Source organism: Sphaerisporangium melleum (assembly GCF_014646695.1).
GTDB classification, from domain to species: Bacteria; Actinomycetota; Actinomycetes; order Streptosporangiales; family Streptosporangiaceae; genus Sphaerisporangium; species Sphaerisporangium melleum.
In genome coordinates, this window is sequence record NZ_BMNT01000009.1 from 146671 (window position 1) to 203252 (window position 56582).

Annotated in this window: 56 protein-coding genes and 2 pseudogenes (1 of these 58 running past the window's edge); 4 read left to right on the forward strand and 54 right to left on the reverse strand. The window is 71.2% G+C overall.

Features of this window, described 5'->3' with window-relative positions:
• Positions 1-219: pseudogene (locus IEY93_RS10135) on the forward strand (MerR family transcriptional regulator); the annotation flags it as partial.
• 239 nt (positions 220-458) lie between these two features.
• Here IEY93_RS10135 and glmM read toward each other — a convergent pair.
• The 3 genes from glmM to rplM are packed head-to-tail and all read right to left on the reverse strand — an operon-like array spanning position 459 to position 2835.
• Positions 459-1820 (reverse strand): phosphoglucosamine mutase, encoded by a 1362-nt coding sequence (gene glmM / locus IEY93_RS10140; protein WP_189162733.1) that lies wholly within the window; start codon positions 1818-1820, stop codon positions 459-461.
• Positions 1817-2338 (reverse strand): 30S ribosomal protein S9, encoded by a 522-nt coding sequence (gene rpsI / locus IEY93_RS10145; protein WP_189162734.1) that lies wholly within the window; start codon positions 2336-2338, stop codon positions 1817-1819. The genes glmM and rpsI overlap by 4 nt, the downstream gene beginning before the upstream one ends.
• Before the next feature lie 53 nt (positions 2339-2391).
• Positions 2392-2835, reverse strand: a complete 444-nt coding sequence (gene rplM, locus IEY93_RS10150; RefSeq protein ID WP_189162735.1) for a 50S ribosomal protein L13 — start codon at positions 2833-2835, stop codon at positions 2392-2394.
• A 393-nt stretch (positions 2836-3228) separates the two neighbouring features.
• Here rplM and IEY93_RS10155 point away from each other — a divergent pair, with 393 nt between their 5' ends.
• From IEY93_RS10155 to IEY93_RS10165, 3 genes are all read left to right on the forward strand, one after another.
• Positions 3229-3978, forward strand: coding sequence for a CAP domain-containing protein (locus tag IEY93_RS10155; protein WP_189162736.1), 750 nt, complete (start codon positions 3229-3231; stop codon positions 3976-3978).
• Positions 3979-4013: 35 nt separating this feature from the next.
• Positions 4014-6227, forward strand: coding sequence for a hypothetical protein (locus IEY93_RS10160; RefSeq protein WP_189162737.1), 2214 nt, complete (start codon positions 4014-4016; stop codon positions 6225-6227).
• A 4187-nt stretch (positions 6228-10414) separates the two neighbouring features.
• Positions 10415-11524 carry a hypothetical protein gene (locus IEY93_RS10165; RefSeq protein ID WP_189162738.1) on the forward strand — a complete coding sequence of 370 codons (1110 nt, stop codon included), beginning with the start codon at positions 10415-10417 and terminating at the stop codon, positions 11522-11524.
• A 3-nt stretch (positions 11525-11527) separates the two neighbouring features.
• Here the strand turns inward: IEY93_RS10165 and truA are convergent, their stop codons facing one another.
• The 51 genes and pseudogenes from truA to IEY93_RS10415 form a co-directional block, all read right to left on the reverse strand.
• Complete coding sequence (truA, locus tag IEY93_RS10170) at positions 11528-12400, reverse strand: tRNA pseudouridine(38-40) synthase TruA (RefSeq protein ID WP_189162795.1); 873 nt, start codon at positions 12398-12400, stop codon at positions 11528-11530.
• A gap of 860 nt (positions 12401-13260) precedes the next feature.
• Positions 13261-13788, reverse strand: coding sequence for a 50S ribosomal protein L17 (gene rplQ / locus IEY93_RS10175; RefSeq protein ID WP_189162739.1), 528 nt, complete (start codon positions 13786-13788; stop codon positions 13261-13263).
• A gap of 227 nt (positions 13789-14015) precedes the next feature.
• Entirely contained in the window at positions 14016-15032 is a 1017-nt protein-coding gene (locus IEY93_RS10180; RefSeq protein WP_189162740.1) for a DNA-directed RNA polymerase subunit alpha, read from the reverse strand.
• A 122-nt stretch (positions 15033-15154) separates the two neighbouring features.
• Entirely contained in the window at positions 15155-15781 is a 627-nt protein-coding gene (gene rpsD, locus IEY93_RS10185; RefSeq protein WP_189162741.1) for a 30S ribosomal protein S4, read from the reverse strand.
• A gap of 20 nt (positions 15782-15801) precedes the next feature.
• A complete protein-coding gene (rpsK, locus tag IEY93_RS10190) occupies positions 15802-16206 on the reverse strand; it encodes a 30S ribosomal protein S11 (protein ID WP_012887860.1) in 405 nt (134 codons plus the stop codon).
• Positions 16207-16299: 93 nt separating this feature from the next.
• Entirely contained in the window at positions 16300-16680 is a 381-nt protein-coding gene (gene rpsM, locus IEY93_RS10195) for a 30S ribosomal protein S13 (RefSeq protein WP_189162742.1), read from the reverse strand.
• Between the two features lie 208 nt (positions 16681-16888).
• Positions 16889-17005: a 50S ribosomal protein L36 gene (rpmJ, locus tag IEY93_RS10200; protein ID WP_189162743.1), complete on the reverse strand. Its 117-nt coding sequence runs from the start codon at positions 17003-17005 to the stop codon at positions 16889-16891.
• 114 nt (positions 17006-17119) lie between these two features.
• Positions 17120-17341 carry a translation initiation factor IF-1 gene (infA, locus tag IEY93_RS10205; protein WP_184538268.1) on the reverse strand — a complete coding sequence of 74 codons (222 nt, stop codon included), beginning with the start codon at positions 17339-17341 and terminating at the stop codon, positions 17120-17122.
• 553 nt (positions 17342-17894) lie between these two features.
• Positions 17895-18359, reverse strand: a complete 465-nt coding sequence (locus tag IEY93_RS10210) for a hypothetical protein (protein ID WP_189162744.1) — start codon at positions 18357-18359, stop codon at positions 17895-17897.
• Positions 18360-18543: 184 nt separating this feature from the next.
• Positions 18544-18993: a DUF1707 SHOCT-like domain-containing protein gene (locus tag IEY93_RS10215; RefSeq protein ID WP_308425744.1), complete on the reverse strand. Its 450-nt coding sequence runs from the start codon at positions 18991-18993 to the stop codon at positions 18544-18546.
• A 66-nt stretch (positions 18994-19059) separates the two neighbouring features.
• Positions 19060-19890, reverse strand: a complete 831-nt coding sequence (map, locus tag IEY93_RS10220) for a type I methionyl aminopeptidase (RefSeq protein WP_189162746.1) — start codon at positions 19888-19890, stop codon at positions 19060-19062.
• Positions 19891-20027: 137 nt separating this feature from the next.
• Positions 20028-20681 (reverse strand): adenylate kinase, encoded by a 654-nt coding sequence (locus tag IEY93_RS10225; RefSeq protein WP_189162747.1) that lies wholly within the window; start codon positions 20679-20681, stop codon positions 20028-20030.
• Positions 20681-21988, reverse strand: coding sequence for a preprotein translocase subunit SecY (gene secY, locus IEY93_RS10230; RefSeq protein WP_189162748.1), 1308 nt, complete (start codon positions 21986-21988; stop codon positions 20681-20683). The genes IEY93_RS10225 and secY overlap by 1 nt, the downstream gene beginning before the upstream one ends.
• A 168-nt stretch (positions 21989-22156) precedes the next feature.
• Complete coding sequence (gene rplO / locus IEY93_RS10235; RefSeq protein WP_189162749.1) at positions 22157-22630, reverse strand: 50S ribosomal protein L15; 474 nt, start codon at positions 22628-22630, stop codon at positions 22157-22159.
• Between the two features lie 2 nt (positions 22631-22632).
• Positions 22633-22815, reverse strand: a complete 183-nt coding sequence (gene rpmD, locus IEY93_RS10240; RefSeq protein WP_080043226.1) for a 50S ribosomal protein L30 — start codon at positions 22813-22815, stop codon at positions 22633-22635.
• 3 nt (positions 22816-22818) lie between these two features.
• On the reverse strand, positions 22819-23451 hold the full coding sequence (rpsE, locus tag IEY93_RS10245) for a 30S ribosomal protein S5 (protein ID WP_189162750.1): 633 nt from the start codon (positions 23449-23451) through the stop codon (positions 22819-22821).
• A gap of 49 nt (positions 23452-23500) precedes the next feature.
• Positions 23501-23881, reverse strand: a complete 381-nt coding sequence (rplR, locus tag IEY93_RS10250) for a 50S ribosomal protein L18 (protein ID WP_189162751.1) — start codon at positions 23879-23881, stop codon at positions 23501-23503.
• A 2-nt stretch (positions 23882-23883) separates the two neighbouring features.
• A complete protein-coding gene (rplF, locus tag IEY93_RS10255) occupies positions 23884-24426 on the reverse strand; it encodes a 50S ribosomal protein L6 (RefSeq protein ID WP_189162752.1) in 543 nt (180 codons plus the stop codon).
• An 18-nt stretch (positions 24427-24444) separates the two neighbouring features.
• Positions 24445-24843, reverse strand: coding sequence for a 30S ribosomal protein S8 (gene rpsH / locus IEY93_RS10260; protein WP_189162753.1), 399 nt, complete (start codon positions 24841-24843; stop codon positions 24445-24447).
• 173 nt (positions 24844-25016) lie between these two features.
• The gene (locus IEY93_RS10265; RefSeq protein ID WP_114032742.1) at positions 25017-25202 is read right to left on the reverse strand and encodes a type Z 30S ribosomal protein S14; all 186 of its coding nucleotides are present in this window, start codon (positions 25200-25202) and stop codon (positions 25017-25019) included.
• Positions 25202-25777: a 50S ribosomal protein L5 gene (gene rplE, locus IEY93_RS10270; RefSeq protein ID WP_189162754.1), complete on the reverse strand. Its 576-nt coding sequence runs from the start codon at positions 25775-25777 to the stop codon at positions 25202-25204. The genes IEY93_RS10265 and rplE overlap by 1 nt, the downstream gene beginning before the upstream one ends.
• Positions 25777-26076: a 50S ribosomal protein L24 gene (gene rplX, locus IEY93_RS10275; RefSeq protein ID WP_203968559.1), complete on the reverse strand. Its 300-nt coding sequence runs from the start codon at positions 26074-26076 to the stop codon at positions 25777-25779. The genes rplE and rplX overlap by 1 nt, the downstream gene beginning before the upstream one ends.
• A 9-nt stretch (positions 26077-26085) precedes the next feature.
• Positions 26086-26454 (reverse strand): 50S ribosomal protein L14, encoded by a 369-nt coding sequence (gene rplN / locus IEY93_RS10280; protein WP_189162756.1) that lies wholly within the window; start codon positions 26452-26454, stop codon positions 26086-26088.
• Positions 26455-26604: 150 nt separating this feature from the next.
• Positions 26605-26889: a 30S ribosomal protein S17 gene (rpsQ, locus tag IEY93_RS10285; protein WP_189162757.1), complete on the reverse strand. Its 285-nt coding sequence runs from the start codon at positions 26887-26889 to the stop codon at positions 26605-26607.
• Positions 26882-27118 carry a 50S ribosomal protein L29 gene (rpmC, locus tag IEY93_RS10290; RefSeq protein ID WP_184978973.1) on the reverse strand — a complete coding sequence of 79 codons (237 nt, stop codon included), beginning with the start codon at positions 27116-27118 and terminating at the stop codon, positions 26882-26884. The genes rpsQ and rpmC overlap by 8 nt, the downstream gene beginning before the upstream one ends.
• The gene (gene rplP, locus IEY93_RS10295) at positions 27118-27537 is read right to left on the reverse strand and encodes a 50S ribosomal protein L16 (protein ID WP_189162758.1); all 420 of its coding nucleotides are present in this window, start codon (positions 27535-27537) and stop codon (positions 27118-27120) included. Before rplP ends, rpmC begins: the two co-directional genes overlap by 1 nt.
• Positions 27538-27539: 2 nt before the next feature.
• Positions 27540-28382 carry a 30S ribosomal protein S3 gene (rpsC, locus tag IEY93_RS10300; protein WP_189162759.1) on the reverse strand — a complete coding sequence of 281 codons (843 nt, stop codon included), beginning with the start codon at positions 28380-28382 and terminating at the stop codon, positions 27540-27542.
• Complete coding sequence (gene rplV / locus IEY93_RS10305) at positions 28382-28750, reverse strand: 50S ribosomal protein L22 (RefSeq protein ID WP_189162760.1); 369 nt, start codon at positions 28748-28750, stop codon at positions 28382-28384. The genes rpsC and rplV overlap by 1 nt, the downstream gene beginning before the upstream one ends.
• Positions 28751-28776: 26 nt before the next feature.
• Complete coding sequence (gene rpsS, locus IEY93_RS10310; RefSeq protein ID WP_189162761.1) at positions 28777-29055, reverse strand: 30S ribosomal protein S19; 279 nt, start codon at positions 29053-29055, stop codon at positions 28777-28779.
• A gap of 11 nt (positions 29056-29066) precedes the next feature.
• A complete protein-coding gene (rplB, locus tag IEY93_RS10315) occupies positions 29067-29903 on the reverse strand; it encodes a 50S ribosomal protein L2 (RefSeq protein WP_189162762.1) in 837 nt (278 codons plus the stop codon).
• A gap of 45 nt (positions 29904-29948) precedes the next feature.
• Positions 29949-30251, reverse strand: a complete 303-nt coding sequence (gene rplW / locus IEY93_RS10320; protein ID WP_189162763.1) for a 50S ribosomal protein L23 — start codon at positions 30249-30251, stop codon at positions 29949-29951.
• The gene (rplD, locus tag IEY93_RS10325; RefSeq protein WP_189162764.1) at positions 30251-30901 is read right to left on the reverse strand and encodes a 50S ribosomal protein L4; all 651 of its coding nucleotides are present in this window, start codon (positions 30899-30901) and stop codon (positions 30251-30253) included. The genes rplW and rplD overlap by 1 nt, the downstream gene beginning before the upstream one ends.
• Positions 30898-31551, reverse strand: a complete 654-nt coding sequence (rplC, locus tag IEY93_RS10330) for a 50S ribosomal protein L3 (protein WP_189162765.1) — start codon at positions 31549-31551, stop codon at positions 30898-30900. Before rplC ends, rplD begins: the two co-directional genes overlap by 4 nt.
• Before the next feature lie 14 nt (positions 31552-31565).
• A complete protein-coding gene (rpsJ, locus tag IEY93_RS10335; protein ID WP_012887830.1) occupies positions 31566-31874 on the reverse strand; it encodes a 30S ribosomal protein S10 in 309 nt (102 codons plus the stop codon).
• A 269-nt stretch (positions 31875-32143) separates the two neighbouring features.
• Entirely contained in the window at positions 32144-33337 is a 1194-nt protein-coding gene (gene tuf / locus IEY93_RS10340; protein WP_189162766.1) for an elongation factor Tu, read from the reverse strand.
• Positions 33338-33514: 177 nt separating this feature from the next.
• Entirely contained in the window at positions 33515-35563 is a 2049-nt protein-coding gene (fusA, locus tag IEY93_RS10345) for an elongation factor G (RefSeq protein ID WP_229691023.1), read from the reverse strand.
• A 90-nt stretch (positions 35564-35653) separates the two neighbouring features.
• Positions 35654-36124 carry a 30S ribosomal protein S7 gene (gene rpsG / locus IEY93_RS10350; RefSeq protein WP_189162768.1) on the reverse strand — a complete coding sequence of 157 codons (471 nt, stop codon included), beginning with the start codon at positions 36122-36124 and terminating at the stop codon, positions 35654-35656.
• A 1-nt stretch (position 36125) separates the two neighbouring features.
• Complete coding sequence (rpsL, locus tag IEY93_RS10355) at positions 36126-36500, reverse strand: 30S ribosomal protein S12 (RefSeq protein WP_189162769.1); 375 nt, start codon at positions 36498-36500, stop codon at positions 36126-36128.
• Between the two features lie 514 nt (positions 36501-37014).
• Positions 37015-38370, reverse strand: a complete 1356-nt coding sequence (locus IEY93_RS37980) for a dihydrolipoamide acetyltransferase family protein (RefSeq protein WP_307837590.1) — start codon at positions 38368-38370, stop codon at positions 37015-37017.
• A gap of 78 nt (positions 38371-38448) precedes the next feature.
• Positions 38449-39414: pseudogene (locus IEY93_RS37985) on the reverse strand (alpha-ketoacid dehydrogenase subunit beta); the annotation flags it as partial.
• Positions 39399-40529 (reverse strand): pyruvate dehydrogenase (acetyl-transferring) E1 component subunit alpha, encoded by a 1131-nt coding sequence (gene pdhA / locus IEY93_RS10365; RefSeq protein WP_189162771.1) that lies wholly within the window; start codon positions 40527-40529, stop codon positions 39399-39401. The gene pdhA and the pseudogene IEY93_RS37985, both read right to left, overlap by 16 nt.
• On the reverse strand, positions 40526-41620 hold the full coding sequence (locus IEY93_RS10370) for an ornithine cyclodeaminase family protein (RefSeq protein ID WP_189162772.1): 1095 nt from the start codon (positions 41618-41620) through the stop codon (positions 40526-40528). The genes pdhA and IEY93_RS10370 overlap by 4 nt, the downstream gene beginning before the upstream one ends.
• Before the next feature lie 53 nt (positions 41621-41673).
• Positions 41674-43038 (reverse strand): enoyl-CoA hydratase/isomerase family protein, encoded by a 1365-nt coding sequence (locus IEY93_RS10375; RefSeq protein ID WP_229691018.1) that lies wholly within the window; start codon positions 43036-43038, stop codon positions 41674-41676.
• Positions 43039-43065: 27 nt separating this feature from the next.
• Positions 43066-44268: a cytochrome P450 gene (locus IEY93_RS10380; RefSeq protein ID WP_189162773.1), complete on the reverse strand. Its 1203-nt coding sequence runs from the start codon at positions 44266-44268 to the stop codon at positions 43066-43068.
• 46 nt (positions 44269-44314) lie between these two features.
• Positions 44315-45583: a cytochrome P450 gene (locus IEY93_RS10385; RefSeq protein ID WP_189162774.1), complete on the reverse strand. Its 1269-nt coding sequence runs from the start codon at positions 45581-45583 to the stop codon at positions 44315-44317.
• A gap of 39 nt (positions 45584-45622) precedes the next feature.
• On the reverse strand, positions 45623-46864 hold the full coding sequence (locus IEY93_RS10390) for a cytochrome P450 (protein WP_189162775.1): 1242 nt from the start codon (positions 46862-46864) through the stop codon (positions 45623-45625).
• A gap of 25 nt (positions 46865-46889) precedes the next feature.
• Positions 46890-48749: a non-ribosomal peptide synthetase gene (locus IEY93_RS10395; protein WP_189162776.1), complete on the reverse strand. Its 1860-nt coding sequence runs from the start codon at positions 48747-48749 to the stop codon at positions 46890-46892.
• A gap of 71 nt (positions 48750-48820) precedes the next feature.
• A complete protein-coding gene (locus tag IEY93_RS10400) occupies positions 48821-49573 on the reverse strand; it encodes a thioesterase II family protein (protein WP_189162777.1) in 753 nt (250 codons plus the stop codon).
• A gap of 61 nt (positions 49574-49634) precedes the next feature.
• Entirely contained in the window at positions 49635-50831 is a 1197-nt protein-coding gene (locus IEY93_RS10405) for a cytochrome P450 (protein WP_189162778.1), read from the reverse strand.
• Positions 50832-50912: 81 nt separating this feature from the next.
• Positions 50913-51134, reverse strand: a complete 222-nt coding sequence (locus IEY93_RS10410) for an MbtH family protein (RefSeq protein WP_189162779.1) — start codon at positions 51132-51134, stop codon at positions 50913-50915.
• 42 nt (positions 51135-51176) lie between these two features.
• Positions 51177-56582, reverse strand: partial view of a non-ribosomal peptide synthetase gene (locus IEY93_RS10415; RefSeq protein WP_189162780.1) — the 3' portion only. Its footprint extends 4242 nt past the window's final position; only the last 5406 of its 9648 coding nucleotides appear in the window; its start codon lies off the right edge, out of view — the gene reads right to left on this strand; the stop codon is at positions 51177-51179.

Below are 56582 nucleotides of genomic sequence, written 5' to 3' on the forward strand. Positions count from 1 at the left end.
CCCGATTCCGCCGAGGGCGGGCAGGTGCTGGACCGCATCGTCGGACCGGACCTGACCTCCACCGAGCGGATCGAGCTGGCCGAGCGGGTGGAGGGCTTCACCGACCGGCGGGTCGAGCGGTACTGGAAGCTGATGGGCGTGCTCAACGGCCGTGACCCGTTCCCGTCCCAGGCTCCCGCCTTCGAATGGTTCGCCGCGGCCCTGCGCGCCCACGCCTGACCACGCGCACACCGATCCCAGGCCGGCTGCGACGCGGCCTGCCACCGCCCCGCCTGGCCGCACGTGTCCCTGCCGGCCGAGTAGGGCTCGGGCTCCCGCCCCTGCCGGGCCCACGGGCGACGCCCGTACCCCGGTCAATGGGGGGAGCCGGGGTGTGCACATGGAACGGCCCCGCGACCGGGGATACCGGCCGCGGGGCCGAACGTGCGTCGTTCCGCTCCCGCGCGTGAGCGCGGCGGTCAGGCGCAGGTGGTGCGGACGACCTCGGCCAGCTTGGCGGCGATGGTCTCCGCCTCGTCCTGCGACTCGGCCTCCACCATCACCCGCACCATGGGCTCGGTGCCGCTCGGCCGGATGAGCACCCGGCCGCCGTCGCCGAGCGCGCGCTCGGCGTCGGCCACCGCGGCGGCGAGCTCCTGGGAGGTGGCCGCCTTGGCCTTGGAGACGTCGCGGACGTTGACCAGCACCTGCGGCAGCCGGGTCATGACCGAGGCCAGCTCCGCGAGGGAGCGACCCGACCTGGCCACCTCGGCGAGCAGGTGCAGCGAGGTCAGCAGGCCGTCACCGGTGGTGGCGTGGTCGAGCATCACGACGTGGCCCGACTGCTCGCCGCCCAGGTTGTACCCGCCGGCCTTCATGGCGGACAGGACGTACCGGTCGCCGACCGCCGTCTCCACCATCTGCAGCCCGGCCTTGGTCAGGGCCTGCTTGAAGCCCAGGTTGGACATGATGGTGGCGACCACGGTGTCCTGGGCGAGAGTGCCGGCGGAGTGCATGGCCAGGGCCAGCACGACCATGATCTGGTCTCCGTCGATGACCTCGCCCGAGGCCGTCACGGCCAGGCAGCGGTCGGCGTCGCCGTCGTAGGCGATGCCCGCGTCGGCGCCGCGCTCGACGACCGCCGCGCGCAACGCGTCCAGATGGGTGGACCCGACGCCCTCGTTGATGTTGAGGCCGTCAGGCGCCGCGCCGATGGTCTCGACGACCGCGCCCGCGCGCAGCAGCGCCTCCGGCGCCACCATGTGCGCCGCGCCGTGCGCGCAGTCGACGATCACCCGCAGGCCGTCCAGGCGTCCCGGCAGCGTTTCCAGCAGGTGGGAGACGTACCGGTCGGCCTCGCCGTACGCGTCGCGCACGCGCCCGACGGCCGCGCCCACCGGGCGGATCCACTTCTCGTCCAGCCGCTGCTCGATGTCGTTCTCGACCTCGTCGGGCAGTTTGTACCCGCCGCGGGCGAAGAACTTGATCCCGTTGTCCGGGGCCGGGTTGTGCGAAGCGGAGATCATGACCCCGAGGTCGGCTCCGAGAGCCGAGGTCAGATACGCGACGGCCGGGGTGGGCAGCACGCCGAGGCGCAGCACGTCCACTCCGGACGACGCGAGGCCGGCGACCACGGCGGCCTCGAGGAACTCCCCCGAGGCACGCGGGTCCCGGCCCACGACGGCGACCGGGCGGCCACGCCGCCCGACGCTCGACTCGAACGCGCCGGCATCGCCGAGGACGTGAGCCGCCGCGACCGACAGGTCCATGGCGAGCTCGGCCGTGAGGTCGCGACCCGCGACCCCACGAACCCCGTCGGTGCCGAAAAGGCGGCCCGTCAACGCTTGCTGTACTGAGGAGCCTTACGGGCCTTCTTCAGACCGGCCTTCTTCCGCTCCGTCTCACGGGCGTCGCGGGTGAGGAAGCCGGCCTTCTTCAGCGGCGAACGGTTGACCTCGGTGTCCAGCGCGGTGAGCGCGCGGGCGAGACCCATGCGCACGGCGCCGGCCTGACCGGTCACGCCGCCACCGTCGATGCGGACGAAGACGTCGAACTGGTCCTCGGCACCGAGCGTCACGAAGGGCTCGTTGACGATCTGCTGGTGGACCTTGTTCGGGAAGTAGTTCTCCAGCGAGCGGCCCTCGATGGTCCACTTGCCGGTGCCCGGCATGATGCGAACCCGGGCGATGGCCTCCTTGCGGCGGCCAGTGCCGTAAGAGTTGCCCGTGGTGATGGGCTTACGTGCGACTTCGCTGCTGGGAGCGGACTCGCTGGTGTACTCGGACGGGAACTCCTCAGAGTTGTCCGCAATGTCCAGCTCGCCCTCGAGGGGCGTCTCGACACCGGTGGGCTCGGCCACGGTTCTCCTCTAACTTTCGATCTCGGCGTCAGCCGTCGGCCAACGGTGTGCGACTACTGGGCGACCTGGGTGATCTCGAACGGCACCGGCCGCTGGGCCGTGTGCGGGTGCTCGGAACCGGCGTAGACCTTGAGCTTCTTGACCATCTTCCGGCCGAGGGAGTTCTTGGGGAGCATGCCCTTGACGGCCTTCTCCACGGCCCGGTCGGGCCGCTTCTCGAGCAGCTCGCTGTAGGAGACCGACCGCAGACCACCCGGGTAGCCCGAGTGGCGGTACGCCTTCTTCTGCTCCAGCTTGTTGCCGGTCAGAGCCACCTTGTCGGCGTTGATGATGATGACGAAGTCACCGGTGTCGACGTGCGGCGCGAAGATCGGCTTGTGCTTACCGCGAAGCAGCGTCGCGACCTGGGTGGCCAGCCGACCCAGCACGACGTCGGTGGCGTCGATGACGTACCACTGACGCTCTACGTCTGTGGCCTTAGGGGTGAACGTGCGCACGGTGGTAAGCCTTCTGTCGGGTTGGCGTCTTAGACGTTTGGGGTCATGGGCGGGGCGCACGACAGCCCAGACCTTCCGTCTCCACGAGCAGGGAGATGACGCCGGACGCGCCGCGCACCGGTCACGACGGACCAGTTCGCACACAACAAAGCTGCAGACTACCGCTTGTGACGGGCAGGGGTCAAAACGGCGATGCCGCCCCCAGCCCGCAGAAGAGCAGGTCTGCACCTTCGAGTGTACTGAGAGACCTGACCGGTAAGGCCACGAAAACCGGTCCCTTACGTCTCTTCTTTAACATGAGCTGACCTCTCTATATTTGACAGCGCAATGTGCCAGCGTCCTCACCTAGGGCACACCCAGCGGCCGCCGCGACGGCGAGCCGGCCTGGGCCTGTTGGCATGCCTGACGCTGGTCCTGGTAGCCGGCGCCATCGCGGTACGGCTCGGCGTCCCCGAGGGCACCGACACCGTCTACCTGAGCACCTCGCCCCCGTCACCGAGCCCGAGCCGGCTGCTCGCCGAGCCCAGGCGCACCGGGAAGCCGTCCGGGTCGTCCGCCCGCGCGCCGCTCGGGCACGTCGCGCGTCCCTACGTCTCCCCCACGGCCGTGCCGCGCTCGCGTCCCACACCGACGACGGCCCGGGAACGCGACAGCATCGACGGCACGGGAGGGCAGCTCCCCGCCGGTACGAGCGTCGGCGCGGCCGGCGGCCAGGGCCTGGAGGTGGGCACCGACACCGCGCCGCCCGACGGCGCCCTCCCCGTCGGGCAACTGGAGACCGCGGCCGTCCGCCTGACCAACCGCGAGCGCACTCTGCGCGGATGCGCCCCGCTGCGCATCGACGCGCGCCTCACCCGCTCGGCCCGCGCGCACAGCCGCGACATGGCGTCGAGGAACTACTTCGGCCACAACTCGCCGGGCGGATCCGGCCCCTGGGATCGCATGGCACGGGCCGGCTACGCCAACAGCGCCGCCGAGAACATCGCCCGCGGCTACGAGACGGCCGAGGAGGCCGTGCGCGGCTGGATGTCCAACAGCGGACACCGCCGCAACATCCTGAACTGCCGGATCACCACGGTCGGCGTCGGCGTCGCCTACGGTTCCGGCGACATCTGGTGGACCCAGGACTTCGGCTATTCCTGACCTGTTATGTCGCGCCGCCGGGCTAGTCTCGGCGCATGGGTTACCCCGGGGATCGACAGCCACGCCGCCAGCCGTACCAGCCGTACGAGTCGCCGCGCGAGCCCGGCGACCTGCGGCCCGAGGCCGAGTCGCGCGAGGACGCCCGGGAGTCGGCGTCCTGGCCGGTCCTGCCCGAGCAGGGCTCCGACCGGCGCGCGTGGTCACGCGGCGAGGGGCGGGAGGCGGGCCCCGGCGAGGCCTTCGGAACCACGCGCGGCGGCTCCGAGAGCGACCCGTTGTTCGGCGTCGGCCGCACGTACGGCACCCCCCGCAGATCTGTCGCACCCGAGAGCGGAGGGCATGAGTCCCCGACCTCCGGAGGCTTCCCATCCCCGGCGCCCTCAGAGGGGTTCTCGTCCCCGGGGACTTCAGGGAGCTTCTCGTCCCCGGCGTCCTCAGGAGGCTTTCCCTCCCCAGCGGCTTCGGGAGGCTTTCCCTCCTCGGGGAGTTCGGGGGGTTTTCCGTCCCCGGGAGCCGCTGAAGGCTTCGGGTCCTCTTCGACGCCGGGCGGCCCTTACTTCTCACGGGGAGACGGCACGTTCGGCCCGTCGCAGGGCACGGGCGGCCCCGGCGACGCGATGCCCGGCGGCGGCTTCGGCGGAGCCGGGGGTGGCGTCGGTGGGTACGGCGAGGCCGGCGGCGGATTCGCCGGAGCCGGGGGCGGGTTCGGCGAGACCGGGGGCGGCCGGAGGTTCGAGGAGCCCCGAGGCGAGGCGGCGTCCGGTGGGACGACCTGGAGCGGAGCCTTCACCCCCCCGCCGGTGAACGGATTCCCCGGCGGGGCCCCCGAGCCGGGCTCCGCAGGTCCCTCCTTCGGCGGCGCGCCGAGCGGCGAGACGGCGAACGGTTCCGGGTACGGCTCGGTCGGCGGTGGCGGCACTGCTGGTGACGGCACGGCGCACGGTGCCGCGCACGGCGGGACGCGAAGCGGTCCCCCCTTCGGTGCGACACATGACAGCGGATCCTTCGGCGCAGCGCACGGCGACGGACCCTTCGGCCCAGCGCACGGCGACGGGTCCTTCGGCGGAGCACAGGGCAGCGGGTCCTTCGGTGACACTCGCGGCGGTTCCTTCGAGCAGCGCGAGGGCGGAGCGCTCTCCGGCCGGCGGGCCCGGTCGCGTCCCTTCGAAGACCTCGGACGAGGCCCGGCCGGCGATCCGGCCCGCCGTCCGTTCGAGACGCCCGCCGAGAGCCAGGGCACCGGCTCGTTCCAGCCCGGCGCCTCCGGGCCGCGCACCGGCCCCTTCGAGCAGGCCGGCACGGGCACCGGCTCCTTCGAGCGGGCGGCACACGCGGAACAGGCGCCGGGCACGGGGCCGTTCGAACGCGCCGGGCGTTCAGGGCCGGCGAGCGGCTCGTTCGAGCGAGCCGGGGAGTCCACCGGCGGCCTGGGCGAGGCCGCGAACGGAGGCCGGGGCGACGGGGCGACGCCACCGCCGCCCAAGCAGGCGAAGCGCAGCGAGCCCGACCAGGTTCCGCCCACCTCGCGGGCCCCGCTCTTCCTGGCGGGCGGCGTCCTGGCCCTGATCGGGGTGATCGTCGCGACCGTCGTGGTGCTGAGCAACAGCGACAGTCCGGTCACCACGGCCGCGCCCTCGCCGAGCGGGCCGACCGCGCAGGCGCCCGACATGGGCAACGTCGGCGGCGGCAAGTACGGTTTCGCCGCCTCCCGGAAGACCGACTCCCAGCCCCTCGCACTGAAGGAGGTCTTCGGCCGCAAGAAGGTCACGGCGCACAAGCGTTCGTACTTCATGATGGTCCGGCGGCTGGACAAGAAGTGCAAGGATGCCGTGCACGGCACGAACATGCAGAAGGTCCTCACCTCGGGGAAGTGCACCCAGCTGTTGCGGGCCAGCTTCCGCGACCGTCCGGGCAAGCTCATCGGCACGGTCGGCATCGCCAACCTGAGCACCGCCGCCGCGGCCAAGAAGGCCGCCAAGGCGGGCACCGGCGGTGAGCTGGAGAACTACGTCAAGCCGCTCCCCGGGAAGGACACCGCCACCAAGGCACTGGGCGGAGGCGGCGAGTCGTACGCCGCCGCCTGGCCGCAGGGTCACTACCTGATCCTGCTGTGGTTCCAGTACAAGGACGGTCACAAGCCGTCCAAGACGGAGCTGAAGGCGCTCAACCAGGCGGCGATGGACATCACCGAAGGGACGGTCTTCTCCGCCCTGGACACCCGAGCGCTCACCGGTGCCCGAGCCAACTGACCGGCAAATCACCCCATAGCACTATTTATCGGGACGGAACGGGTGTCGAGCTAGACCAGGAAACGCCCATAGCGGTATGCCGATCTCTGACTGTGGATACGCTTCCGCGTATGCGTGGCCAGGATTCCGGATCCGAGCACGAACGCGGGACCGAGAGCTCGGGGGCTCCGGCAATGCCACCCCCGAGCTTCGGGCAGGTACGCCCGCACGTGCCACGGACCGACCAGAGCGTGACGGACCCCGAGTCGACCCAGGACGTGCGATCCTCCGCCCTCCGCGAGGTCAGGGGGCTCGCCTCGGCACAGCCGACGCCCACCCCACCCCCCGGCACCACCCCGGCCCCGGGCCCTGGAACCGTGGGCACCACCGCGACCCCGAGCACGCCGGCACCGAGCACCCCGACCTGGGGCCCCGGAACGGGCACCCCGGCCCCGGGCACCGCAGCCCCCGGCACCACCGCCCCGGGCAGTCCGAACTCGGGCGTCACCGCGACTCCGAGCATCCCGCCCGCGGGCACCTCGCCCTCGGACACCACCCCGGCCAGTGGCGCCGGAACCCCGGGCACCACCGCGGCCTCGGGCAACCAAACCTCGGGCACCACCGCGACCCCGGACATCCCGACCTGGAGCGCTGGAACGGGCACCCCGACTCCGGGCACCGCAACCCCCGGTACCACCGCCCCGGGCAACCAGACCCCGGGCACCACCACGACGCCGGACACTCCCACTTGGGGCACCGGAACGGGCACCGCAGCTTCGGGTACCACTGCCCCGGGCAGTCCGGCTCCGGGCCTCCCTGCCTGGGACAACGCGACTTCGGGCACCGGAAGCTCGGGCACTCCGGCTTCCGGCACCACCCCGGCTTCGGCGCAACCGTGGCGACCGGCCGATCGCCTTCCGCTCGAATACGAGTGGTTCGACCCCGATCAGCCGTCCCAGACCAACTACCGATCCATCCCCTCGCCCAACTCACCGGCCGGCCTCGCCCCGAACGTCCCGTCCGATCCCGCCACGGCCGACCGGCGCGGCACCGGCACCGGCACCGGCACCGGCACCGGCACCGGCACGAACCCTCCCACCGCTGGACCGGAGGGGTGGCAGACGCCCCCTTCGTACGCGTCCGCCACGAATCTCGCGCCCGCCCCTCACCAGCCGGCGAATACCCCGCACGACCCGTCAGCGCCCCGATCGTGGGCCCCGGCTCAGCCGCAGGACGCGACCCCGCAAGCACAGGGCCAAGGGCAGAGTCCGGCGCAGGCCGCGCCGGGCACGTTTCCGCCGTACGCCGCCACACAGGGAGCACCCCCGCCGTACGCCGCCGCACAGGGCGCGAGTCCGCAGGATTCGTCACCGAACAGCCAAGGGCCGGTGCAGAGTCCGACGACGCGACCACCGGCGCAGAGCCCGCAGGGCCTGACTCCGCAGGACGTGGCTCCGCCGGCCCCGGTCCCGCAGGGATGGGGCACGCCACAACACGGCGCGACGCCACCACCCGCCCAGGGCTGGACGGCGCCACCACAGGGCATGAACGTGGCCTCGTACGGCCCGCAGACCACGGCTCCGGCGGCTCCGCCTGCGGGCGTCTCCTCTCCCGGCACGGGTGGCTCCTGGAACGCGCCCACCCCCCAGGACGCCCCCTGGGCTCCCCCATCTCCGCAGCAGCCCGCGCCCTCCGCCGTGTCGGCCGCACCTGCCGCGTCCACGTCCCCGCCTCCCGCATCGTCCGGACCAGCCGGCACGACCGGACCCGCGGCAGACGCGCTGTGGGCTCCGCCGGCCCCGCAGGACCGTCCTTGGACGCCACCGGCGGCTAACGACGCGCCATGGGCGCCGCCCACCCCGCAGAACGCGCCGCCCACCCCGCAGAACGGGCCGGGCGCGGCCTTCGGCCAGAGCACCTCATGGGCGGCTCCCACCCCTCAGGACGCCCCACCTGCGCCGCCCTCGCCACAGCAGCCGCTGAGCAACTCGCTCGAGCACAGTGGTCCCTGGGCGGCTCCCACCCCCCAGGCCGCCCCACCGGCACCCCTCGGTACCTACACCTCCTCCGACACGGCCCCTGGCCTGCACTGGACGGCTCCCGCCTCCCAAGATGCCCCGCCGACGCCGCCGCAGAATGCCCGAGGCGCCGCCTACGCCCCCTCCGACACGGCCCCTGGCCTGCACTGGACGGCTCCCGTCCCCCAGGACGCCCCGCCTGCGCCGCCCTCGCCGCCAGGTGTCACCGGCAACATGCCGTGGGGTGCTCCCGTACCGACGGACGCTCCGCCGGCACCCCCGGCCCAGCAGAACGCGCTCAACGGGCCCTCGGCCGGGGGGGCGTCCTGGGCGCCTCCCGCACCACAGGACGCTCCGCCGGCACCGTCAGCGTCACCGGCCTTCAACCCGGACGCGGCACAGAGTGCGCCGTGGTCACCGGCCTCCCGACCGCAGGACCGGCCCCAGGACGCCCCATGGCGGGGGCATGACGCCTCGCCTGCCGGCGGCGACACGTCATCCCGGCCGCAGGACGCAGCACCGTCCCCGCAGAACGCGCCGCGGGCATATCCCGGCACGCCGCAGAACACCGGGCCCCGCTCCGGCGATGGCGCGTGGCGGCCGCAGACCCCGCAGTATCCCGACATCCCGGTGTGGCCGCCGCCCGAGATGGCAGCGACCGGCTCGGCGGCGGCGGCGACCGGCCAAGACCCATCGGCCACCGGAGCCGGCGGCCACGCGCGTCCCGGCGAGCCGGGAGCCTCAGCCATGCCCAGTGGCACCGGTACGCACGGCGCTCCGGCCACACCCGCCGGTACGGCGACCACAACACCGCCCACCGCAACCAGCGGACACGGCGCCCCCGCCACACCCAGTGGCACCGGTACGCACGGCGCTCCGGCCACACCCCCCGGTACGGCGACCACAACACCGCCCACCGCAACCAGCGGACACGGCGCCCCCGCCACACCCAGCGGATCTCATGCGCCTGATCAGCCGGTCGCAGCCGGCGTAGCGGGTGGCAGTGATGTCCCTGGGGGCACGCCGCCGCCGCAGCCGCCGCCGATCCCCTCGCCCGCACCGGACCCGAGGCCGTCGCCCACCGTTCCCGCGCCGTCGCCTCCTCCGATGCCGGCCCCGCCCATCCCGGCACCGCGTCCTCCCTCGCCCGCGACCGCCCCGCAGGCCGAGCCGCCGGCGCCCGGAACGACGGAGATCCCCGGAGCGGGCGGACGGCCCCTGCCCGCCCTTCCCCGCTCGCAGGCCGGGCCTCCGCCGAGAACCGGCCTGCCTCCGGCGCGTCCGCCCGGCACTCCGCTACCTCCCGCGCCGATGTCGCTCACCCCGCTGGACCAGCCTCCCGCGGGGGCGGCCGGCGACACCCGGCCGGGCGGTCTCTCTGCTCCCGGCCGGCCCACGGGGCAGGGGGATGGTGCGGAGAGGACCGGGAGCACCACCGTGCCGGCTCGCGTGCCCGGTACGCCCCTCCCGCCCGCGCCGATGACCAGTGACGCGCTTCCGATCAGGTCCAGGAATCCGTTCTCCCGCAAGTCGTCGGGAAGGGCCGGGCGAAGCGGCCGCAAGGGAGACCCGACGCCGAGTACGTCGCCGGCCCCGGCGCCGCATGCCCTATCGCCGGCCGAGGGCGCTCCTGGCATGGAACGCCCGGCCCCGGTGGCCGGCTCCCCGGCCGCCAGTGGCACTTCGTCGCCCCTCCCCGGCACGGGCGTGCACGGCGGGGCCGCCACCGGCCTAGCGGACGGGCGGCGTACGCCCGGTGACGACCGACCCGGCCAGAGCGCACCGGCCGCGGACGGCGTGGTCCAGGCGACGAGCCAGGCCGGCGGGGTCACCTCGGCCGCTCCCCCCGTGAGCGGCGGCCCCGGCACGGGCACGCCCACCGCGGGCGGCGGCCTCAGCGGCGCGCCGGGCCCCGGCTCCTCTGGAGCTCCCGCGGCGCATCGCCGTACCTCCGACGCGGCGGGCCCAGCGGCCGGCGGCGTCTCTGATGCGACCAACCCCCGGATCGCAAGCGGCGCCGTCCCAGGTACGACCAGTGCGGCCGGCCTCAAGACCGACGCCGCTTCCGCCCCTGCGGGCGACGGCAGGGCCGGCACCAACGCGACGAGCGCGACCGCCGAAGCACACGGGCCACGGTCCGGTACGGCATCGGCGGGCACGATCATTGGGTCCTCGGCCGGAAATATGCCGATGAATGCCTCGTCCGAGGCAGGAAGCACGTCGGCGAGCGCGGCAGCCGGCACCCCGGCGGGAGACGCGCCGACGACCGGCACGAGCACGACCGCGAACGCAGACGGTGCCGAGAAGCCGGTCCAGGGTGTCGCCACCGCCTCAGCGGCCGGTGCGGCCACCCAGAACACCGCCGGCACCACGTCAGGCACTTCCACCAGCGCCGGTGCCACGGTCGCGATGGGGGCGGGCGGCCTGTCGTCGACGCCGGCCCCGGCCTTCGGCGGCGACAGGGAACGTCCGTCGGCCGCGGACGTCGCGGTGGAGCGCCCGCCGTTCGTCCCCCCAGGGGTCACGCCGCCCGAACCACCCGCCGGGCCCGGCCCGGCCCAGCCGTCGCCCCGATCTAGCAAGAAGATCGTGCTGGCCGCCGGAGTCGGCGTGGCGGTGGCCGCCATCGGCACGGCCGCGTTCTTCGGCTACCAGAACTACAGCGCCGGAACGCCGGTCACGATGCCTGCCCCGTTGCCGTCCGTGGACGTGCAGATCCCGATGGAGGAGCCGACCGAGACCGCGTCGCCGGAGCCCTCGCCCGCCGTCACCGCCATGCTGGACTCGGCGAAGACCGACCCTGGGCAGATCACGCTCAAGGACGCCTTCGCGCGGCGGCGGATCACCATCGGCGGGCGCACCTACGTGCGGGCCAAGGTGGACATCACGCCGCGGTGCGACAAGGTGGCCGTGGGCGGCTTCGCCACGGCGCTGAAGCGGCAGAAGTGCACCCGCGTCCTGCGGGCCACGTACGTCGACGGCAAGCGGCGGTACGCGGTGACCACGGGCATCGCGGTGTTCCCCACCAAGCAGGCGGCGGTCGCGGCGGACCGGCGCAAGGACCTGGCCAAGACCGTGTGGTTCCGCGGTCTGGCGGGCAGCCCGGGGAGCGGCACCGACAAGGCCGACATCTCCGGTGGGTACGCCGCGGGCCTCGTCTGGGGGCGCTACATCGTCTTCAGCTTCGCCACCTACAGCGACGGCCACACCCCGAGCGGCCAGGAGAAGGACCTGGGCCCGGTCAGCGGCGCCTTCCGCGACCACACCGCCCGAGTGATCGAGAAGCGGGTCACCGGCTGACCGTCAGCGGTCGAGGGTGCGCAGGCGCCGGGTCTGCCGGGCCCGGCGCAGGAGGTCGGCGTCGGCGGGATAACCGACCTCCTCCAGGCACAGGCCGTGCGCGGGAGCGACGTTCACCCCGGAGTCGCGTACGGCGCGAAGCAGGACGTCCGCGGGCCACTCCACCGGCCGCTGTCCTTCGCCCACGGCGAGGAGCGAGCCCACCAGAGCGCGCACCATGGAGTGGCAGAACGCGTCGGCGATGACGGTGGCCTCCAGCAGACCACCGTCATCGCGAGCCCAGTCCAGCCGCTGGAGTTCGCGGATGGTGGTCGCGCCGTCCCTTCGCTTGCAGAAGGCCGCGAAGTCGTGCTCACCCAGCAGATGCGCGGCGGCGGCGTTCATGCGATCGGCGTCCAGCGGGCGCGGGTACCAGAGGACCTCGCGCCTGCGCAGCGGGTCACCGCCGCCGAGCGCATCGCAGACCCGGTAGACGTACCGGCGGGAGAGCGCGGAGAAGCGCGCGTCGAAGCCCTCAGGAGCCACGCTGACGGCGTACACCCGCACGTCCGGCGGCAGTACACCGGCCAGCCGCCGGGTGAGCGCCGTGAGACGCTCAGCGAGGCCGAGCGGGCCGGTGGCGCCCTTGCGACGTCCTTCGACCGCACGGAGGGCATCGGCCGGAAGGTCGACATGAGCGACCTGACCGCGCGCGTGGACGCCCGCGTCGGTGCGACCGGCCACGGTCAGGGAAGGGGCGGGATCGAGACGCAGGACGCGGCCCAGCGCGGTCTCCAGCTCGCCCTGGACGGTCCGCAGCCCCGGCTGGCGGGCCCATCCGGAGAACTCCGTCCCGTCGTAGCCGAGATCCAGCCGCAGGCGCAGGAGAACCTCCACAGCGTCGCCGGAGGCCGCGGAATCGGTGACATCCGCAGCCGGCACCCCGCGCTCGTCCAGAACCGGCACCCCTTGTACGCCCCGGGCCGATCTCTCCTGCTCCTCCAAGCCCGGCGCCCCTCGTACCCCCAGGGCCGACCTCTCCTGCTCCGCCAGGGCCGGAGTCCCTCGCTCGTCGAGGGCCGGTCGCGCGGAGGCCTCGGACGCCGTCACGCCGTCTTCCGGCCGCGCACGGACCGGCCTCGTCCCGGTCGTCCCGCCGGTCGGAACGCCATCGGACGCGGCCGTCCCGCCCATAGGAGGCACGGCCGCGTCAACGCCCGGCGTGGGTCCGGGCGTTATTGGTGATGTGGTCGGCACCATGGCTCCCTAGTGCAACGTCTTCAGCGCCTGCTTCACACCTGCCGCCCCAGGCCCGTGTCCGGCTCGCGGCACCCTGCTCACGCCTCGCCTGGCCGGCCTGACTCAGCACTGCTCGGCCCGCCTTGGCGCGGCTCCACCTCGCCCGGCCCGAACCATGCTCACGTCTCGCGCCGGTCGCGCTCGGCCCTGCCTCGGTACGGCGCCCCGTCGCGGTCCGTGCCGCTCGGGGGGACCGAGATCAGCACGCGCTCGCCTCGGTTCGCTGCTCAGGAGCCGGCCGTCGACGCGGTCATCACGTCAGCGGTCGAGATGTGGCCCGTTGCCGGTGGCGGTGGGCGGCAATGGCGAAGGGCCCAGCGCACCGGGTCGGTGTGCTGGGCCCGTTCGAATTCGCCCTCTTGCCGACAGGCGTGCCACCTTGGCACCGGCGGCCCAGGGAAGTCATCCCGAAGACTGCGGCCGGTGGCGGCGCGCCCTGGCGGCGTGCGGCCGGAAGGTCAGGCCTCGTCCTTCTTGGACTCGGTCTTCTCGTCGGCCGGAGCCGCGTCCGCGGGAGCCTCGTCGGCCGGCGTGGCCTCGGCGGTGGCGGTGTCGTTCTCGGGGAGCTCGACGACCTCCTCCGCGGGCGTGGCGGCCGGGGTCGTACGGGTGGTGGTCACCGCGTTCAGCGGCTCGCTGACCAGTTCGATCATCGCCATGGGGGCGCTGTCGCCCTTGCGCGGGCCGAGCTTGGTGATGCGGGTGTAGCCGCCGGGACGCTCCGCGAAGGTCGGCGCGATCTCGGTGAACAGGTGGTGCACGACGCCCTTGTCCTTGACCACGGTCAGAACCTGGCGGCGGTTGTGGATGTCGCCCTTCTTGGCCTTGGTGATGAGCCGCTCGGCCAGCGGGCGGAGGCGCTTGGCCTTGGTCTCGGTGGTGCGGATGCGGCCGTGCTGGAACAGCTGGGTGGCGAGGTTCGCCAGGATCAGCCGCTCGTGAGCCGGGCTGCCGCCGAGACGAGCACCCTTGGCGGGCTTGGGCATTGTCGTTCTCCTTCGGGATGACCCGCCCCGGCCGTATGAGGTACCGGGGTCGGGCCGGAAGCCCGGTTCATCATGAACAGGGTCTTCCGTAGACAGGAAATCCGGGCCGGGGACCCCCGCCCCCGGAGGGGGCGGGGGTCCCGTCGCCGGGAAACGCGGTGACGCGGGTCACCGGCCGGGGCCGGCGGGCCGGAGCTCCCGAAGGAGGGAAGGCCCGCCGCGGCCGGTCAGTACTGCTCGGTCTCGACGTAACGCGCGTCGTCGTCGTCGTAGTCGCCACCCGCGACGGCCGTCGGGTCGAACCCGGGCGGGGAGTCCTTGAGGGCCAGCGACATCTCGTGCAGCTTCTGCTTGACCTCTTCGATCGACTTGGCACCGAAGTTGCGGATGTCGAGGAGGTCCTGCTCGCTGCGCGCGACGAGCTCACCCACGGTGTGGATGCCCTCGCGCTTGAGGCAGTTGTAGGAGCGGACGGTGAGGTTCAGCTCCTCGATCGGCAGCGCCAGGTCGGCGGCGAGCGCGGCGTCCGTCGGGGACGGGCCGATGTCGATGCCCTCGGCCTCGACGTTGAGCTCGCGTGCCAGGCCGAACAGCTCGACCAGGGTCTTGCCGGCGGAGGCCACCGCGTCGCGGGGCTTCATCGACGGCTTGGTCTCGACGTCCAGGATCAGACGGTCGAAGTCCGTGCGCTGCTCGACTCGGGTCGCCTCGACCTTGTAGGTGACCTTGAGGACCGGCGAGTAGATCGAGTCGACCGGGACCCGGCCGATCTCCTGGCCGGGCTGCTTGTTCTGGGCGGCGGAGACGTAGCCGCGACCGCGCTCGACGGTGAGCTCCATCTCCAGCTTGGCCTTGCCGTTCAGCGTGGCGATGTGCAGGTCGGGGTTGTGCACCTCGACACCGGCCGGCGGCGCGATGTCGGCGGCGGTGACCTCACCCGGGCCCTGCTTACGCAGGTACATCACCACGGGCTCGTCGTGCTCGGAGGACACGACCAGCGCCTTGAGGTTCAGGATGATGTCGGTGACGTCTTCCTTGACCCCCGGCACGGTCGAGAACTCGTGCAGGACGCCCTCGATGCGGATGCTCGTGACGGCCGCCCCCGGGATGGAGGACAGCAGCGTCCGGCGCAGCGAGTTGCCGATGGTGTAACCGAAACCCGGCTCCAGCGGCTCGATGACGAACCTGGAGCGGTTCTCCTCGATGGTCTCCTCGAGGAGGGAGGGGCGCTGTGCGATCAGCATGTGGGATCTCCCCTGGTTCCGCGGGGCCCGCTATTTGACCTCCGCGACTGTGGTGTTCACTGCCCGCGCCGCGCGGCCCGAACCCGGACCGCGCGGCACTTTGGCAGGTTGTACGCGAGCTCTTACTTGGAGTAGAGCTCGACGATCAGCTGCTCCTGGACCTGCGTGTCGATCTGCTGGCGAACCGGGAGCTGGTGCACGAGAACGCGCAGCCGGTCCGGCACGACGCCGAGCCACGCCGGCACCGTCCTGTCGCCGACGGTGGCGCGGGCCACCTCGTACGGCATCAGGTTGCGGGCCTTCTCGCGGACCTCGATGATGTCGTGCTCGCGGACGCGGTAGGACGGGATGTCGACCTTCTTGCCGTTGACCAGGATGTGGCCGTGGCGCACCTGCTGGCGGGCGGCGTCACGGGACACGGCCAGGCCGGCGCGGAAGACGACGTTGTCGAGCCGGCTCTCCAGGATCTGGAGGAGGTTCTCACCCGTCTTGCCGGTCTTGCGGTTGGCTTCCTCGTAGTAGTTGCGGAACTGCTTCTCGAGGATGCCGTAGATGCGGCGGGTCTTCTGCTTCTCGCGGAGCTGGAGCTGGTACTCCGACTCCTTGGGACGGCCGCGGCCGTGCTCACCCGGCGGGTAAGGACGGATCTCGATGGGGCACTTGGGGGACTCACACTTGGCGCCCTTGAGGAAGAGCTTGGTCTTCTCACGGCGGCAGAGCTTGCAGTCCGCTCCGGTGTAACGAGCCATTTCTCTGTTTCTCCTGGGCCTCAGACGCGGCGGCGCTTGGGCGGACGGCAGCCGTTGTGCGGAACCGGGGTGACGTCCTGGATGGACCCCACCTCCAGGCCGGTGGCCTGGAGCGACCGGATGGCGGTCTCACGACCGGACCCGGGGCCCTTCACGAAGACGTCGACCTTGCGCATGCCGTGCTCCATGGCGCGGCGGGCGGCGTTCTCGGCGGCCATCTGCGCGGCGAACGGCGTGGACTTGCGGGAGCCCTTGAAGCCGACGTGGCCGGCGCTGGCCCAGGAGATCACGTTCCCGCTGGGGTCGGTGATCGAAACGATCGTGTTGTTGAACGTGCTCTTGATGTGGGCGTGCCCGTGAGCGACGTTCTTCTTTTCCTTGCGGCGCACCTTCTTCGGTGCGCCCTGGCGGCTCTTCGGAGGCATGTAGCGCTATCTCCTGAGGTGGTCGGTCCTGCTGCGTGGACGGCGGCGCGGCATCGGGCCGTCTCCCGGCCCGGCTCTGCGCCCCGTCGCGGACTACTTCTTGCCGGGCTTCTTCTTGCCGGCCACGGTCTTCTTCTTGCCCTTACGGGTGCGTGCGTTGGTCTGCGTGCGCTGACCGTGCACGGGAAGGCCGCGGCGGTGCCGGATGCCCTGGTAGCAGCCGATTTCGATCTTGCGACGGATGTCGGCCTGAACCTCACGGCGCAGGTCACCCTCGATCTTGAAGGTGGCCTCGATGTAGTCGCGCAGCGGGACCAGCTCGGAGTCGGAGAGCTGGTGCACCCGCAGGTCGCCGCTGACGCCGGTCGCCTTCAGGATCTCCTGGGCGCGGCTGCGGCCGATTCCGTAGATGTAGGTGAGAGCGATCTCCAGCCGCTTGTCGCGGGGGAGGTCGACGCCAACCAGGCGAGCCATGGTCGGGCATTCTCCTTCAGTGTGGCGGAGGTCTTACGCAACACTGCCCCTCCCCATGCCCGGGGTGAGGGCCCCGGCCTCCGACCGGGGGTCTCCCGCGCGGTTCGGCCCTGCGGCCGCCTGTGCGGGTGTGCTACGCGAATGACGTTGTCCCGGGCCAGGCCGGCCTTCCCCTCTTCGAGGGTAGGCCGCCCGTCCCGGGTCGCGATCAGCCCTGGCGCTGCTTGTGGCGCGGGCTGTTGTCGCAGATCACCATGACGCGACCGTGCCGGCGGATCACCTTGCACCTGTCGCAGATCTTCTTGACGCTCGGCTTGACCTTCATAGTCCTGTTCCTCAGACGGCCCGCCCGCCGGTCCTGCCGGTCGACCCCGTCGCACGCCGTGCGTTAACGCGCACGGTGATGACGTGGTTCTTCCTTGCCGCCGGGACGGGGGGCTTACTTGTATCGGTAGACGATCCGCCCACGACCGAGGTCGTAGGGGCTCAGTTCCACGACGACCCTGTCGTCGGGGAGAATCCGGATGTAGTGCATCCGCATCCGTCCGCTGATGTGGGCCAGGACCTTATGGCCGTTGTCGAGTTGCACCCGGAACATCGCGTTCGGGAGCGACTCCACCACAGTGCCCTCGATCTCGATGGCGCCGTCCTTCTTGGCCATGTCCCTCGCGTTTCACTGATCGGTCGTCTGAGGTTTCGGCACACTAAGCAGCCGCGACCACGAGCGCGTATGAGAGGGCGGCGATAGCTGACCGCCGACGCGCAATGGTCATAGTGAGCCGACAAAGGAGTGTACGACAATCGGCGAGGAATTGCGAAACGCCTGACGCCTGTCCGGACACAACCGACCATCAGTCTACCTCAACGCCACGTCGATCGACGGAGCCGGACGCGCCCACCCGGCCGCGCGGTACCGCCGATACCGGGCCTGGGTGGGCGCGTGCTCCGGGCGCGGCGCTTCGCTGCGTGCACGCAAAAGATCACCTACCCGCCGACATCTCGGGAAAGTGCCGTGATCGGTAAAGCCTGCGTCCAATGCCCGTGAGCGCTCCATTGCCCAGGAAGACGGCAATGCCGGAAAGAGCGCAGCCGTCCCGGCCATCCCCGGGCACGCGAGAAGCGGGCGCCCCCGAAGGGAGCGCCCGCCGTGTTGATCCCCCGCCTCCGATCCCCCTCACTGGAACCGGAGGGTGCGCCCGAGCGGGCGCGCGATCTCAAAAGCCGTACCGGTGCCAGCCGCTCCAGTCGTAGTCGCTGGTCGACCCCTCGCCCACGCGGAAGCGGAACCCGTCGACGCCCCGGCCGAAGAAGATCTTCCGCTCGAAGTGGCCGAAGGTGCGGTAGCGCTTGAACAGGTGCCAGCCGCCGCGGTCGTGGTAGTAGACGTCCAGCCACGCGTACTGCCGGTCGCGGTCCTGGTCGAACAGGTCGAAGTCGAGGTAGTAGCGGCCGCCCGACTTGCCCCAGAAGCCCTTGACGTACGCGCGGTCGGAGCGGTCCTCGCCGCGCCCGAAGTCCGAGTAGAACGGGCCGAAGCCGTGGCGGGACAGGGCCTGGGAGGCCGAGGTGGCGGCGGTGGCGCTCGCCGTCGACGCCGAGGCGGCGGGGGCGGCGGCGACGCCCGCCGCCAGAGCACCGGCGAGGGCGGTGCCGACGAGCAGGTTGCGGATCTTGCGCACGGTTTCCTCCTGTGAGCGATCGCCCTCGGGATGAGGACGGATTCCCCGTGCCGGTCGAGCCTTCTGCGTGCCGCTCTTCCGGACAACGCTCACGTTATGGAGGTATGCCGTCCCGTTCTGCGTAGGAATCCACACAGGCCGCCGAACGTGTATTACTCCACACAGCGGACCAGGACGGGACGTCTCAGCCCTGCTTCCCCTTCTTGCCCTTGCGCTTGCCCTCCTGCGGAGCCGAGCCGGAGAGGGTGCTGACCAGCAGGATCACTCCCCAGGGTCCGCCGACCCACATCGGCCAGAAATATCCGCCGAAGTCGGTCATGGCGTAGATGACGGAGCAGACACCGAACGCACTGGCCCACGACGTCCAGGCCGCCTTCAACCCGGGATGCATCTTCGCGACGCGGCGCTGCTCCGGTGCCTGCGCCGCGGGCAGGGTGTTCAGGTCGATGTCGGGCAGGTCGGCGGTGAGCTTCTGCAGATCGCCGTACGTGCGCCCGGCGTACACCAGCTCCAGGCGCTCGTTGAACTCCTCCATGGTGAGCCGGCCCTGGGCACAGTGCTCACGCAGCACGGCAGCGACCCGATCCCTGTCGCCGTCGGACGCCCTCATGTCCGGTGTCGCCGCCATCACCATCAACTCCCGCGCAGAGGTCGGTCAACGAACCGTTCACGAGCGGGTGAAGGAAGAGCCGCACTCCGTCTAGCCGTCGGTCGCGGCCTTCTCTCCCCGAAGCTCGCCAAGGCGTGCTTCGCCCCCGTCCAGGGCGGTGAGCACCCAAGGACCATTATCGGTCACGGCGACGCTGTGTTCGAAGTGCGCGGACGGCTTTCCGTCGATGGTGACGACGGTCCAGTCGTCGGAGAGCACCCGCGTGCGGTCGGTGCCCAGGTTGACCATCGGCTCGATGGCGAGGCACATGCCGCTCTCGAAACGCGGGCCCCGCCCGGGCCTGCCGTGGTTGGCCACCCACGGGTCCATGTGCATCTCGGTGCCGATGCCGTGGCCGCCGTACTCCTGGGGGATGCCGTAACGACCCTGAGAACGCACGTACCGCTCGACCTCGTGCCCGACGTCGGACAGGTGCCGCCCGACGGTCAGCGCGGCGATGCCGCGCCACATGGCCTCCTCGGTCACCCGCATCAGCTCGGTCAGCCGAGGGTCGACCTCGCCGACCGGGATGGTGACCGCCGAGTCGCCGTGCCAGCCGTCCAGGATGGCGCCGCAGTCGATGGAGATGATGTCCCCCTCGCGCAGCGCCCGCCGGTCCGTCGGGATGCCGTGGACCACCTCGTCGTTGACCGAGGCGCAGATCGTGGCGGGATATCCCTGGTAGCCCTTGAACGAGGGGATGGCGCCCTCGTCGCGGATGGCCTTCTCCGCGATGGCGTCCAGGTCGAGCGGCGTCATCCCGGGCCGCACGGACTCGCGCAGAAGCTGGAGCGTGCGCCCGACCACGAGGCCGGCCGCGCGCATCTTGTCGAGCTGCTCAGGTGTCTTGACCTGGATTCCGTGCTTGTTCTTCTTGAACACTTACTGGCACCCCCTGGGGTGAGTCAACGGGCCGCTCGGCATGCCAATTCCCCCGATTGTCCCCCGGATTGTCCCATTACACGCCGAACGCCACCCCCGGGGGCAACCCAAAGGTGGCGTCGGTGACGGGTGAGGAATCAGTCGGCGAAGCCGCGCAGCTCCGCCATCGCCCGTGCGGTGATCTCTTCAACCGGACCGGTGGCCTCCACACCCCGCAGGATGCCCTCGTCGGCGTAGAAGGAGATCAGCGGAGCCGTCTGCTGCTGGTAGACCTCCAGCCGGTGACGGATGGTCTCCTCGCGGTCGTCGTCCCGCTGGAACAGGGCGCCACCGCACGCGTCGCAGACACCCTCCTTGGTCGGCGGGTCGAACACCACGTGCCACACCTTGCCGCAGGAGCGGCAGGTGCGGCGGCCGGCCAGACGGCGCACGACCTCCTCGTCGTCCACGACCAACTCGAGCACGACGTCGAGGTGGGTGCCGAACTCGGCCAGCATCTTGTTCAAGATCTGCGCCTGCGGCACGTTGCGTGGGAAGCCGTCGAGCAGGAACCCCTCCTGCGCGTCCGGCTCCGAGAGACGGTCGCGGACCATGGCGACGGTCACCTCGTCGGGTACGAGGTCACCACGGTCCATGTACTCCTTGGCAAGCTTGCCGAGTTCCGTGCCGCCCGACACGTTGGCACGGAAGATGTCCCCTGTCGAGATCTTCGGGATGGACAGGTTCGATGCGATGAACTGGGCCTGTGTCCCCTTGCCCGCTCCGGGGGGCCCGACCAGGACGACGCGCACTACTTGAGGAAGCCCTCGTAGTTCCGCTGCTGAAGCTGGCTTTCGATCTGCTTGACGGTGTCCAGCCCCACACCAACCATGATCAGAATGCTCGTGCCTCCGAACGGGAAGTTCTGGCTCGCACCGGCGACCACCAGCGCGATGATCGGCACCATGGAGATCAACCCCAGGTACAACGAGCCGGGGGCGGTCAACCGCATGAGCACATAGTTGAGGTACTCGGCGGTCGGCCGGCCCGGGCGGATGCCCGGAATGAATCCACCGTACTTCTTCATGTTGTCCGCCACCTCGACAGGGTTGAAGGTGATGGACACGTAGAAGTACGTGAAGAAGATGATCAGCACGAAGAAGGTGACCATGTAGACCGGGTGGTCACCTCGGACGAAGTTCTGCGCCAGCCACTGCACGATCGGCCCGGGGTTCTCACTGTTGCCGAAAAGCGACACCAGGAGCTGCGGCAGATAGAGCAGCGAGGAGGCGAAGATGACCGGGATGATGCCGGCCTGGTTGACCTTCAGCGGAATGTAGGTCGAGGTGCCGCCGTACATCCGCCGGCCCACCATGCGCTTGGCGTACTGCACCGGGACGCGGCGCTGAGCCTGCTCGACGAACACCACGGCCGCGATCATGAACACGCCCACCAGCATCACGATGACGAAGGTGAAGGCGTTCTGCCGGAAGATGTTGAGCAGCTCCGACGGGAAGACCGCGATGACCTGGGTGAAAATCAGGATGGACATGCCGTTGCCGACGCCGCGGTCGGTCACCAGCTCGCCCAGCCACATGATGACCGAGGTGCCGGCGGTCATGACGACCACCATGGTGACGACGGTGAAGACGTCGTTGTTGACCAGCAGCGGCTGGCGGCAGTTCGGGAACAGCTGGCCGGTGCGCGCGAGCGCCACGAACGCGGTCGACTGCAGGACCGCGAGACCGATGGTCAGATAACGCGTGTACTGCGTGATCTTCGCGGTGCCGGACTGGCCCTCCTTCTTGAGTGCCTCAAGGCGGGGGATCACCACCGTCAGGAGCTGGAGGATGATGCTCGAGGTGATGTACGGCATGATGCCCAGTGCGAACACTGAAAGTTTCAGCAGCGCGCCGCCGCTGAACAACTGCACCATTCCGTAGATGTTGGCGGCGTCGCCCGCCTGCGCCTCTTTGAGACACTGCTGGACGTTGACCGTGTTGACCCCGGGGGTGGGCAGCACGGAGCCCAGCCGGAACAGCACGATGATGCCCAGTGTGAACAGGAGTTTGTTGCGCAGGTCGGGCGTACGGAACGCCCGGGTAATCGCGGTCAGCACGGTCCCTCCTGCGCGCCTCTAGGGCGGTATCGGTCAGCGAAGGTCTGCAAGTGATCCATCGGCACGTCTCTGATCAACGAGGCCTGAACAGCCTTCTGTCCAGCGCACTCTAACGCACTACGGGCGCGGCGGCTCCCATGGAGCCCCCGCGCCTCGTACTGCTTGCCCTTACAGCTCGGTGACGGCGCCACCGGCCGCGGCGATCTTCTCCTTCGCGGAGGCGGAGAAGGCGTGCGCCTGCACGTTCAACGCCACCGTGATCTCACCGGTTCCCAGCACCTTGACGAGCTGGCCCTTGCGGACCGCGCCCCGCTCGACCAGCGTGTCCACCGTGACGTCTCCGCCCTCGGGGAACAGCTCGCCGAGCCTGTCCAGGTTGACGACCTGGTAGGTCGTCTTGAACAGGGCGTTGGAGAAGCCCTTCCGCTTCGGCAGCCGACGCTGTAGCGGCACCTGGCCGCCCTCGAAGCCGAGAGGGACCTTGAAACGGGCCTTGGTGCCCTTGGTGCCACGACCGGCCGTCTTGCCCTTGGACGCCTCGCCACGGCCCTTGCGGACCTTCGGCTTGTTGGCGCCCGGGGCGGGACGCAGGTCATGGATGCCCAGCGGCCTCGCGCCGCCCTGGTTCTCTGCGTTGGCCATGACTAGTCGACCTCTTCCACCTCGACGAGGTGCGTCACCACGGAGACCATCCCCCGGATCTCCGGGCGGTCCTCCTTGACGACGACGTCGCCGATCCGCTTCAGGCCCAGCGAGCGCAGCGAGTCACGCTGGTTCTGCTTGCCACCGATCTTCGACCGGACTTGGGTGATCTTCAGGCGAGCCATCGGCTAGCTCACCGCCTTCGCCGCCGCGGCGGCCTCGGCGATGCCCTCGGCACGGGCCTTGAGCATGCGCACCGGGGCGACGTGCTCGATCGGAAGTCCACGACGGGCCGCGATCTCCTCGGGCCTGCTGAGGCCCTTCAGCGCCGCGACGGTCGCGTGGACGATGTTGATCGGGTTGTCCGAGCCGAGCGACTTGGACAGCACGTCGTGAATGCCGGCGCACTCCAGCACCGCGCGCACCGGACCACCCGCGATGACACCGGTACCGGCCGAGGCCGGGCGCAGCAGGACGACGCCGGCGGCGTCCTCACCCTGCACGGTGTGCGGGATGGTGCCCTGGATGCGCGGCACCTTGAAGAAGTGCTTCTTGGCCTCTTCGACGCCCTTGGCGATCGCCGCGGGCACCTCCTTGGCCTTGCCGTAGCCGACGCCGACCAGGCCGTTGCCGTCGCCGACGACGACCAGCGCGGTGAAGCTGAAGCGCCGGCCGCCCTTGACGACCTTGGCCACTCGGTTGATCTTCACAACGCGCTCGATGTACGAGACGCCCTTCTCGGCAGCGCCGCCGCGGCGATCGTCGCGACGGTCACGCCGCTCACCACCGCCGCCGGCACCGCGACGCGGAGCTGCAGCCATCAGTGGTTCCTCTCCTCGTTGCTCTTGATTGCGATCCTGGCTGGAGACATCAGAACTCCAGCCCGCCTTCACGGGCGCTGTCCGCCAGAGCCGCGATGCGGCCCGCGTAGCGGTTGCCGCCGCGGTCGAACACGACGGCGGTGATCCCGGCGGCCTTGGCCCGCTGAGCGAGGAGCTCGCCGACCTTCTTCGCCTTGTCGGTCTTGGTGCCCTCGGCCGTGCGCAGCGAGGCGTCCAGGGTGGAGGCGCTCACCAGCGTGTGGCCGGCCAGGTCGTCCACGATCTGCACGAACAGGTGCCGCGCGGAGCGGTTGACCACCAGGCGCGGACGGGAGGGAGAGCCGACGACCTTCTTGCGGACACGGCGGTGACGACGCGCACGTGACAGGGCGCGATCTGCCCTGTGCTTGTGAATCTTGGTGAAGGCCATGACTACTTACCAGCCTTTCCGACCTTGCGGCGGACGACTTCGCCCTGGTAGCGCACGCCCTTGCCCTTGTACGGGTCCGGCTTGCGCAGCTTGCGAATGTTCGCGGCGACCTCGCCGACCTTCTGCTTGTCGATGCCGTCCACGTGGAACAGGGTCGGCCGCTCGACGCGGAAGGAGACGCCCTCGGGAGCGTCCACGATGACCGGGTGGCTGAAGCCCAGCGAGAACTCCAGCTGCGTCGGGCCCTTGGCCGCGACGCGGTAACCGACGCCGACGATCTCCAGCGTCTTGCTGTATCCCTTGGTCACGCCGTCCACCATGTTGGAGATCAGCGTGCGGGAGAGCCCGTGCAGCGCACGGACCTTCTGCTCGTCGTTGGGGCGGGTGACGGCGATCGCGCCGTTGTCGCCCCGCTCGACCACGATCGGCTCAGCGACCGTGTGCGAGAGTGTGCCCTTAGGGCCCTTGACCGTGACATCCCGGCCGTCGATGGTGATGTCCACACCATTCGGTACGGGGATGGGCAGCCGTCCAATTCGCGACATGCTGGGTTCCTCCCCTCGTTACCAAACGTAGGCGAGGACTTCCCCGCCCACACCACGCTTGCCGGCCTGCTTGTCGGTCATGAGGCCACCGGACGTCGAGATGATCGCGACGCCCAGGCCACCCAGAACCTTGGGCAGGTTGTCCTTCTTTGCATAGACCCGCAGGCCGGGCTTGGAAACCCGGCGCAGGCCCGCGATTGACCGTTCACGCGTGGGCCCGAACTTGAGCTCCACCACGAGGTTCTTTCCGACCTTGGCGTCTTCGACGGTCCAGGCCTGGATGTAACCCTCCTGCTGGAGGATCTCGGCGATGTGCGCCTTGATCTTCGAGTACGGCATGGCCACGGTGTCGTGGTACGCCGAGTTCGCGTTACGCAGACGCGTCAGCATGTCTGCGATCGGGTCGGTCATCGTCATGGCCGGTGGCCCTCCTCACCGCGGTTTCCCGTGAACGGGACCTACGGTGTGGTCATGGACGCCGTCGAGCGGCGCCCGGTTGATATGACTTGTCTGGTGCGGCAGGCGCCGTGCGGGCCCCTCCCTGAGGGATGTCCCTCGGGAAGCCCCTCGAAGAGGAGCCCGCACGGGTGCTACCAGCTGGACTTGGTGATGCCGGGCAGCTCGCCGCGGTGCGCCATCTCACGGAAGCACACGCGGCAGAGGCCGAACTTGCGGTAGACGGCGCGGGGCCGCCCGCAGCGCGAGCACCGAGTGTACGCCCGCACGCCGAACTTCGGCTTGCGCTCAGCCTTGGCGATCAGAGACTTCTTGGCCATCAGGCCTCCTTGAAGGGGAAGCCGAGAAGCTTCAGCAGCGCCCGGCCCTGGTCGTCGTTCGTGGCCGTGGTCACGACCGTGATGTCCATGCCCCGCTGGCGGTCGACCTTGTCCGGGTCCACCTCGTGGAACATGACCTGCTCGGTCAGGCCGAAGGTGTAGTTCCCGTTGCCGTCGAACTGCTTGGGCGACAGGCCGCGGAAGTCCCTGATGCGCGGGAGCGCGAGGGAGAGCAGCCGGTCGAGGAACTCCCACATGCGGTCGCCGCGGAGCGTCACGTGCGCGCCGATCGGCATGCCCTCGCGCAGCTTGAACTGCGCGATCGACTTGCGGGCGTGGGCGACGGCCGGCTTCTGGCCGGTGATGGCGGTGAGATCGCGCACCGCGCCCTCGATGAGCTTGGAGTCACGAGCGGCCTCGCCGACGCCCATGTTCACCTTGATCTTGGTGAGCCGGGGGATCTGCATGGCGTTCTCGATGCCGAACTGCTCGCGCAGCTTGGCCGCGATTTCCTCGTGGTAGCGCTGCTTGAGGCGAGGCGTGGAGCGCTCGGTCTCGGTGGTGGTGGCGGTCATCAGTTGTCCTCACCCGATTCGTCGGCCTTCTCGGCCTTCTTGGCGGGCTTGTCGTCCTTCTTCGCCTCATCCTTGAGCTTCTTGACGTTGCTCACGTGGATGGGGGCCTCCTTGGTCGTCACGCCGCCTTCCTTGGCGCCGCGCGGACCCTGGTGGGTGACCTTGGAGTGCTTGGTGATCATGTTGACGCCCTCGACCACCACGCGGTCCTCGCGCGGCAGCGCGATGAGCACGCGCCCCTTGGCACCCTTGTCCTTACCGGCGATGACCTGGACGAGGTCACCCTTCTTCACATGCAGCTTCGGCATTTACAACACCTCCGGCGCGAGCGAGATGATGCGCATGAACTTCTTCTCGCGCAGCTCTCGACCCACCGGACCGAAGATACGCGTGCCCCGAGGGTCACCGCTGTCCTTGATGATGACCGCGGCGTTCTCGTCGAAGCGGATGTAGGAGCCGTCGGGGCGGCGGCGCTCCTTAGTGGTGCGCACCACGACAGCCTTGACCACATCACCCTTTTTGACACCCGCGGCGGGAAGGGCGTCCTTCACCGTCGCGACGATGATGTCGCCGATACCCGCGTAGCGCCGACCCGAGCCACCGAGCACCCGGATGCACAAGATCTCCTTGGCACCCGTGTTGTCGGCGACCTTGAGCCGCGACTCCTGCTGGATCACGTCAACTCCCGTGTGTCACGCCGGTTCTCATTCGCTGAGCCTGGCGGAACTAGATTCGGTCTAATGCACCCTCGGCACCGGCCCGGCCGGCACCGAGGGGGGACGCCCGCGCGGGAGACCCCCTTCCAGAGGGGTCTCCCGCAGAGCGACTTACTTGGCCCGCTCGAGGATCTCCACGACCCGCCAGCGCTTGCTGGCGGACAGCGGCCGGGTCTCCATCAGGAGGACACGGTCGCCGACGCCGCAGGAGTTGGCCTCGTCGTGAGCCTTGTACTTGGTCGTACGGCGGATGACCTTGCCGTACAGCGGGTGCTTGACGCGGTCTTCGACGGCGACGACGACGGTCTTGTCCATCTTGTCGCTGACGACCAGGCCCTCGCGGGTCTTGCGGTAGTTCCGCGCCGTGGTCTCGGTGTTCTCAGTCGTCTCAGCCATCGCTCGGCTCCTTCTCGACCGTGACGATGCCGAGCTCCCGCTCGCGCATCACGGTGTAGATACGGGCGATCTCGCGGCGGACGGCGCGCAGCCGCCCGTGGCTCTCCAACTGACCGGTCGCCGCCTGGAAGCGGAGGTTGAACAGCTCCTCCTTGGCCTCCTTGAGCTTCTGGACCAGCTCGTCCTGGTCAGAAGTCCGCAGCTCACCGGCGGTCAGGCCCTTAGCCATCACGCCTCACCCACTTCACGCTTAACAAACCGGCACTTCATCGGGAGCTTGTGCATCGCACGCCGGAGGGCCTCGCGGGCCACCGGCTCGGCGACACCCGAGAGCTCGAACATGACGCGGCCGGGCTTGACGTTGGCGATCCACCACTCCGGCGAACCCTTACCGGAACCCATGCGGGTCTCGGCGGGCTTCTTGGTCAGCGGACGGTCCGGGTAGATGTTGATCCACACCTTGCCGCCACGGCGGATGTGCCGGGTCATGGCGATACGCGCGGCCTCGATCTGGCGGTTGGTCACGTAGTGGTGCTCAAGCGCCTGGATGCCGTACTCGCCGAACACGACCTTGGTGCCGCCCTTGGCGGCTCCGCTGCGGTCAGGCCGGTGCTGCTTACGGTGCTTGACCCTGCGCGGGATCAGCATGGTCAGCTCCCTTCAGCACCCGGCTGCTCCGCCGGGCCGGTCTCGGGCGCCCCTGCGGGCGCAGTGGATTCGGTCTTCGGACCACGGCCGCCACGGGGGGCGCCGTCACGGCCACGACCGCCGCCGCCGCCCGCGCCGCGGCCACGCTGCGGCCGGTCGGTGCGGTCGCGACGCTGGCCGGCCCGGGCGCCCGCAGCGGCCGCCTCGCGCTCGGCGCGGCTGGTCGGAGCCTCGCCCTTGTAGATCCACACCTTCACGCCGATGCGGCCGAAGGTGGTGCGGGCCTCGTAGAAGCCGTAGTCGATGTCCGCGCGAAGGGTGTGCAGCGGCACGCGGCCCTCGCGGTAGAACTCCGACCGCGACATCTCGGCGCCGCCGAGACGGCCGGAGCACTGGACACGGATGCCCTTGGCGCCGCTCTTCATCGCCGACTGCATGGCCTTGCGCATCGCACGCCGGAAGGAGACCCGGCTGGACAGCTGCTCGGCCACGCCCTGGGCGACGAGCTGGGCGTCCACCTCGGGGTTCTTGACCTCGAGGATGTTCAGCTGGACCTGCTTCTTGGTCAGCTTCTCGAGGTCGCCACGGATGCGGTCGGCCTCGGCGCCGCGGCGGCCGATGACGATGCCCGGCCGGGCGGTGTGGATGTCGACCTGGACGCGGTCGGTCGTGCGCTCGATCTCGACCTTGGAGATGCCGGCCCGCTCCATGCCCTTCTGCAGCATGCGGCGGATCGCGACGTCTTCGGCGACGTACGACTTGTACAGCTTGTCGGCGTACCACCGGCTCTTGAAGTCGGTCGTGATGCCGAGCCGGAACCCGTGCGGGTTAACCTTCTGGCCCACTAGCGGGTCCTTCCCTTCGGCCTGCCCTGGCCTTCAGGCCGGGCTTCGACGATCACAGTGATGTGGCTCGTCCGCTTGTTGATCCGATAGGCACGGCCCTGGGCACGGGGACGGAACCTCTTCAGCGTCGGGCCCTCGTCGACCCACGCCCGGCTCACGACCAGCGTCTCGCGGTCGAGCTTGAAGTTGTGCTCGGCGTTCGCCATCGCGCTCGTGAGCACCTTGAAGATCGGCTCGCTCGCCGCCTGGGGGGCGAACTGCAGCACGGCCTGCGCCTCCGAAGCGGGCAGCCCGCGAATGAGGTCCACCACGCGGCGGGCCTTCTGGGGCGTGACGCGGACGAACCGCGCCTGAGCCCTGGCTTCCATCGCTTACTCCTCGTTTCCTAAGGCGCTTACCGCCGGCTACGCCGGTCTTCCTTGACGTGACTGCGGAAGGTTCGCGTCGGCGCGAACTCGCCCAGCTTGTGACCGATCATCGCTTCGGTAACGAACACCGGGACGTGCTTGCGCCCGTCGTGCACGGCGATCGTGTGGCCCAGCATGTCCGGCACGATCATGGAGCGCCGCGACCACGTCTTGATGACGTTCTTGGTGCCCTTTTCGTTCTGCGTATCCACCTTCTTCATCAGGTGGCCGTCAACGAAAGGGCCCTTCTTAAGGCTACGTGGCATTTAGGCTGCTCCTACCGCTTCTTCCTCTTGCTCCGCCGACGAATGATCAGTCGGTCGCTGGCCTTGTTGGCCTGACGGGTACGGCCCTCGGGCTTGCCGTTGGGGTTCACCGGGTGGCGACCGCCGGAGGTCTTGCCCTCACCACCACCGTGCGGGTGGTCGACCGGGTTCATGGCGACACCGCGGACGGTCGGGCGCTTGCCCTTCCAGCGGTTACGGCCGGCCTTGCCGATGTTGATGTTGGCCTGCTCGGCGTTGCCGACCTGGCCGACCGAAGCGCGGCAGCGCACGTCCACCTGGCGCATTTCGCCCGAGGGCATACGCAGCGTGGCGTACTGCCCTTCCTTGGCCAGGAGCTGGATCTGCGCGCCGGCCGAGCGGCCGAGCTTGGCACCGCCACCGGGCTTCAGCTCCACGGCGTGGATGAAGGTACCGGTCGGGATGTTGCGCAGCGGCAGGCAGTTGCCCGGCTTGATGTCGGCCGCGGGGCCGTTCTCAATGAGGTCGCCCTGCTTGATGCCCGTGGGAGCGAGGATGTAGCGCTTCTCGCCGTCCGCGTAGTGCAGCAGCGCGATGCGCGAGGTCCGGTTCGGGTCGTACTCGATGTGCGCGACCTTGGCCGGGATGCCGTCCTTGTCGTGGCGCCGGAAGTCGATGATCCGGTACGCGCGCTTGTGCCCGCCGCCCTGGTGACGCGCGGTCACCCGGCCGTGGACGTTGCGTCCACCCTTGCTGTGCAGGGGAGCAAGCAGCGACTTCTCCGGCGTGCTGCGCGTGATCTCGGCGAAGTCCGAGACGCTCGCGCCGCGACGACCCGGAGTCGTCGGCTTGTACTTACGGATGCCCATCTTTTTCGTTCATCCTTCGTCGGTGTTGCTTGGCAGTCGCGGAGATCAGCTGATCTGACCGAAGATGTCGATCCGGTCGCCCTCCACCAGGCTCACGATCGCCCGCTTGGTGCTGGGACGCTGGCCGTAGCCGAAACGCGTCCGCTTGCGCTTGCCCTGGCGGTTGATCGTGTTGACGCTGGTGACCTTGACGCCGAAGATCTGCTCTACAGCGATCTTCACCTGCGTCTTGTTGGCCGTCTTGCGCACCAAGAACGTGTACTTGTTGTGCTCATCGATCAGGCCGTAGCTCTTCTCGGAGACGATCGGCTTGATGATGATGTCGCGCGGGTCGGCGATCTTCTGCATCAGGCGTCTTCCTTCCCGCTGCTGCCCAGCCGAGCCACGACCTGGTCGTACGCCTCACGGGTGAAGACCACGTCGTCGTAGCAGAGCACGTCATAGGTGTTCAGCTGGCCCGCGTCCAGGAGGTGGACCTCCGGGGCGTTGCGCAGGCTCAGCCAGGTGATCTCGTCGTCGGCGTCGACCACGACGAGAACGCTCCGCGCCTTGGAGATGTTGCGCAGCGCGGCGAGAGCCGACTTGGTCTTGGGGGTGTCCCCGGTGACCAGGCCGTCCACGATGTGAACCCGGCCGCCGGACGCCCGGTCGCTGAGGGCTCCGCGCAGGGCGGCGGCCTTCATCTTCTTCGGGGTCCGCTGGGAGTAGTCACGCGGCTGGGGGCCGTGCACGACGCCACCGCCGGTGAACTGCGGGGCGCGGGTCGAACCCTGACGGGCCCGGCCGGTGCCCTTCTGGCGGTAGGGCTTCTTGCCGCCACCGCTGACCTCGCCGCGGGTCTTGGTCTTGTGCGTGCCCTGCCGGGCGGCCGCGAGCTGGGCCACCACGACCTGGTGGATCAGCGGGATGTTGACCTTGGCGCCGAAGATGTCCTCAGGCAGGTCGACGGTCCCGGTCTTCGCGCCGGCCGCGTCGAGGATGTCAATGGTGGTGCTCACTTGGCAGCCCCCTTCTTGGCAGCGGTGCGAATGAGAACCAGGCTGCCGTTGGCGCCGGGGACCGCACCCTTGATCAGGATGAGGTTCTTCTCGACGTCCACGGCGTGGACCTTGAGGTTCTGGACGGTGGTCCGGACGTTACCCATCCGGCCCGCCATGCGCAGACCCTTGAAGACGCGGCCCGGAGTGGCGCAGCCGCCGATGGAGCCGGGCGAGCGGTGCTTGCGCTGGGTACCGTGCGAGGCGCTCAGGCCGCGGAAGCCGTGGCGCTTCATGACACCCGCGAAGCCCTTGCCCTTGCTCTTACCGGTGACGTCGACGTGCTGGCCGGCCTCGAAGGTGTCGGCGAGCACTTCCTGACCGATCGTGTACTCGGAGGCGTCGGAGGTGCGCACCTCGGTGAAGTAGCGGCGCGGGGTGATGTCGTGCTTGCGCAGATAGTCACCCAGCGGCTTGTTCACTTTGCGCGGGTCCACCTGCCCGAAGCCGAGCTGAACGGCGGAGTAGCCGTCCTTCTCCTCGCTGCGGACACGGGTCACCACGCACGGACCGGCCTCGACCACGGTCACCGGGACGATCCGGTTGCCCTCGTCGAAGACCTGGGTCATGCCGAGCTTCTTGCCCAGGACGCCCTTGATCTGCTTAGCCATGTCAGTGCGTTCCCTCAGAGCTTGATCGAGATGTCGACGCCGGCCGGAAGGTCGAGACGCATGAGCGAGTCGACGGTCTTCGGCGTCGGATCGATGATGTCAATCAGCCGCTTGTGCGTGCGCATTTCGAAGTGCTCACGGCTGTCCTTGTACTTGTGCGGCGAGCGGATGACGCAGTACACGTTCTTCTCGGTCGGCAACGGCACCGGGCCCGCGACCTTCGCGCCAGTCCGCGTCACCGTCTCGACGATCTTCTTGGCCGAGCTGTCGATGACCTCGTGGTCATAGGCCTTAAGCCGGATGCGGATCTTCTGTCCCGCCATAGTGGCCTCGGTGTCCTTCGCTGTCGTCCTGCAAAAGTTTCGTGCGGCCTTTTGCCGCTATGGGTGTCCCACCTGTCGTGCACCCGTGACCCGTGTCTTCTTCCGTGATCTTGCAGTCATCTCGGTCACGACGACCGAGACGGCTGCGAGATCACGGCCCTGATCGGGCCGGGAGCTCGCCGTGGGCTCCGGGGCCGCTATGTGCGGCCCCTTCGTGGTGCGGCGGCCGGTCCCTGGCGTCAGGGTCCGGCCGCCGACCCGCGGTCGTGCTACTTGACGATCTTCGTGACGCGGCCGGCACCGACGGTGCGACCACCCTCACGGATGGCGAACTTGAGGCCCTCTTCCATGGCGATCGGCTGGATGAGCTGGACGCTCATCTCGGTGTTGTCGCCCGGCATGACCATCTCGGTGCCCTCGGGGAGGGTCACGACGCCGGTCACGTCCGTGGTGCGGAAGTAGAACTGCGGGCGGTAGTTGTTGAAGAACGGCGTGTGCCGGCCACCCTCGTCCTTCGACAGGATGTAGACCTGGCCCTCGAACTCGGTGTGCGGGGTGGTCGTGCCCGGCTTGATGATGCACTGGCCGCGCTCGACGTCCTCGCGCTTGATGCCGCGCAGGAGCAGACCGACGTTGTCACCGGCCCGGCCCTCGTCAAGGAGCTTGCGGAACATCTCGACACCGGTGACGGTGGTCGTGGTGCTCTTCTCCTTGATGCCGATGATGTCGACGGTCTCGTTGACCTTGACGATGCCGCGCTCGATACGGCCGGTCACGACGGTGCCGCGGCCGGTGATCGAGAAGACGTCCTCGATCGGCATGAGGAAGGGCTTGTCGGTGTCACGAACGGGCTCGGGGACGTTCTCGTCCACGGCGTTCATGAGCTCGATGATGGAGTCGCCCCACTTCTCATCGCCCTCGAGGGCCTTGAGCGCGGAGACACGCACGACCGGCAGGTCGTCGCCCGGGAACTCCTGGGCGGACAGCAGCTCGCGGACCTCGAGCTCGACGAGCTCCAGGATCTCCTCGTCGTCCACCATGTCGGCCTTGTTCAGGGCGACGACGATGTAGGGGACGCCGACCTGGCGGGCCAGGAGCACGTGCTCCTTGGTCTGCGGCATCGGGCCGTCGGTGGCGGCGACCACGAGGATCGCGCCGTCCATCTGAGCGGCACCGGTGATCATGTTCTTCACGTAGTCGGCGTGACCGGGGCAGTCCACGTGGGCGTAGTGGCGCTTCTCGGTCTGGTACTCGACGTGCGCGATGGAGATGGTGATGCCGCGGGCCTTCTCCTCGGGCGCCTTGTCGATCTTGTCGAACGGGGTCGCCTCGTTGAGGTGCGGGAAACGGTCGTGGAGCACCTTGGTGATCGCCGCGGTCAGAGTGGTCTTGCCGTGGTCGATGTGCCCAATGGTGCCGATGTTCACGTGCGGCTTGGTCCGCTCGAACTTGGCCTTGGCCACTGCTCTGTCTCCTTAGAGATTCTGACGTGACTTGCTAGTCTCACTCGGGCTCGGAGCCCGATCCCCGGGGGCGCAGCGCGCCACCCGGGTGCCGGCTGGGGTCGTGGACCTGGCGTCCGATCCCGTGCCGGCGGGGGCGGAGAACCTCCTGCCGCCCCCGGCCTGCGGGAACCGGAGCTACTCGCCCCGAGCCTTCGCGACGATCTCCTTGGCGATGCCCGGAGGCACCTCCGCGTAGGAGCTGAACTGCATGCTGTAGACAGCCCGGCCCTGGGTCTTGCTGCGCAGGTCGCCCACGTAACCGAACATCTCTGACAGCGGAACCAGGGCGTTGATGACCTTCGCCCCGGTCCGGTCTTCCATCGCCTGGATCTGCCCGCGGCGACCGTTGAGGTCACCGATGACGTCACCCATGTAATCCTCGGGCGTGGTGACCTCGACGGCCATCATCGGCTCCAGGATCACGGCGTCCGCACGGCGCGCGGCCTCCTTGAAGGCCATCGAACCGGCGATCTTGAAAGCCATTTCGGAGGAGTCGACCTCGTGGTAGGTACCGTCCTGGAGGGTGACCTTCACACCCACCATCGGGTAACCGGCCAGCACGCCGAACTCCGCGGCCTCCTGGGCGCCCGCGTCCACCGACGGGATGTACTCCCGGGGGATGCGGCCACCGGTGACCTTGTTGGCGAACTCGTAGCCGTCGTTGCCCTCGCCCAGCGGCTCCAGGTCGATGATCACGCGCGCGAACTGGCCGGAACCACCGGTCTGCTTCTTGTGCGTGTACTCGACCTTCTCCACCTTGCGGCGGATGGTCTCGCGGTAGGCGACCTGCGGGCGGCCGACGTTGGCCTCGACCTTGAACTCGCGGCGCATGCGGTCGACGAGGATCTCCAGGTGGAGCTCGCCCATGCCCCAGATGACCGTCTGCCCGGTCTCCTCGTCCCGGCGGACCTGGAAGGAGGGGTCCTCCTCGGCCAGGCGCTGGATCGCGGTGCTGAGCTTCTCCTGGTCACCCTTGGTCTTGGGCTCGATGGCCACGTTGATGACCGGCGCCGGGAAGGTCATCGACTCCAGCACGACCGGGTTGGCCGGGTCGCACAGGGTGTCACCGGTGGTGGTGTCCTTCAGACCCATCACCGCGACGATCTGACCGGCGTTCGCCGACGGGCGCTCTTCGCGCTTGTTGGCGTGCATCTGGTAGATCTTGCCGATGCGTTCCTTCTTGCCCTTGCCCGAGTTGATGACGCTGCTGCCCGACTCGAGCGTGCCCGAGTAGATGCGGATGTAGGTCAGCTTGCCCAGGTGCTGGTCGCTCATGATCTTGAACGCCAGGGCCGCGAAGGGCTCCGTCGGGTCGGCGTGGCGCTCGATGACCTCGTCCTCCTTGCCGACCGCGTGCCCCTTGAAGGCGGGGATGTCGGTCGGGGCGGGGAGGTAGGCGACGATCGCGTCGAGCAGGGGCTGCACGCCCTTGTTCTTGAACGCGGTGCCGCACAGCACCGGGTTGAGCGCACTGGCGAGCGTGGCGCGGCGGATGGCGGCGACGAGCTGCTCCTCGGTGGGCTCGACGCCCTCCAGGTAGAGCTCCATGAGCTGGTCGTCGTTCTCCGCGACCGTCTCGATGAGCTTGTCACGCCACTCGCGAGCCGTCTCGGCGTGGTCGGCCGGGATGTCGACGACGTCGTACATCTCGCCCTTGGCCGCCTCGGCGCTCCAGATCAGGCCCTTCATCTTCACGAGGTCGATGACGCCCTTGAAGTCGGCCTCGACGCCCCACGGGAGCTGAATGACCAGCGGCGTGGCACCGAGACGCGACACGATCATGTCGACGCAGCGGTGGAACTCGGCGCCGACGCGGTCCATCTTGTTGACGAAGCAGATGCGCGGGACGCCGTAGCGGTCCGCCTGCCGCCAGACCGTCTCGGACTGCGGCTCGACGCCGGCCACGGCGTCGAAGACCGCCACCGCACCGTCGAGAACGCGCAGCGAGCGCTCGACCTCGACCGTGAAGTCGACGTGGCCGGGCGTGTCGATGATGTTGATCGTGTGATCAAGCCACTCGCAGGTGGTCGCGGCCGAAGTGATCGTGATGCCGCGTTCTTGCTCCTGCTCCATCCAGTCCATCGTGGCTGCGCCCTCGTGGACTTCACCGATCTTGTAGTTGATACCGGTGTAGAACAGGATGCGCTCGGTCGTGGTGGTCTTGCCCGCGTCGATGTGGGCCATGATCCCGATGTTGCGGACCTTGGCCAGGTCAAGAGCGGTCGATGTCGCCACTTCTCTCGCGTCCTCGTCGTCTCGTCGTCGCCGCTGGGGTTACCAGCGGTAGTGGGCGAAGGCCTTGTTGGACTCGGCCATCTTGTGCGTGTCCTCGCGCCGCTTCACGCTGGCGCCAAGGCCGTTGCTCGCGTCGAGCAGCTCGTTCATGAGCCGCTCGGTCATGGTCTTCTCACGGCGGGCGCGGGAGTACTGCACCAGCCAGCGGAGGGCCAGGGTGGTGCTGCGCGCGGCGCGCACCTCCACCGGCACCTGGTAGGTGGCGCCACCGACACGGCGGCTGCGCACCTCGAGGGTGGGCTTGACGTTGTCGAGCGCGCGCTTGAGCGTGACGACGGGGTCGTTGCCCGACTTGTCGCGGCAACCCTCCAGGGCGTCGTACACGATCTTCTGGGCGAGCGAACGCTTGCCACTCAGCAGCACCTTGTTGATGAGCGCGGTGACCAGCGGCGAGTTGAACACCGGGTCTGCGATCAGCTGTCGGCGCCCGGCGGGACCCTTGCGCGGCATGTCAGCCCTTCTCCTTCTTCGCGCCGTAGCGGCTGCGGGCCTGCTTGCGGTTGCGGACACCCTGGGTGTCCAGCGCACCGCGGACGATCTTGTAACGGACACCCGGCAGGTCCTTCACACGACCACCGCGCACGAGCACGATCGAGTGCTCCTGGAGGTTGTGCCCGACGCCCGGAATGTAGGCCGTGACCTCGATGCCACTGCTCAGGCGGACACGGGCCACCTTGCGCAGAGCCGAGTTCGGCTTCTTCGGGGTCGTGGTGTAGACGCGCACGCAGTTGCCACGCAGCTGGGGGCTTCCCTTGAGTGCCGGGGTCTTGGTCTTAGTGACCTTGTCCTGTCGGCCCTTTCGGACCAACTGCTGAATAGTGGGCACTACTTCTCCGTTTCGCGTCCTGGCCGGTGATACGTCGTTGTGCATATTCGCAGGTGCTGCCGGTGTCATGACCTGCTGGTTTACCTCTCACTCCGACCCCCGCGCTCGGGCGTGTCGCGCTCGGATCGCACTATGCACCTGGTGCGAACGAGCTTGTGGAGGTGCCGCCGCGTGCGCCTCGAAGTCGAGGACACGCCAGCGAGTGCCTACGAGACCGCAGGCACGAGACCCAAGGCTACCCAGCCCGCCACGGCTCGTCAAAACGACGGGACAGCGTGTCCGCGGCGGTCCGAAAGCATCCCTGGTCTGCGGGGACCAGGGTAGCGCCCGGCCCGCGGGCGCGCAGGGCGGTGCGGGTTTTTCACCGCCCATCGGCGGCGCCCCCACCAGTGGGCGGCTCTGCAGGCCCTCGTGGACCGGAAGCCGACGGCGTCCGATCCAGGCGATCGTTCAATGTATCACGATCCGGCCCGCGCCGACGACGGGCGGGCCGGATCGCCGCCGGCCGGCCGATCTACGGCAGATCCCCGCTCTCGACGAGGTCCGCCACGTGCCGCAGGAAGCCGCCCGCGACGTCGCCGTCGCACACACGGTGGTCGAAGGTGAGCGAAAGCTGGACGATCGCGCGCGGGCGCACCGCCCCGTCCACCACCCAGGGGCGTTCCAGCACGCGTCCCATGGCGAGCATCGCGACCTCCGGGTGGTTGACGATCGGCGTGGAGCCGTCCACCCCGAACCCGCCGAAGTTGTTGACGGTGAAGGTGCCCGGCTCCCTCAGGTGGCCGCCGCGCCCGGCACGGGCGGCCTCGACCGTCCGGCGCACCGCATCGGCCAACTCCCCCGCCCGCAGGGTGTGGGCGTCGGGCAGCACAGGGACGTCCAGGCCGTGCCCGGCCTGGACGACCAGACCCAGGTGGACGGCCGCCGACTCCACGATCTCCTCCCGATCGGGGTCGACCCACCCGTTCAGGACGGGGAAGCGCCGCAGGCCGTCCAGAGCGAACCAGGAGAGCAGCGCGAGCAGGCCGGGGCGGGGCGCGCCGGGATCGGACGCCACGGCACGGCGGGCCGCCAGCAGGCCGGTGGCGTCCGCGTCGACCCACACGGTCACGGCGGGGATCTCGCGGTGGGCGGCCGCGACCTTGCGCGCGACGGCGCCGCGCCACCCATCCAGCGGCCTGCGGCGGACCACCGGCCCGCCAGCACGGCCGTCCGCCGGAGCGGCGTCGCCAGGGGCCGCCGGACCGGGGCCCGGATCGGGGGCGTGCGCCAGGGCGCCGGTCATGCCCGTGTCGCCGGCCGGGATGAAGAGAGTTGGAGCGGTGCCCGTCATGCCCGTGCCGCCGGCCGAGGCGGAGGGGGCCGGATCGGTGCCGGCCATGGCCGGCTCGCCCGGCGGGCCGGAGGAAGGCGCGGCGGCGTCCGGCCCGCCCGGCGGGTGGAAGGAGAGCAGCGGCGCTCCGACGGCCACCACGTCGCCCGGCCGCCCGTGCAGGACGGCCACGCGTCCGCGATGAGGGCTGGGCAGCTCCACCACGGTCTTGGCCGTCTCGACCTCCACGACCGGGGTGTCCACCTCGACCGGCTCGCCCGGGGCGACCAGCCACCGGACGATCTCGGCTTCGACCAGTCCCTCGCCGAGGTCCGGCAGCAGGAACCGCCGGACCGGTCCGGCGGAGATAGGCGGCACCACAGGGCCCGCAGTGGCGGAGGGCTCGAGGACGGCCGGAGAAGCCGGAACGGGGACCACCTCAGCCGGGAACGCCTCGGTGGAGGACTCCGGCACGGGAGACATCCGCGCCGGAGAGGCCGGGGCGAGGGCCGGCGGCACGGAGGGCACCGGAGCCGGAGAGGCCTGAACCGGGGGCATCGGGGCCGGAGAGGCCGGGGCGTGAGGACTCTCGGCAGGGAACGTCAGGACGGTGCCCGCTCGCTCGCCGTACCCGTGCAGGTCGGCGAGCGCGGCCAGGATGCGCTCGGCGGTGGGCAGGTGGAAGCGCTCCAGCCGCGGCGGCGGGTAGGGGACGTCCAGGCCGGTGACCCGGCGCACCGGCGCTCTGAGCAGCCCGAAACAGCGCTCCCCGATCAGGGCCGCGAGCTCGGCGCCGACGCCGCCGAACCCCTGGGCCTCGTGCACGACGAGCACGCGCCCGGTGCGCGCCGCGCCGGCCACGATGGTGTCCTCGTCCAGCGGCACCAGGGTGCGCAGATCGATCACCTCGACGTCCCAGCCGTGTTCGGCGGCCCGGTCGGCGGCGGCGAGGGCGGCGCCGACCACCGGCCCGTAGCAGATGACGGTCGCGGTGGTGCCCCGGCGGCGGACGGCGGCGCTGCCGAACGCCGCCGGGTCGCCGGCGGGCACCGTGCCGGGCGCGGCCCAGTACAGCTTCTTCGGCTCCAGGAAGATCACGGGGTCGTCGGAGGCGATGGCGGCGCGCAACAGGGAGTAGGCGTCCTCGGGGCAGGAGGGGACGGCGACGTGCAGGCCGGGGGTGTGGGCGTAGTAGGCCTCGGAGGAGTCGCTGTGGTGCTCCACGGCGCCGATGCCGCCGCCGAAGGGAATCCTGATCACCAGGGGCAGGGGCATCGCCCCGCGCGTCCGCGAGCGCATCTTGGCCACGTGGCTGACGATCTGTTCGAAGGCGGGGTAGGCGAAGGCGTCGAACTGCAGCTCGACGACCGGGCGGTAGCCGTACATGGCCATGCCGACGGCGGTGCCGACGATGCCCGACTCGGCCAGCGGGGTGTCGAAGCATCGGTCGTCGCCGAACGCCGCCGCGAGGCCGTCGGTGACCCGGAAGACCCCGCCGAGCGGGCCGACGTCCTCGCCGAAGACCACGACGCGCTCGTCCTCTGCCATGGCGTCCCGCAGCGCCGCGTTGATCGCGCGGGCGACCGTCATGCCGGCCGGCATGGCTCTCCGTCCGCCGGGCGTGCGCCGTCCAGCTCGCGCCGCAGTTCCTCGGCCTGGCGCCGCAGCCGGGGGGTCGGCTCGGCGAAGACGTGGGCGAACAGCTCGCCGGGTTCGGGGGCCTCGTCGTGCTCCATGCGGCGGCGCAGGTCGGCGGCGAGACGTTCGGCCTCCTCGCCGACGCGCGCCTCCCCGGCGTCGTCGAGCAGGCCGCGGCCGCGCAGGTGGGTGCGCAGCCGGGCGAGGGGGTCGCGGCGCCGCCAGGGCTCGACCTCCTCCTCGGTGCGATATCTGGCGGGGTCGTCGGAGTTGGTGTGCGGGCCGACGCGGTAGGTCAGCGCCTCGATCAGGCACGGGCCTTGGCCGGCGCGGGCGGCCGTGAGTGCTTCGGCGACGACCGCGGCGACCGCGACGGCGTCGTTGCCGTCGACCACGTGGGCGGCCATGCCGTAGCCGATGGCCTTGTCGGCGAGCCGCTTGGCCGCGGTCTGCCGGGACAGGGGCACGCTGATCGCGTACTGGTTGTTCTGGATGAGGAACACCACGGGCGAGCGGAACACCGCGGCGAAGTTGCACGCCTCGTGGAAGTCGCCCTCGCTGGTGGCGCCGTCGCCGATCAGGGCGAGGGCCACGGTGCTGTCGCCGCGCAGGCGGGCGGCGTGGGCCAGGCCCGCGGCGTGGACGGCCTGGGTGGCGAGCGGGGTGGTCTGCGGGGCGACGCGGTGCAGGTAGGGGTCGTATCCGCAGTGCCGGTCGCCCCGCATCAGGGTGAGCGCCTCCACCGGGTCCACGCCTCTGGCCATGACCGCGACGCAGTCCCGGTAGGTGGGGAACAGCCAGTCGCCGGGGCTCAGCGGGACGACGGCGCCGATCTGGCACGCCTCCTGTCCCTGGGAGGAGGGGTAGACGGTGAGCCGGCCCTGCTTGGCCAGGGCGGTGGCCTGCTGGTCGAGGCGGCGGCCGGCCACCATGCGCCGGTACAGCTCCAGGCACAGCTCGGCGGCGGGCGCGGCGGCGCCGGGGCGGGCGAGCCGGCCCGTGGGGCCGATCACGCGGCGGACCCGGGGGTCGTCGCCGGCGATCAGGCCGAGCTCGTGGACGGTGGCCTCGGTGGTCATCGCACCTCCTGGACGGAGGGGGCCGGGAGTGCGGAGGCGGGCGCGGGTGCGGAGTAGGGGTCGAGCGCGTCGTCGGGGTGGTACTCGATCCGCACCCGGGACCCGGCCCCCACCTCGTCCGCGGCCTCCAGCAGGACGTCCAGCGCGATGTGGTCCTCCAGGGCGAAGCCGGTGGAGTCGAAGACCGTCAGCCTGCCGCGCAGCCCGGCCGCCGCCTCGGGGGCGGCGCACAGCTCGCCGAGGCTCGGCCCGACCACCTCCTCCATGGCGGGGCGGCCGACGAGTTGCTGGCACTCCCCCTCCAGGAGCGCCTGCGCCGGGTGGTCGGGGGTCACGAAGGCTTTGAGCAGCAGGCTCAGCGGCAGCTCGGTCTTGCCGACCAGATCGGAGCCGACGGCGTTCACGTGCAGGTGCGGCTTGTGCGGGCCGTACGGCACCACGGGGTCGGCGCCGGCGGCGACCGAGGTGACGGTGCACATGACGTCGGCCCGGGCGAGGATCGCCTCGGGCGGGGTCACCTCGGTGGGCAGGCCGAGGAAGGCCGTCCGGTCGGCCAGGCCGGCGGCGTGCCGGGGGTTCACGTCCCACACGAGCACGCGTTCGAGGGGCAGCACCCGCGACAGGGCGTGCACCTGGGTGACCGCCTGTGCGCCGGCGCCGATGACGCCCAGGACGGCGCTGCCGGGGTCGGCCAGCAGGCGGGAGGCCACCGCGGAGGCGGCGCCGGTGCGCATCGCGGTGAGCAGCACGCCGTCGGCGATGGCCACCAGCCGCCCGGTGGTGCTGTCGTAGCGGGCCATGTTCCCCAGGATGGTGGGCAGGCCGTAGCGCTGGGGGTTCATCGGGCTGTAGGCGACGGTCTTGATCGTGATGCTGTCGCCGGATACGTGGTGCGGCATCCATTCCAGGACGCCGGGGGTGGGGTAGTCGCGGACGAAGCCGTCGCGGGCCGGGGAGAGTTCCCCTTTGTCCCTGCCCAGTTCGGTGAGGCCCTCGGCGAGCCGCTCGATGACGCGGTCCATGAGGGTGGTGCGGCCTAGGGCGCGGACGATGCGGGCGACGTCGCCCTGGCTGATCAGTCGCGTGTCCATGGTGTCTCGGTGATCCCCTCGGTCCGGAGTTGTTGTCGCACGGGGTGGCGCCGTCACGCGGACCGGCGTGCTCTGCCGATCCACATCCGCTCGAGGTTGGCGATCAGCTCGGGGCTGTACAGCAGCCGTGACTGCTCCAGGGCGTAACCCGACATGTACTCACGGAACAGGTCGAGCGGCTCCTCGGCGAGGCGCAGCATCCGCCGGTTGGCGACGGCGGCCGGGCCGCGCAGCCGGGCGGCGGCCTGGTCCACGGCGGCGTCCATGCCGGCCGGGGTGACCACCTCGTCGCACACCAGCGGTCCGTCGGGGCCAGCGGCCTCGATCCTGCGGTCGCCGAACATCGCCTGCCGCGAGTGGCGGGTGCCGAGGACGCGGTGCAGCCGGAGGTTGGCCGCGCCCGGGATGATGCCCTCGCGCATGGCGGGCAGGCTGAAGTAGGCGTCGTCGGTGGCCACGACCCAGTCGAGTACCAGGGTGATCTGCATGCCGCCGCCGATGGCGAAGGTGTCCACGGCGCCGATCCACGGCTTCTCGTGGCCGTAGGGGGCGTCCGGCAGGTCGAGGCCTCGGACGATCTTGCCGAGGTAGCCGACCTCGCGGCGCAGCAGGAAGTCCAGGAACGAGATCTTGCCCTGGTACAGGTGGGTCAGGTTGATGCCGGCGTTGAAGACCCGACGGCCCGCGTACCGGGGGTGGGTCATGGCGCCGCCGCGCAGGACGCCGACCTGGACACCGTCGTCGAGCAGCGCCAGGTCGACGGCGGTCTCCAGGTCGCCCACCACGGCGTCGTCCTCGGCGTTGAGGAAGCGCTCGTTGCGCACGGTGATGTGGCCGACGCCGTCGCGGCGCTCCAGCGTGACCGTGGCGAGCTCGGCCTTGCCGCTGCCGGCGAACTCGGCGGCGAGTTCGGTGGCGGCGCGGGTGGGGCGCAGCATGGCGCGCAGCAGGTGGCGGCCGGCTTCGGGGGCGCCGAACATCGCCCAGAACAGGATGCCCTGGTCCAGTTCCCAACCGTGTTTGCCGGCCTGGTCCCGCGCGCGGTCGGCGGCGATCTGCTCGCGGGTGGGCGCCAGGCCGGGGTACCGCTCGGCGGCGGCGTAGGCCAGCTCGTCCAGCCGCAGGTGCCTGCGCCGGCCGTCGGTGAGCTCGTCGTAGACGCTCTGGGCGTGCGCGGCCAGGAAGCGGGTGCGGACCGCGCGGCAGGACCGCTGGACGGCCGCCCGGTCGGAGTCGCCCATGGCGGCCGGCAGGGCGTGCGCCGCGGCCAGGTGGGCGGCGGCGCGCGTCCAGTCGAGTCGCGGGTCGCCGGTCATCTCGGGCGCGGCGTCGGGCAGCCGGTCGAGCGGGCCGGGACGGTACGCCGGGGTGGCGTGCTTCGGCTGGGGCGGGCGCCGATCGGTGTCGGGGTGCGCCAACGTTCCTGTCCTTTCTCTCGCGCCCGGTCAGGCGCGGCGAACCGAGAGGGACGTACCTTTGATCCCGAGCACGCCGGGTGTGGTGTGGAACACGGGGTCGACGCACGAGATCTCGCCGTACCGGGTGAACAGCAGGTCCAGCGCGACCTTCGCCTCGATCCGGCCGAGCAGCGCGCCCAGGCAGTAGTGCACTCCGTGCCCCCAGCTCAGGTGGGGGTTGGGCGTCCGGTCCACGTGGAAGGCGTCGGGGTCGGCGAACTGCGCGGGGTCGCGGTTGGCGGACATGATCCAGGTGACCACGGCGTTGCCGGGGGCGATCGGCGTGTCCTGGAGCGTGGCGCCCGGTTTGACCAGGCGGTGGGCCAGCATCACCGGCGGCCGGTAGCGGAGCACCTCCTCCACCGCCCGCGGGATGAGCGAGCGGTCCGCCCGCATGGCCGCCTCGGCCCGCGGCTCCTCCTGGAAGGTGTAGAGGGCCGTGCCGAGGGTCACCGTGGAGCTGATCTGGCCGCCCATGAGGATCGCCGAGGCCATGCCGTACGCCTCGGTGTCGCTCAGCCGGTCGCCGTCCACCTCGGCGGCGAGCAGCCGGCTGATCAGGTCGTCGCGCGGCTGCTTCCTGCGCTGGGTGACCTGGTCGAGCATGTACTCCTGCAGCGCGCGCAGGTTCTCGACGACCACGTCGGCCACCTGCACGTCCGACAGGTCGCCGATGGGGTTGTCGAAGGAGTTGAACGCGTCCTCCATCCACTTGCGGAACATCGGCTGGTCCTCGTAGGGGACGCCGAGCAGTTCGGCGACGACCAGCGCGGGCAGCGGGTTGGACAGGGTGTCGACCAGGTCGAACTCGTCCTGGTCGGCGACCGCGTCGAGCAGCCGTTCGGCGATCTGGCGCACCCGCGGCTCCAGCGCGGCGACCTCTTTCTGGGGGAACGCCTGGTTGACCAGGGTGCGCAGCCGGCGGTGCGCGGGCGGGTCCACCGTCCCCAGGTTGACGTACTCCGGCATGTCGTCCTGCGGGGGCGCGATCGAGCTCCAGTCGGAGGAGAAGTGGGCGTGGTCGTACATCACGGCCTTCGACTCGGCGTATCCGAAGACGTGGTGGGCGCCGGTGCGCTCGTCCACCCAGACGGGGGCGCGGTCCCGCATGCCTTTCAACCAGGACGCCAGCTTGGCCCCGCCGTCCTCGGCACTCGGTATCTCGGCGCTGTCGAAGGTCAGGAACTGCATGGGTGTGCTCCCATCGTGGGGTGGTACGTGCGAGGGTCCGCGCCGGTCAGTGCCGCGCGGCGGCCCCCACCCGGGCGCCGCGCCGCAGGCGGGGCCGGACGGGCAGCCTGGTCAGGCCGTTGATGAAGTTGGAGGCCAGGTGCTGTACCTCGCCCGCGGGCTCGAACTCCTCGAAGTCGGCGGCCAGTTCCTCGACCATGACGTTCAGCACGGCGCGGGCGGCGGGGCCGCCGATGCAGTAGTGCGGGCCGATGGAGAACGCCAGGTGCGGGTTGGGCTTGCGGTCGGGCCGGAACTCGTAGGGGTCGGTGAAGACGTCCTCGTCGCGGTTGGCCGAGGCCAGCCAGGCGCAGACGATCTCGCCTTCGCCGATGCGCACGCCGTCGATCTCCACCTCCTGGGTGGTCTTGCGCATGAGGTGGTTGGTGGGCGTGGCCCAGCGCAGCGCCTCCTCCACGCAGGAGGGCGCCAGGGAGGGGTCGTCGCGCACCATCCGCCAGGCGTCGGGCCGCTCTGCCATGGCCAGGAGCAGGTGGGAGGCGACGTAGGGCGTGGTGGTGTTGGCGCCCATGACCATGGAGTAGCAGTTGAGCAGCACCTCGCGGTCCTCCAGGCCGCGCCCGCCGAAGTCCAGGCCGACCAGGACGCTGATCAGGTCGTCCCTGGGGTTGCGGCGCCGGTCGGCGATCACCTCGGAGAACATGGCGAACAGCTGGTAGTGGGCCTTGCGCAGGGTGCGCTCGGTCGTCCCGGCCGTGTAGACCGGGTCCTCGGGGGCGACGCCGGACATGGTCCAGGCGGGGATGTCCGGCCACGCCGACTCGGGGATGCCGAGGATCTCGCCGACGGCCAGCATCGGCAGGTGGAGCATGATGTCGGCGATGTCGACGACGCCGCCGTCGTAGCAGGGCGCCAGCATCCGGCGGATGCGGGCCCTGATGTCCTCCTCCCGGCGCCGCACGACGAGGGTGGACATGGTGCGGATGGACGGCCCGCGCAGCCAGCCGTGGCCGGGCGGGTCCATCAGCGGCATGGTCTGCCCGCCGGCGCTGTCCCCGCCGTCGGCCACGTCCAGTACGTTGCCGTGCTCGGAGGAGAACCGGTCGACGTCCTTGATCATCGCTTTCACCGCGTCGTAGCGGGTCACCGACCAGAACGCGGGCTGGCCGGGGCGCTCCTGACGCCAGACCGGGGCCTGCGCGCGCAGGGTGGCCCAGTCGAGGTGCTGGGGGTGGGTGCGGTAGCGGTGCGGGTCGAACAGGTCTATCGAGTCCAGGGCTACGCGCTGGTCGCCCTGCGGGCCCGTCATCAACATGGTCGCTCTCCTCGGTTCGCTTCCGGGGCGGTCCGCCGGTCAGGCGTCTGGGGTGAAGCGCATGGGCAGGCTGGTGATCCCGTTGATCCAGTTGGAGTACAGGTGGCGGACCTCCCCCGCGACCTCGAAGCGGACGCGGCGCCGGGCGAGCTCCTCGAAGATGACCGACAGCGCGTAGCGCGAGGCCGGGGCGCCGATGCAGTAGTGCGCTCCGGCGCCGAAGCCCAGGTGGGGGTTGGGGGCGCGCCGCAGGTCGAAGGCGTAGGGGTCGTCGAACACCTGCTCGTCGCGGTTGGCCGAGGCCACCCACGCGCACACCCAGTCGCCCGCCGCCATCCGGACGCCGCCGAGTTCGGTGTCGGCGGTGACGCGGCGGATGAGGTGGTGGGTCGGGGAGGTCCAGCGCGCCCCCTCCTCCACGAGGGCGGGGATCAGCGCGGGGTCCGCCATGACGGCCCGCCAGATCTCCGGCCGTTCGGCCAGGGCGAGCAGGGTGTGGCAGGCGACGTGCGGGGTGGTGGAGTTGGCGCCGAGGGCGACGCTGTAGCAGTTGAGCATGACCCGCCGGTCGTCGATGGGCCGCCCGCCGATCTCCAGGCCGAGGAGCGCGGTGACCACGTCCTCGCCGGGGTCGCGCCGCCGGGTCTCGATCGTCTCGGCGAAGACGGCGAACAGCCGGTGGTGGACGCGCCGCAGGGTGTCGCCGACGTCGCGGCCGACGGCGTACTCGGGGTCCTCCGGGGCGATGCTGGCGGTGGTGTTGAAGGCGACGGTCTCCCAGTGCTGCTCGGGGATGCCGAGCAGGTCACCGGCCGCGACCATCGGCAGCAGCCGCATCAGGCGTGCGATGTCGTGCTCGCCCCCGGCCAGCAGCGGGTCGATCAGGCGCAGCACCTTCGCCCGGACGGCGTCGGCGCGGCGCCGCACCACCGACTGCCGCATGGTGCGCATGAGCGGGCGGCGGATCGCGCTGTGGTCGGGCGGGTCCATGAGCGTGATGGTCTGCCCGCCGGCCGAGTCGCCCACGCCGACCGAGGCCAGGATGGTGCCGTCCTCGGAGCTGTACGTCGCCGTGTCCTTGACGATCTTGTCGCAGTCGGCGTACGTGGCGAAGGACCAGTACGGGGTGCCGTCGGGCATGTGGTCGCGGCCGACCGGGCGGTGCCGCCGCAGGGACAGCCACACGTCGTGCCGGCAGCCGGCCACGTAGGTCGCCGGGTCGTGGAGCCGTAGCCCGTCGAGGGAGTCGAGGGGTTTGGGCTCGCCGAAGTCGATGCGCATCGTGCCTCTCCTCGCGTTGCGGCCGTCACCTCGTGGTCGTGGCGCTTCCCGTCACGGCGCCCGCGGGCCAGGCGGGTTCCTCCGGGCCGCCCTCCGCCCGGCCGGCGGCCTCGACGGCGGCGGACAGCTCGGCGATGGTCTGGTAGTCGAACAGGTCGTCGGCGAGGACCTTGACGTTCTGGTCCTGCAGGCGCTTGAGCAGCATCACGCTGCGCAGCGAGTCGCCGCCGAGCTGGAAGAAGTTGTCGTCCACGCCGATGGTGTCCAGCCCGAGCACCTCGGTCCACACGGTGGCCATCGTGCGCTCCAGCGGTGTGCGCGGCTCGGCGTACTCCTCCTCCAGGCCGAGGTCGGCCCGCCGCTTCCACGGGTAGGGCAGCGCGCGGCGGTCGGTCTTGCCGTTGGGGTCGCGCGGCATGTCGGCCAGGATGATCATGCCGAGCGGCTGCATGTACGCGGGCAGGCGCTCGCCGAGGTAGCGGTACAGGTCGCCGGTGGTGACCTTGGCGCCTTCGGCGGGCACCACGAACGCGGCCAGCCGCTTGAGGTCGGGGCCGTCGTCGAACACCTCGGCCGCGCCGGAGGAGACCAGCGGGTGGGAGTTGAGCACGGCCTCGATCTCGCCCAGCTCGACCCGGTAGCCGCGGATCTTGACCTGCCGGTCCACCCGGCCGTGGAAGTCGAACTCGCCGCCGGGCAGCTCGCGGGCCAGGTCACCGGTGCGGTACATGCGCGCGCCGCCGGCGGCGAACGGGTCGGCGAGGAACCGTTCCGCGGTGATCCCCGGACGGTCGAGGTAGCCGCGGGCGACGCCGTACCCGGAGACGTACAGCTCGCCCACCGTCCCCGGCGGCACCGGCCGCAGCCGCTCGTCGAGCACCCGCAGCGTCATGCCGTGCAGCGGGGCGCCGATCGGCACCCGCTCCGGCTCGGGCGCTGCCGGGTCGACCGGGTGCAGCGAGGCGAAGACGGTCGTCTCGGTGGGGCCGTAGGCGGCGTAGGTGCGGCGGCGGGTGACGGCGGCGCTCGCCCGCACGGCCTGCGGCGACAGCACGTCCCCGCCGGTGATCAGCGTGCCGACGTGGGACAGGGCCTGCGGGTCCTGGTCGACCAGCACCTGGAACAGGCCGGAGGTGAGGAACATCCAGTCCGGCTCGACCTCGCGCAGTTGCTCGCCCAGGCCCGCGGCCGACTGCTGGGGGTTGTCCAGCAGCGCCACCCGGCCGCCGCGGCACAGCGCCGACCAGATCTCGAAGACCGACGCGTCGAAGGAGAACGGGGCGAGCTGGGCCACGACCTCGCCGGGGCGCACGTCCAGCCGGGGGTCGCCGATCAGCCGTACGACGTCGGCGTGCTGCACCATCACGCCTTTGGGCACGCCGGTGGAGCCGGAGGTGTAGACGATGTAGGCGAGGTTCCCCGGGCCGGCCCCAGGTCCGCTCTCGCCGGCAGGCTCCCCGGCGAGCGCCTCCTCGTAGGTGAGGACGTCGGGCGCCGCGCCGCCGTCCCGCTCCCCCGGCGTCCCGGCGGCCAGGTCGCCGGCCCGCTCGGCGTCGGTCAGCACGGTGGCCGCGGCCGAGTCGCGCAGCAGGAAGTCACGGCGCTCGGCCGGGTAGGCGACGTCCACCGGCACGTACGCCCCGCCGGCCTTGAGCACGCCGAGCATCGCCACGACCAGCCTCGGAGACCGCGCCATCACGATGCCGACCCGGTCGTCGGGCCCGACGCCGCGGGCGCGCAGGCTCCCGGCGAGACGGTCCGACAGCTCGTCCAGCTCGGCGTAGGTGAGCGTCTCCCCGCCGGAGGAGACGGCCGGCGCGGCGGGGGCAGAACGCGCCCACCACCGCACGAGGTCGTGCACGCGGGCGTCCTCGGTCACTGGCATCTCTCGTCCGTCCATTCCACACCCATCCACTCGGTCTCGAAGGTCGTGCGCACCGCGTCGCGGCGCCGGGATCACCGGCACCTCTCGATGCCGCGCAGGACCGGCGCCAGCGTCTCGTCAAGCAGGTTGTGCAGGAAGAAGTGGTCGCCGGGCAGGACCACGAACTCGAAGGGGCCGCTGGTCTCCTCGCCCCAGGGCCGCATCTTCTCCGGCGGCGCGATCACGTCCTTCTCGCCCGCGATGGCGAGCAGGGGGACGCCGGGCAGCGGCCGGGGGTAGCTGAGCAGGGCGGTCTCCGACAGCTCCAGGTCGCAGCGGATCACCGGCAGCATCAGCTCCAGCAGCGCCGGGGAGTCCAGCACCTCGGGCGGGATGCCGCCGAGGTCGATCAGGTGCTCGATCAGCTCGTCCTGCGGCAGGTGGTGGGCGTGCTTCCACTCGGTGACGCTCGGCGCGGGGGTGCCCGACACCACCAGCAGCTCCGGCAGGGGAAGCCCCCTGGCCTCCAGCTCGTGGGTCAGCGCGAACGACACCCGGGCGCCCATGCTGTGCCCGAACAGCAGGTACGGCGGGCACAGCACGGGGGTCAGCTCGTCGGCCAGCGCCTGGACCAGCGGCCGCATGGTGCGGTACGGCGGCTCGCGGAAGCGGTTCTCCCGGCCGGGGAGCTGGACCAGCCGCAGGTCCACCCAGTCGGGGATCCGGCCGACCCATGGCTGGAAGGCCGAGGCCCCGCCTCCGGCGTAGTGGAGGCAGACCAGTTGCACCTCCGGCGCCGCGCTCCGCGGCGGGCGGCGTAGCCACTTGTTCACCGTGACGCCCACCTGCTCACCCCTCTCCGGTTCCCGTCTCGTCTCGCGGCCCCGTCTCCTCCGGTCACAGCGCTCACACCCATCGCACCCTCAGCGGGACCTTCCTGATCAGCGAGTGGGAGCCGAAGTACTCGACCCCCGACAGCACCTCGATGGACGGCATGCGGGCCAGCATCCGGCCGAGCGCGACCCGGGCCTCCAGGCGGCCGAGCGGCGCGCCGAGGCAGAAGTGGACGCCCTGCCCGAAGCCGAGATGCCGGTTGGGCGTCCGGGTGACGTCGAAGCGGTCGGGTTCGGTGAACGCCGCCGGGTCGCGGTTCGCGCTGCCGGTCCACAGCAGGACGCGGGCCCCGGCCGGGATGGCGCGACCGGCGAGCTCGACGTCGCGGGTGGCCGTGCGCACCAGGCGGTCGGCCGAGTTGCGGTAGCGCAGCGTCTCCTCGATGGCGCCGGGCAGCAGGCCCTCGGGGTCGGCGCGCACCCGGGCGGCCGCCTCGGGATGGCCGTCCAGGCACAGCACGGTGTTGGCGACCAGCATGGTGGCCATCAGGTGCCCGGCGATCAGCAGCAGGCTGACGATGCCGACCAGCTCGTCGTCGGCCAGCCGGTCCCCGTCCACCTCGGCCTGGACGAGCCGGCTCACCAGGTCGTCGCCGGGCGCCCGGCGGCGGCCGGCGACGACCTCCAGCAGGTAGGCGTTCATCTCGCGCAGCGACGACGCCGGGTCGGCGGGGGCGGCCCCCGCGGTGATGTCCACCCCGGTGAGCACCTTGGCCCAGGTGAACAGGGTCGGCCGGTCGGCGCGGGGCAGCCCGAGCAGGTCGGCGAGGACGAACACCGGCATCGGGTGGGCGAGCGCGGTGACCAGGTCGATCTCCTCGGCGCCCTTCACCTCGTCGAGCAGGTCGTCGACGATCGCGGTCACCAGCGGTTCGAGCCGTTCCATGGCCCGCCTGCCGAAGGCGGCGCTGACCAGGCCGCGGAGCCGGCGGTGGTCGGGCGGGTCCATCACCATGAAGTTGCCGCGGGTGAACGGCTGGAACTCCGGCATCGCCGCCATGGCGGCCCGCGAGTCGGAGGAGAAGGTGGCGTGGTCGGTCAGGGCGGCCTCGACGTCCGCGTGCCGGAAGACGTGCCACATGCCGAACCGCTCGTCGTGCCAGACCGGCTCCCGGCGCCGCATGAGCGCGAACCAGGGGGCGGGGTCCGAGGTGTCGACCAGCGAGCGGTCGACCGTGACGCCGCCGGGCTCGTCGTCGGGCTCTGTCATGGCGCACCTCCCAGGTGCCGTGGATGCGGTCGGGTACGGAGAAGGGGGCCGGGGTGGCGGAGCGCCGCCCCGGCGGCCGGGCTAGGACGTGCCCTCGGCCTCCATGGCCGCGATGAGGCTCTTCGGCCGCATGTCCACCCAGTGCTCCTCGACGTAGGCCAGGGCGGCATCGCGCGGGCCGGGGCCGAACACGGTCTGCCAGCCGGCCGGGACGTCGGCGAAGACCGGCCACAGCGAGTGCTGGCCCTCGTCGTTGACGAGCACGAGGAAGGTGCCTTCCGGGTCCTCGAACGGGTTCGTCATTGTCCGCTTCCTTTCGTCGGGTTCTTGGGGGAACAGCGGGGGTCAGGGCCGGGGGGCGTCGAGCCGGTCGCGCAGCACGCGGCCGATCTCGGCGATGTGCTCGGGCCAGGTCATCCGGTGGTGGGCGCAGGCGATGTCGTGCACGTCGATCGATCCGTCCAGGAAGGGCGCCCAGGAGTCCGGCAGGGGCGTGCCCTCGACGCGGTCCACGGTGGCCATGAAGAACAGCAGGTCGCCGCGGAAGCGGCCCGGGACGTACCGGTCGGTGATCCTGCTGGTGTTGGCGTAGACCTCGACCATGGCCTGGACGTCGTCCTCGGTGAGGCCGGCCAGGGCGCTGCCCTCGGAGCGGAACAGTTCGGCGACCCGGGCGAAGTCCGGCGGGCCGTCCAGCAGGTGCCGCTGGCCGAAGCCCATGGCCTCGATCAGCGCCATGAGCATGCCCTCCTTGCTGAACGCCCGGCGCAGCAGGTCGCCCGCCTCGCTCTTCAGCCCGTCCGCCAGGGCCGGGAGGGCGGTGGGCGGGTAGGCGTCCATGATCGACAGCAGTCCTACCTGCTCGCCGGCCGCCTGGAGCTGGACGGCCATCTCGTAGGCGACCGGGCCGCCGGAGGACCAGCCGATCAGGTGGTAGGGCCCGTGCGGCTGCACCTGGCGCACGTGGGCGAGGTAGTCGGCCGCCATCTCCTCGATGCTGTCCGGGCGCGGCTCGGGACGGGCCAGGCCGCGCGCCTGCAGGCCGTAGATCGGCCGGTCGGCGCCGAGGTGCCTGATCAGGCCGGAGTACGACCAGCTGATCCCCCAGCCGGCGTGGACGCAGAACAGCGGCGGCCGCTCGCCGCGCGGGCGCAGCGGCAGCAGCACGTCCAGCGAGGAGCCGGACGCGCCGGTCCCGAGCCGTTCGGCCAAGCCCGCCACGGTCGGCGCCTCGAACAGCACGCGGATGGCCAGTTCGGCGCCGATCGTGGCCCGTACGCGGCTGACCAGCCGGGCGGCCAGCAGCGAGTGCCCGCCGAGGGTGAAGAAGTCGTCGTCGACGCCGACCCGCTCGACGCCGAGCACCTCGGCGAACAGCTCGCACAGCAGTTCCTCGTCCAGGGTGCGCGGCGCGCGTCCGGCCGTGGCGCCGGTCTCGGGGGCGGGCAGCGCGCGGCGGTCGAGTTTGCCGCGCGGGGTGAGCGGCAGCTCCTGCAGCGGGACCACCACCGAGGGCACCATGTACTCGGGCAGGCGTTCCTTGAGGTAGGCGCGGAGCCGGCCGACCAGCGCGGTGTGCCCCCGGGCGCCGGCCGGGCTGGTGACGTGGCGCAGCGGGCCGGCGGCGTCCTCGCCCGCCCGGTACACGCCGGTCAGCGGCGGGACGCGCGAGGTGGTGGCGCGCGGGACGAAGACCGCGTCCATCGTGTCCACGGCCTCGGGGCAAAAGGAGACGGCGACGCGGTGGCCGAGGCGTTCCCCGAGCGCGTGCAGGTCCTCGGGGTCCACGCCGTCGTGCCGGTCGAGCGCATCGCGGACCTCCGGCCACGGCAGGCCCTCCTCCAGGGCCGCCGCCGCTGCCGCCTCCCCGGTCAGGCGCACATTGGGCACGCCGGTCACCCGCAGCGGCGCGGTGCGGGCGGTGCCGAGCAGGGCGGCCAGGCCGGACAGGTCGGCGACGTCGCGGCCGTAGGTCACACGCTCGGCGGCGGCCAGGTCGGCGGGGGCGCCCGGGCCCTTGTGCAGGACGACCTCGTAACGGTGCCGGGTCAGCTCGTTGTGCGGCGCGCCCCGCTTGAGGCGCACGTCCACCCCGGCGAGCCCGGGGACCTCCTGGCGAAGGGCGGTGAAGAACTCGGGGTCGACCAGCAGTTCCTTCTCCAGCATCACGGCGTGCTCGACGGCCCGGCGCACGGCGGCCGGATCGCCCTCGCCGCGGGTGCGGCCGACCCGGACGGCCGACAGCAGGGTGCGGTGCGACCGCCGGTGGCGCACGTCGCCGACGTACACCGCCCCGCCCGGTCTGAGCAGCTCGAAGGCCCGGCGCAGCACGGTGAGCAGGTATTCGCCGCTCGGGAAGTACTGGACGACGGAGTTGAGCACGACCACGTCGAAGTGCCCGGCGGGCAGGCCGGTGAGGTCGTCGGCGGGCTGGGCGCGCAGGACGACCCGCCCGGCGAGGCCGGGGTCGGCCTCGACCTCGTGCCGCAGCCGGGTGATCGCCTCGGCGGAGAAGTCGGTGCCCCAGTAGGCCGTGCAGTGCGGGGCCAGCTTCGCGAGCAGCAGGCCGGAGCCGACGCCGAGCTCGATGATCCGTTCCGGGGACAGCTCACGGATGCGGGCGACGGCGGCGGCGCGCCAGTCGCGCATCTCCGGCAGCGGCAGCGGGGCGCCCTCGTCGTAGCTGCTGTTCCAGCCGGAGAAGTCCTCGCCGAAGGGGGCGCCGCCTCCCGTCTCGTACCCCGAGTCGAAGATCTGCCGCCACTCGCCGACCTGTTCGGCGGCCTGCTCGGCCAGCGCCGCGCCGTCCTCGACGGCGGGCACGACGTACGCGACCAGCCGCTGGTCGCCCGGGCGGTCCTCGCGGACGAGGACCGCGGCCCGCGCCACGCCCTCGTGCCGGGTGAGCACCGATTCGATCTCGCCCGGCTCGATGCGGAAACCGCGCAGTTTGACCTGGTCGTCGCCCCGGCCGAGGTACTCGAGGTCGCCGCCCGCGTTCCAGCGGACCAGGTCGCCGGTGCGGTACATGCGCGCCCCGGGCGGGCCGTACGGGTCGGGGACGAAGCGGCCGGCGGTCAGCCCGGGCCGCCGGACGTAGCCCCGGGCGACGCCGCGCCCGGCGACGTACAGCTCACCGGCCACGCCGCGCGGCACCGGGTTGAGGCCGCCGTCCAGCACGCGAACCTCGGCGTTGCGGACGGCGCGGCCGATGGGCGCGCCGCCGTCGCCGCCGAGCGGGCGGCTGGTGGTGGCGACGATGGTGCTCTCGGTCGGGCCGTAGGCGTTGAACACCCGGCGCCCGGCGGCCAGGCGTGCGATCAGCTCGGGGGCGCACGCCTCGCCGGCCGTCACCACGCACGCCAGGTCGGGCAGGTCCAGGTCGGGCAGCGTGGTCAGCACGGCGGGCGGGGCGACCATGTGGGTGACCCGGCGGCCGGTCAGGACGGCGGCCAGTTCGTCGCCGAGCACCTGGCCCCGCGACTCGGGCAGCACCAGCGTGCCGCCGCCCAGCAGGCCGAGCAGCAGGTCGCCCACCGCCATGTCGAACGAGGTGGACACCACCTGCAGCACCCGGCGGCCGGGGCTCACGCCGAACCGCGTGGTCTGGTCGAGCGCGACGTTGACCAGGGCCCGGTGGTCGAGGGTGACCCCCTTGGGACGGCCGGTGGACCCGGAGGTGTAGATCACGAAGGCGGCGTGCTCCGGCAGCGGCCGCCGGCCGGAGGCGGCGGGGTCGGTGCGGGGGTGGCGGTCCAGCGTGTGGTGACCGAACGGGTCGTCCAGGAAGAAGAACGGCAGCGCGGGCGTCGCCGGGACCTCGGCGCCGAGCTCGACGTGCCGCAGGACGAACACCGGATCGACGTCGGCGAACATCGCGGCCACCCGGCTCACCGGCGTGCCGGAGTCCAGTGGCAGGCACACGCCGCCCGCCTTCAGCACCGCGAGCGCGCTCACCACGTAGTCGGCCGAGCGGGGGGCGGCGACCGCGACGACGCGCTCGGGGCCGGCACCGGCCGCGATGAGATGGTGGGCGAGCCGGTTGGCCTTGGCGTTCAGCTCGGCGTAGGTGAGGGTCGTCTCGCCGTCGGTGAGGGCCGGGGCGTCCGGGGTGCGGGCGGCCCAGCGTTCGAACAGCTCGGGCACGGTCGCGGGCGGATCCTCGGCCCGCGGGCCGGTGCCCAGGGCGACGAGTTCGCGGCGCTCCCCCGCGTCCAGGATGGGCACCCGCTCGATGGGGAGCGCGGGGTCGGCGGCGACGGCGGCCAGGAACCGCCGGTACCACTCGACGACCCGCTCGATGGTGGCCCGGTGGAAGATGTCGGTGTTGTACTCGGCGAAGCCGTAGAACCCGCCGGGCCGGCCGGCCTCGTCGCGGCGCTCGCTCAGGCTGAGGAAGATGTCGTCGCGCGCGGTGCCGATGGCCGCCTGGACGTACTCGATCTCCAGCCCGGCCAGGTGGAAGCGCACCTCCGGGGTGTTCTGCAGGACGAGCGAGACCTGGTAGAGCGGGCTGCGGGCCATCGAGCGCGCCGGGTTCAGCACCTCCACCAGCAGCTCGAACGGCACGTCCTGGTTGGCGTAGGCGGCGAGGGCGGTCTCGCGCACCCGGTCGAGCAGCACGCGGAAGGCCGGGTTGCCCGAGGTGTCGGCGCGCAGCACGAGGGTGTTGACGAAGAAGCCCACCAGGTCGTCCAAGGCCTGGTCCGTGCGGCCGGCGATGCCGCTGCCGATGGGGATGTCGGTGCCCGCGCCGAGCCGGGTGAGCAGCGCCGCGAGGCCCGCCTGCATGACCATGAACAGGCTGGCGCCCGACTCGTGGGCGAGCCCGGCCAGCCGCCGGTGCAGGTCGGCGTCGAGTTCGAAGGCCAGCACCTCGCCCCGGTGGGTGACCTGGGCGGGCCGGGGCCGGTCGGCGGGCAGCCGGATCTCGGGCGGCAGGTCGGCCAGCTCGCGCTTCCAGTGGGCGAGCTGGCGGCCGAGGACGCTCTCCGGGTCGTCGGCGTCGCCGAGCAGCTCGTGCTGCCAGAGCGTGTAGTCGGCGTACTGGACCGGCAGCTCGGGCAGGTGCGCCTCCTCGCCGCGGCGCCGCGCCTCGTAGCAGGACATCAGGTCGCGGGCCAGCGGCGAGAACGACCAGCCGTCTCCGGCGATGTGGTGGAACAGCAGCAGCAGCGCGTGCTCGCCGGGTCCCGTGGCGAACAGCCGCGCCCGCACCGGGATCTCGTTCCGCAGGTCGAAGCCGTACCGGGCGGCCTCGTCCAGCGCGGCCCGCAGCCGTTCCTCGTCCTGGAGCGCCGTCGCGCCGCGGGGGGCGGCGAGCGCGGTGACCTCCAGCTCGGGGACCGCCTCGGCCGGGTCTAGGACGTGCTGGTAGGGCTCGCCGTCCACCTCGGGGAACACGGTGCGCAGCGACTCGTGCCGGGCCACCACGTCGGCCAGCGCGCCGCGCAGCGCGGCCACGTCCAGCGGGCCGCGCATGCGGATCACCCACGGCATGTTGTAGGTCGCGCTCGGCCCCTCCAGCCGGTGCAGGAACCACAGCCGGCGCTGGGCGAACGACAGCGGCACCCGAGGCGGGCGGCGGCGGGCCAGCAGCGGGGGCCGGGCCGAGACGTCCAGCCGCTGGGCCAGCTCGGCGACCGTGGGCGCCTCGAACAGCGCCCTGATCGCCACCTCGACGCCGAGCACGCGCCGGGCGCGCGAGGCGAGACGGGTCGCCAGCAGCGAGTGGCCGCCGAGGTCGAAGAA

What these genes read in the sequence shown, in the direction of transcription:
- IEY93_RS10160 (WP_189162737.1), top strand. Translation starts at nt 4,014, where the DNA reads ATGGGTTACCCCGGGGATCGACAGCCACGCCGCCAGCCGTACCAGCCG.
- IEY93_RS10165 (WP_189162738.1), top strand. Translation starts at nt 10,415, where the DNA reads ATGAATGCCTCGTCCGAGGCAGGAAGCACGTCGGCGAGCGCGGCAGCC.
- rplQ (WP_189162739.1), bottom strand. Translation starts at nt 13,788, where the DNA reads ATGCCCAAGCCCGCCAAGGGTGCTCGTCTCGGCGGCAGCCCGGCTCAC.
- IEY93_RS10180 (WP_189162740.1), bottom strand. Translation starts at nt 15,032, where the DNA reads ATGCTGATCGCACAGCGCCCCTCCCTCCTCGAGGAGACCATCGAGGAG.
- rpsD (WP_189162741.1), bottom strand. Translation starts at nt 15,781, where the DNA reads ATGGCTCGTTACACCGGAGCGGACTGCAAGCTCTGCCGCCGTGAGAAG.
- rpsK (WP_012887860.1), bottom strand. Translation starts at nt 16,206, where the DNA reads ATGCCTCCGAAGAGCCGCCAGGGCGCACCGAAGAAGGTGCGCCGCAAG.
- rpsM (WP_189162742.1), bottom strand. Translation starts at nt 16,680, where the DNA reads ATGGCTCGCCTGGTTGGCGTCGACCTCCCCCGCGACAAGCGGCTGGAG.
- rpmJ (WP_189162743.1), bottom strand. Translation starts at nt 17,005, where the DNA reads ATGAAGGTCAAGCCGAGCGTCAAGAAGATCTGCGACAGGTGCAAGGTG.
- infA (WP_184538268.1), bottom strand. Translation starts at nt 17,341, where the DNA reads ATGGCCAAGAAGGACGGCGCCATCGAGATCGAGGGCACTGTGGTGGAG.
- IEY93_RS10215 (WP_308425744.1), bottom strand. Translation starts at nt 18,993, where the DNA reads ATGGTGATGGCGGCGACACCGGACATGAGGGCGTCCGACGGCGACAGG.
- rplO (WP_189162749.1), bottom strand. Translation starts at nt 22,630, where the DNA reads ATGGCCAACGCAGAGAACCAGGGCGGCGCGAGGCCGCTGGGCATCCAT.
- rpmD (WP_080043226.1), bottom strand. Translation starts at nt 22,815, where the DNA reads ATGGCTCGCCTGAAGATCACCCAAGTCCGGTCGAAGATCGGTGGCAAG.
- rpsE (WP_189162750.1), bottom strand. Translation starts at nt 23,451, where the DNA reads ATGGCTGCAGCTCCGCGTCGCGGTGCCGGCGGCGGTGGTGAGCGGCGT.
- rplR (WP_189162751.1), bottom strand. Translation starts at nt 23,881, where the DNA reads ATGGCCTTCACCAAGATTCACAAGCACAGGGCAGATCGCGCCCTGTCA.
- rplF (WP_189162752.1), bottom strand. Translation starts at nt 24,426, where the DNA reads ATGTCGCGAATTGGACGGCTGCCCATCCCCGTACCGAATGGTGTGGAC.
- rpsH (WP_189162753.1), bottom strand. Translation starts at nt 24,843, where the DNA reads ATGACGATGACCGACCCGATCGCAGACATGCTGACGCGTCTGCGTAAC.
- IEY93_RS10265 (WP_114032742.1), bottom strand. Translation starts at nt 25,202, where the DNA reads ATGGCCAAGAAGTCTCTGATCGCCAAGGCTGAGCGCAAGCCGAAGTTC.
- rplE (WP_189162754.1), bottom strand. Translation starts at nt 25,777, where the DNA reads ATGACCGCCACCACCACCGAGACCGAGCGCTCCACGCCTCGCCTCAAG.
- rpsQ (WP_189162757.1), bottom strand. Translation starts at nt 26,889, where the DNA reads ATGGCTGAGACGACTGAGAACACCGAGACCACGGCGCGGAACTACCGC.
- rpmC (WP_184978973.1), bottom strand. Translation starts at nt 27,118, where the DNA reads ATGGCTAAGGGCCTGACCGCCGGTGAGCTGCGGACTTCTGACCAGGAC.
- rplP (WP_189162758.1), bottom strand. Translation starts at nt 27,537, where the DNA reads ATGCTGATCCCGCGCAGGGTCAAGCACCGTAAGCAGCACCGGCCTGAC.
- rplV (WP_189162760.1), bottom strand. Translation starts at nt 28,750, where the DNA reads ATGGAAGCCAGGGCTCAGGCGCGGTTCGTCCGCGTCACGCCCCAGAAG.
- rpsS (WP_189162761.1), bottom strand. Translation starts at nt 29,055, where the DNA reads ATGCCACGTAGCCTTAAGAAGGGCCCTTTCGTTGACGGCCACCTGATG.
- rplB (WP_189162762.1), bottom strand. Translation starts at nt 29,903, where the DNA reads ATGGGCATCCGTAAGTACAAGCCGACGACTCCGGGTCGTCGCGGCGCG.
- rplW (WP_189162763.1), bottom strand. Translation starts at nt 30,251, where the DNA reads ATGCAGAAGATCGCCGACCCGCGCGACATCATCATCAAGCCGATCGTC.
- rplC (WP_189162765.1), bottom strand. Translation starts at nt 31,551, where the DNA reads ATGGCTAAGCAGATCAAGGGCGTCCTGGGCAAGAAGCTCGGCATGACC.
- rpsJ (WP_012887830.1), bottom strand. Translation starts at nt 31,874, where the DNA reads ATGGCGGGACAGAAGATCCGCATCCGGCTTAAGGCCTATGACCACGAG.
- fusA (WP_229691023.1), bottom strand. Translation starts at nt 35,563, where the DNA reads ATGGCCCACATCGACGCGGGCAAGACCACCACGACCGAGCGCATCCTG.
- rpsG (WP_189162768.1), bottom strand. Translation starts at nt 36,124, where the DNA reads ATGCCGCGCAAGGGTCCCGCCGGGCGCCGACAGCTGATCGCAGACCCG.
- IEY93_RS37980 (WP_307837590.1), bottom strand. Translation starts at nt 38,370, where the DNA reads ATGCCCCCGGTTCAGGCCTCTCCGGCTCCGGTGCCCTCCGTGCCGCCG.
- pdhA (WP_189162771.1), bottom strand. Translation starts at nt 40,529, where the DNA reads ATGACCACCGAGGCCACCGTCCACGAGCTCGGCCTGATCGCCGGCGAC.
- IEY93_RS10370 (WP_189162772.1), bottom strand. Translation starts at nt 41,620, where the DNA reads ATGGACACGCGACTGATCAGCCAGGGCGACGTCGCCCGCATCGTCCGC.
- IEY93_RS10380 (WP_189162773.1), bottom strand. Translation starts at nt 44,268, where the DNA reads ATGCAGTTCCTGACCTTCGACAGCGCCGAGATACCGAGTGCCGAGGAC.
- IEY93_RS10385 (WP_189162774.1), bottom strand. Translation starts at nt 45,583, where the DNA reads ATGTTGATGACGGGCCCGCAGGGCGACCAGCGCGTAGCCCTGGACTCG.
- IEY93_RS10390 (WP_189162775.1), bottom strand. Translation starts at nt 46,864, where the DNA reads ATGCGCATCGACTTCGGCGAGCCCAAACCCCTCGACTCCCTCGACGGG.
- IEY93_RS10395 (WP_189162776.1), bottom strand. Translation starts at nt 48,749, where the DNA reads ATGCCAGTGACCGAGGACGCCCGCGTGCACGACCTCGTGCGGTGGTGG.
- IEY93_RS10405 (WP_189162778.1), bottom strand. Translation starts at nt 50,831, where the DNA reads ATGACAGAGCCCGACGACGAGCCCGGCGGCGTCACGGTCGACCGCTCG.
- IEY93_RS10410 (WP_189162779.1), bottom strand. Translation starts at nt 51,134, where the DNA reads ATGACGAACCCGTTCGAGGACCCGGAAGGCACCTTCCTCGTGCTCGTC.